Genomic DNA, 56,986 nt, shown 5'->3' on the forward strand with positions numbered 1-56,986 from the left:
GTTCTGGGGTAGAGGATGGCGGCATGGCACGCACTCGCGCAGGACAAAACGCGATGCTAGCGAGGCAATTTATTGCGCGAAATCAGACCAAACGGACGCGATTGGTGGGAATCGGCCTACGACAATTTATAACCGACGCAGTGAGGGCCGTAGGCGTGGCAGCATGGCCACCACCGAAACAAACCTGGCCCTACTACGCTAAAGCCTGCCCACAATGGGTCGATAACCCGTCAACGATAGTTTTTTGGCGGCATTAAAATGCACGCCACTTTTCACAGAAGGTTCATATGGCCACCACTCATGCCCGCGCAGATTCACTTTCGCTTCTGCTCTTTACCTTGCGCAGTGGCAAGCTGATGGCAATCAACCTGCTCAAGGTCAGCGAAATCATCCCCTGCCCGCCGCTGACCAAGTTGCCCGAATCCCACCCCCACGTAAAAGGCATCGCCACCCTGCGCGGCACTTCGCTGTCGGTGATCGACCTCAGCCGCGCCCTCGGCGAGCGGCCCCTGGTGGACCCGGACGGCGGCTGCCTGATCGTCACCGACATCAGCCGCTCCAAACAAGGCCTGCATGTACAGGCCGTGAGCAAGATCGTGCATTGCCTGACCACCGACATCCGCCCGCCGCCCTATGGCGCCGGCGGCGTGCGCTCGTACATCACCGGGGTGACCCAGGTGGACGGCAACCTGGTGCAGGTGCTGGACATCGAAAAAGTTATCCACAGCATCGCCCCGGCCCAGATCGAAATGGCCCCTACCGAGCTGAGCATGGAAGACGCCGAAGTGCTGGGCAACGCGCGCATCCTGGTGGTGGACGACAGCCAGGTGGCGCTGCAACAGTCGGTGCATACCTTGCGCAACCTCGGCCTGCAATGCCACACCGCCCGCAGCGCCAAAGAGGCCATCGACTGCCTGCTGGAACTGCAAGGCACGGCCGAGCAGATCAACCTGATCGTCTCCGACATCGAAATGTCGGAAATGGACGGCTACGCCTTCACCCGCACCCTGCGTGAAACCCCGGACTTCGCCCACCTCTATGTGCTGCTGCACACCTCCCTCGATAGCGCGATGAACAGCGAAAAGGCCCGGGTGGCCGGGGCCAATGCGGTGCTGACCAAGTTCTCTTCGCCCGAACTGACCCAATGCCTGATTACCGCCGCGAAAACCGTGGCCCAACAAGGCTACTGAGCCTGCCCGCCCTGCTGCTGCGCCGCGACCTGCGCGGGCCGCTGCCGGCGCCGCAGTGGCCGGTGGGCGTGCACCTGCGCACCTACTGCCCGGAACTGGCCGGCGCTGTACACGCACTGCTGCGCCTCAGCCACCAGGGCGACAGCGAGCCGATGCCCGACCTCACCACCTGGCAGGCACGCTTTGCCACCGACGCCGAATATGACCCGCAACTGTGTTTTATCGCCTGCGACGGCCACGGTGTAGTCGGCGTGGCCCACTGCTGGACCAGCGCCTACCTCAAAGACCTCGCCGTGCACCCCCGCGCCCGCCGCCAAGGCCTGGGGCACGCCCTGCTGCTGCACGCCTTCGAGGTCTTGCAGCAACGCCGCGAAGCCTGCCTGGACCTCCAGGTGCTGAGCCACAACCACCCCGCCCAGCGCCTGTACCAACGGGCCGGCATGGCCCCCGTACCCAGCCCCACCCCGGTGCGGCTGTAGGTAGCAAGCGGGCGCGTAGCGGCCGTAAAAGTCTGCTTTCCCCCTGCGCGGGCGAGCCCGCTTTCTACAAAATGCCGTTGAGGCATACTCGGTTTTTTTGCCAAGGAGCCCCGCGCCATGAACATCCGCACCCTGCCTCTGCTCGCCCTTGTGGCGTTCACCTTCCAGGCCCACGCCGCCAGCCCCGACGCCTGGGCCGCCCACAACAAAGCCGTGCTCAGTGCCTGTACCAAGGCCAGCGGCCTGATTAAAACCAGCCCCGTCGGCGCGCCCGCGCAGTTCGACGACCGGGTCGGCTATACCGCGTTGCTATTGCAAGGCCAGTATCCGCAGAAGCATATGAATGGGCGCAAAGGCAGCGAACTGTGCCTCTATCACAAAAAAAGTAAGACAGCCTATGTCACCGAATGGGATTCGATCCGCAAGGCGCAGTGACTGGCGTACTCCTTGCTTGAGCCACTCGCTCTGCAGTGACGGCGACATAATCCCGTCACGGCGCCGCTTTCCGAGAGGCACCCAAGCCAGTCATGAACACTCAGTTTTCCTGCGTCGGCTGCGGCAAATGCTGCACCGACCACCACGTCCCCCTGACCCTGGACGAAGCCCGCCAATGGGCAGCCGATGGTGGCAGCATCATCGTTCTGGTCGAAGGTTTTCTCGGCACCGGCCTGGGCCTGGTGGCGCAACAACGCGAACACGCCCAGCGCCGCTCCTGCCAGGTACCTAGCGGCGCCACCGAGGCCTTTGTCGCCATCACCTTCGCCGCGTTCAATGTCGGCCCGTGCCGCAACCTGGACGAAGACAAGCTATGCCGCATTTACCAGCGCCGCCCGCTGGTGTGCCGTATCTACCCGATGGAAATCAACCCGCACATCGCCCTGGCGCCCAGCGCCAAAGACTGCCCCAGCGAAGCCTGGGAACAAGGCCCGCAACTGATCCTCGGCGGCGAACTGCAAGACCCGGAACTGGCCGCCCTGATCCAACGTTCACGCCAGGCCGACCGCGACGATATCCACAGCAAACAAGCCATCTGCCAGCAACTGGGCATCCACACCACCGCCCTCAAGGGCGACGGTTTCACCGCCTACCTGCCCGACATGGCCGCCTTCGCCAACGCCATGGCCCCGGAACACATCGCCGCGACCACCGCCCAGCCCTGGCAATTCCACGTTTCGGGCGAAGACATCGCCGCGCAAGTCCAAGCCACCGGCGCCCAAGTCACCCGGGAAACCCCGCTCAACTACGCGTTTATTTCCCTGCGCGCGGCGTAACGGCAGCGCGCGCCTCAGTGGCGCTTATGCCAAAACTCCTGCGCCAGCATGCGCAGGTCCCCGGCCAGGCCTGCCACGTCGCCGGAGTTGACGTGGCTTTGCTGGCCGGCGGTGACGGTGACTTCGCAGGCGCTGCGGATGCTGATGATGTTGCGGTTGATGTCTTCGCTGACCGCGCTTTGCTCTTCCACCGCCGAGGCGATTTGCACGCTCATTTCGGTGATCTGTTTGACCCGGCGGCTGATGCCGTCCAACGCCGTCGCCGCGCGTTGGGCTTGGTCGACGCTGTTTTCCACGTGTTGGCTGCTTTGCTGCATCACTACCACGGCATCGCGGGCACCGGTTTGCAAGGTGCTAATCATGCGTTGGATTTCGTTGGTCGATTGCTGGGTGCGCTGGGCGAGGCCGCGCACTTCGTCGGCGACCACGGCGAAGCCGCGGCCCTGTTCCCCGGCGCGGGCGGCCTCGATGGCGGCGTTGAGCGCCAGCAGGTTGGTTTGCTCGGCGATGCTGCGGATCACTTCCAGCACGCCGGAAATCTCGGTGCTGTGGCTTTCCAGTTGGTGGATCACTTCGGTGGCGTTGGCCAGTTCGGTGGCCAGCAACAGCACGGCGCTGCGGCTTTCGCCCACCAGGTGATGGCCTTCAAGGGTTTCGCTGCCCGCCTGGTCGGCGGCCTGGGAGGCGCGTTGGGCGTGGCCGGCGACTTGCGCCACGCTGGCGGCCATTTCGTGGATGGCGGCGGCGACCTGGTCGGTTTCGGCCTGTTGGGCCAGGGTGCTGGTGTGGCTGCTTTGCAGGTGTTCCACCAGCTCCGCGGCGTGCCCAGCCAGGCGCTGCGAGGCGTCGCCGATGCGTCCGACCACCGCGCCGACCTGGGCTTCGAGCATCTGGAAGGCGAATTCGATCTGCCCCAGTTCATCGCTGCGCCCGGCATAGATGCGCTGGCTCAACGGGTTATCGCCAATGCGGCGGGCGCGCTGGGTGATGCGGTCCAGAGGACGCAGCAGCAGGTGCATGCCCACGCCGCCCAGGGCCATGCCCGCGCCCAACGCCAGCAACGCCAGCCACGGCGAGAACGCCGCCAGCCAGGTGCCGGCGCCCAGCACCAGGGTCATCAGCGCGGCCAGCATCAACCACAATTGGGTCTTGAGGCCCAACACCGGGGTCAGCTGGCGCAAGGAGGAACGCGGGTTGCGCATGCGCGTGTAAGCCCGCTCTGCGCGCTCGATCTGGTGGGCTGAGGGCTTGGTGCGGATGGACTGGTATTCCACGGCCTGGCCGTTGCGGGTCACCGGGGTGACGTAGGCGCTGACCCAATAGTGGTCGCCGTTTTTGCAGCGGTTTTTCACCATGCCCATCCACGAGTTGCCGCCCTTGAGGGTGGCCCACAGGTGCTCGAACGCCTCGGGCGGCATGTCGGGGTGGCGCAGCAGGTTGTGCGGCGAGCCCAGCAACTCTTCCCGGCCATAGCCGCTGATGTCGATGAAGTCCTTGTTGGCGTAGGTGATCGCGCCTTTGAGATCGGTGGTCGAAAGGATGTTCGCGTCCGGGGCAAAGTCCACATTGCGCCCGGTCACCGGCAAATTGATCTTCATGGCTTGCGCGCTCGTTTTGTCAGGGGTCGGCAGGGCTGCTGACTCTAAGCGCACTGAGTGCACAAATTTTGATCTGGCTCAGTTTCTGTGCAATTAAATCGCCACTAAAGTCGTATTGCAGACGCCCGCAACGGCGTGAATTTACGAGGGCTTGGGCGAAAGCGAGCCGTGGCAAGGGTTGCGTCGGGCAGGGGCGGTTTTCAGCGGTTCATTGACGCCAAGGTTTCGACTCAAGCGTTGTGCGCCGTGACGACAGCGGAGCAACCCCAGTGCTGCTCCTGTGTGAAGACGGATGGGCGTGGGGCTCAGCGCTTGCCCATCGAGCGGCGGGTGCCGGGAGGCGCGGCGCCGGGGGTTTTGGCGTGGCCGTTCTTGGCGCCGTTCTTGTACCAGGGCTGGTCGGCTTTTTTCGCGCCAGCCAATTCGCCGGGCTTGAACGGGAACTTGAAGGCAGGGATGGACGGTTGGCCGTCGGCGTCGGCCTGGGCCTCGGGGGTCAGGTCAGCCGGTTCGGCGTCCGGGGCGGTGGCCACGGGCGGGGACGTGCGGGAAGTCATGGAAGCTCCGGTGCAGGCAGTGGGTCGGGCCACTGGCGGGCCGCGAAAGGCGCCAGTATACCTGCGTGCCAGGGTTGTTGGACGGGCGCCTTGCACCGATGATCGGCGCGAACCTGTCAGCCCTGTCAGTTGGCGGTCACGGTGCTGACCGGCGCCAGCGGTTATAAGTACGGCACTGCCCCCTCGACCCTTTGCTCTGGCGTTCCATAAGCATGCGTATCCAGAAGAAACCCCTGTTGCTCGCCATCGCCTTGATGGTGCTCGCCGCCCTGGCCTTGTGGCTACTCGACCGCCCGGCGCCGGCCAAGCGCGCCGCCGCCAGTGCGGTGCCGGTGCGGGTGGTGAGCGTGGTGGAGCGCGATGTGCCGCGTTACGTCACGGCCATCGGCTCGGTGCTGTCGCTGCACAGCGTGGTGATCCGCCCGCAGATCGACGGGACCCTCACCCGTTTGCTGGTCAAGGAAGGGCAATGGGTCAAGGCCGGCGACCTGCTGGCGACCCTGGACGACCGCGCCATCCGCGCCAGCCTCGACCAGGCCCGCGCCCAGTTGGGCGAGAGCCAGGCGCAGTTGCAGGTGGCCCAGGTCAACCTCAAGCGCTACAAACTGCTGAGCGTCGACGATGGCGTGTCCAAGCAGACCTACGACCAACAACTGGCTCTGGTCAGCCAGCTCAAGGCCGCCACCCAGGGCAATCAGGCCGCCATCGATGCGGCGCAGGTGCAGCTTTCCTATACGCAGATCCGCTCGCCGGTCACTGGCCGCGTGGGCATTCGCACGGTGGATGAAGGCAACCTGCTGCGCATGAGCGACGCCCAGGGGCTGTTTTCGGTGACGCAGATCGACCCCATTGGCGTCGAGTTTTCCTTACCCCAGCAGCAGTTGCCGACGCTGCAACGGCTGATCGGCGCCCAGGAGCGCGCCACCGTCAGCGCCTTTCTCGGCGCCGATACCGATGACCTCAGTGGCGAGCGTTTGGCGGTGGGCCAACTGAGCCTGATCGACAACCAAATCAACGCCAACACCGGCACCCTGCGGGCCAAGGCGCAATTTGCCAACGACAGCCACCGCCTGTGGCCGGGGCAGTTGGTGACCCTGAAAATCCAGACCGCCGTGGACAAGGCCGCCCTGGTGGTGCCGCCCGGCGTGGTGCAGCGTGGCCTGGAGCGGCACTTTGTGTACCGGGTAACGGGGGATGCGGTGCAAACCGTGCCGGTGCAGGTGCTGTACCAAGACAGCCAGCAGACCGTCCTCCAAGGCGTGAACGCTGGGGATGTGCTGGTCAGCGACGGCCAGTCACGGCTCAAGGTCGGCTCGAAAATCGAGGTGCTCACTGAGCCGCCCCCGGTGATCGAAACCGCCGCCGCGCAGGTGGCGCCATGACGGGCCGGGGTTCGGTGTCGGCCTGGTGCATCGACCACCCAGTAGCCACCCTGCTGCTGACGTTCGCCCTGGTACTGCTGGGCCTGATCGCCTTCCCACGGCTGCCCATCGCGCCGTTGCCCGAGGCGGAATTCCCGACCATCCAGGTCAGCGCCCAGTTGCCCGGCGCCAGCCCGGACACCATGGCCTCCTCCGTGGCCACGCCTTTGGAAGTGCAGTTCAGCGCCATCCCCGGCATCACCCAGATGACTTCCACCAGCGCCCTGGGCTCGACCAACCTGACCCTGCAATTCACCCTGGAAAAGAGCATCGACACCGCCGCGCAAGAGGTGCAAGCGGCGATCAACACCGCCGCCGGCAAACTGCCCGACGACATGCCGAGCCTGCCGACCTGGAAAAAGGTCAACCCGGCCGACAGCCCGGTGCTGATCCTGACCATCAATTCCAGCCAGATGCCCGGCACCGAGTTGAGCGATTACGTCGAAACCCTGCTGGCCCGGCAAATCAGCCAGATCGACGGCGTGGGCCAGATCAACATCACCGGCCAGCAACGCCCGGCGATCCGCGTGCAGGCCTCGGCGGACAAACTGGCGGCCATCGGCCTGACCCTGGCCGATGTGCGCGTGGCGATCCAGCAGGCCAGCCTGAACCTGGCCAAGGGCGCGCTGTACGGCGCGTCGAGCATTTCTACCCTGTCCACCAACGACCAGTTGTTCCACCCCCAGGAGTACGGCGAGTTGATCGTCTCGTACCAGGACGGCGCGCCGGTGCAACTGCGCGACGTGGCGCGGGTGGTTGAGGGCGCCGAGAACGCCTATGTACAGGCCTGGTCCGGGGACACGCCGGGGGTCAACCTGGTGATCTCGCGCCAGCCGGGGGCCAATATTGTCGCCACCGTGGACCGGATCATGGCCGAGCTGCCGCGCCTGCAAAGCATGCTGCCGGCGTCGGTCGAGGTGGCGGTGCTGTCGGACCGCACCAAGACCATCCGCGCTTCCCTGCATGAAGTGGAGCTGACCCTGCTGATCGCCGTGCTGCTGGTTGTGGCGGTGATGGCGCTGTTCTTGCGCCAGTGGTCGGCGACCCTGATCGTCTCCAGCGTGCTGGCCGTGTCGCTGGTGGCCAGTTTTGCCCTGATGTACGTGATGGGGTTCAGCCTGAACAACCTGACCCTGGTGGCCATCGTCATTGCCGTGGGCTTTGTGGTGGACGACGCGATTGTGGTGGTGGAGAACATCCACCGTCACCTGGAGGCGGGCCTGGGCCGGCGCGCGGCGGCGATCAAGGGCTCGGCGGAGATCGGCTTCACCGTGGTGTCCATCAGTTTTTCCCTGGTGGCAGCGTTTATTCCGCTGCTGTTCATGGGCGGCGTGGTGGGGCGGCTGTTCAAGGAATTCGCCCTGACCGCCACCGCGACCCTCCTGATTTCAGTGGTGGTGTCCCTGACCCTGGCGCCGACGTTGGCGGCGCTGTTCATGGGCGCGCCCAAACACCACGCCCACGCCACGCCGGGGTTCGGCGAACGCCTGCTGGCCGGCTACGACCGCTGGCTGCAACAGGCCCTGGCCCATCAGCGGCTGATGTTGGGAATTTTCGGCCTGACCCTGGCCATGGCAGTGGCCGGTTATGTGCTGATCCCCAAGGGCTTTTTTCCGGTGCAGGACACCGGTTTCGTCCTCGGCACCAGCGAGGCGGCGGCCGATGTGTCGTACCCGGACATGGTGGCCAAGCACCGCGAGCTGGCGAAGATCGTCGGCGCCGACCCGGCGGTGCAGTCGTTTTCCCATTCGGTGGGGGTCACCGGTAGCAACCAGACCATCGCCAATGGCCGCTTCTGGATTGCCCTCAAGGAGCGCGGCGCGCGCGACGTGTCCGCCAGCCAGTTCATCGACCGCATCCGCCCGCAACTGGCCAAGGTGCCGGGCATCGTGCTGTACATGCGCGCCGGCCAGGACATCAACCTCAGCTCCGGCCCCAGCCGCAGCCAGTACCAATACGTGCTCAAGAGCAACGACGGGCCGACGCTGAACACCTGGACCCAACGCCTGAGCGAAAAACTGCGGGCCAACCCGGCCTTTCGCGACCTGTCCAACGACCTGCAACTGGGCGCCAGCATCACCCACATCGACATCGACCGCATCGCCGCTGCGCGTTTCGGCCTTACCGCCAGCGATGTCGACCAGGCGTTGTACGACGCCTTCGGCCAGCGCCAGGTCAACGAGTACCAAACCCAAACCAACCAGTACAACGTGATCCTGGAACTGGACGCGCAACAACGGGGCAAGGCCGAAAGCCTGAACTACTTCTACCTGCGCTCGCCCCTTTCCGGCGAGATGGTGCCGCTGTCGGCCCTGGCCACGGTGCAGGCGCCGCGTGTCGGGCCGCTGTCCATTGCCCACGACGGCATGTTCCCGGCCGCCAACCTGTCGTTCAACCTCGCCCCCGGCGTGGCGTTGGGCGATGCGGTGCGCATGCTCGATGCGGCGAAAAATGAGATCGGCATGCCCGCCAGCCTCATCGGCACCTTCCAGGGCGCGGCCCAGGCGTTCCAGAGTTCCCTGGCCAGCCAACCCTGGCTGATCCTCGCTGCGTTGGTGGCGGTGTACATCATCCTCGGCGTGCTTTACGAGAGCTTCGTACACCCGCTGACGATCATCTCCACCCTGCCCTCGGCCGGCCTCGGCGCGCTGTTGATGCTGTGGCTGTGGGGCCAGGATTTTTCCATCATGGCCCTCATCGGTTTGGTGCTGTTGATTGGCATCGTCAAGAAAAACGGCATCCTGATGATCGATTTTGCCCTCGACGCCCAGCGCAACCGGGGCCTGAGCCCGCAAGAAGCGATCTATGAGGCCTGCCTGACGCGGTTCCGGCCGATCATGATGACCACCCTCGCCGCCCTGCTCGGCGCCTTGCCACTGATGATCGGTGCCGGCCCTGGCGCCGAGCTGCGCCAGCCCCTGGGTATTGCGGTGGTCGGCGGCCTGCTGGTGAGCCAGGCGCTGACGCTGTTCACCACGCCGGTCATATACTTGGCCCTCGAACGGCTATTCCATCGGCCTATGCCCGCACCCAACGCGGCCCTGGCGACCACAGACTGAGGCGGGTCATGCGCGTCCTGATTATCGAAGACGAAGAAAAAACCGCCGACTACCTGCACCGCGGCCTCACCGAACAGGGCTACACCGTGGACGTCGCCCGCGACGGCATCGAGGGCCTGCACCTGGCCCTGGGCAGCGACTACGCGGTGATCGTGCTCGACGTCATGCTCCCCGGCCTCGACGGCTTTGGTGTGCTGCGGGCGCTGCGGGCGCGCAAGCAGACGCCGGTCATCATGCTCACCGCCCGCGAGCGCGTCGAAGACCGCATTCGCGGCCTACGCGAGGGCGCAGACGACTACCTGGGTAAACCCTTTTCGTTCCTCGAACTGGTGGCGCGCCTGCAAGCCCTGACGCGGCGCAGCGGCGGCCACGAACCGGTGCAGATCAGCATCGCCGACCTGTGGATCGACCTGCTCAGCCGCAAGGCAACCCGCGCCGGGCAACGCCTGGAACTGACCGCCAAGGAGTTTTCCCTGCTCAGCGTGCTAGCCCGGCGCCAGGGCGAAATCCTCTCCAAGACCGCGATTGCCGAGATGGTCTGGGACATCAATTTCGACAGCGACGCCAACGTGGTGGAAGTGGCGATCAAACGCCTGCGGGCCAAGCTCGACGGGCCCTTCGAGGAGAAGTTGCTGCACACCATCCGCGGCATGGGCTACGTGCTGGAGAGCCGCAGTGTTTGATTCCATCGCCCTGCGCCTCAGTGGCCTGTTCACCCTGGTGGCGCTGCTGGTGTTCCTGCTCATCGGCGGCGCGTTGTACCTGCAAGTAGACAAGGGCCTGGGCCTGTTGCCCGAAGCGGAACTGGACGCGCGCTACAGCGTGCTCGAGTCCACCCTGGGCCGCTACGGCAACGCCGAGCACTGGGGCAAGGTCAGCGCCAAGCTCAAGTTGCTCAGCGAAGAAGACAAGCGCATCCGCTTCTGGGCCGTCAGCGCCGACCCGGCCTACGAATACGGCGCCCCCGACGCCCGCGTGCGCGCCTTCGCCCACGGCCCGCTGGGCATGCGCGACCTCACCCTGCCCGGCCACGCCTACCCGTTCAAAGTGCTGGTCAGCCAGTTGCCGGCCAAAGAGCAACGCCCGCCGCTGCGCTTTTTGATCGCCATCGACACCGAGACCTTTTCCCAGACCCAACACCACTTGCTCGTCGCCCTGGTTAGCCTGGCGATTGTCGGCGTGCTGCTGGCCTCGGCCCTGGGCTACTGGGTAGCGCGCATTGGCCTCAAGCCCCTGATAAAACTCTCCCACGAAGCCCAACGCCTGGCGCCGCCACGCCTGTCCGGGCGCTTGCAACTGTCGCCTTTGCCACCGGAACTCAAGCAGTTCGTCAGCGCCTTCAACGCCACCCTGGAACGGGTCGAGCAGGCCTACTCGCGCCTGGAGTCCTTCAATGCCGACGTCGCCCACGAACTGCGCTCGCCCTTGACCAACCTGATCGGCCAGACCCAAGTGGCGCTCACGCGCGGGCGCTCGGCCGAGCATTACTTCGAGGTGCTGCAATCGAACCTCGAGGAGCTGGAACGCCTGCGCTCGATCGTCAACGACATGCTGTTCCTGGCCAGCGCCGACCAGGGCAGCAAAGCCACCCAGCTCACCACCGCGTCCCTGGCCAGCGAGGTGGCCACCACCCTGGACTACCTGGACTTCATCCTCGAAGACGCCCAGGTGCGGGTGCAGGTGGAGGGCGACGCCCAGGTGCCAATCGAAACCGCCCACTTGCGCCGCGCCCTGATAAACCTGCTCAACAACGCGGTGCAGCACACCGGCGCCGGGCAGGTGATCGAGGTGCGCATCGAGGCCGGCGAACACCAGGTGACCCTCGCCGTGGCCAACCCCGGCCCGGCCATTGCCGGCGAACACCTGCCGCGCTTGTTCGAGCGCTTCTACCGGGTCGATGCCTCGCGCCGCAACAGCGGCGCCAACCATGGCCTGGGGCTGGCCATCGTCAAAGCCATTGCGCTGATGCACGGCGGTGATGTGTTTGTGCGCAGCGAGGGCGGTATCAATACCTTTGGTATTTATCTGCCGGCGTAAGCCTGGCACCCTGCCCGCCACACTGTTGCCGATGACGCAACAGTCCTTTATGCGATCTGCTCTGTTTCCCGGCCGCCAACACCGCTAATTTGCTCACACCAAATAGCACTTGCTCTGCAAGAAGGTCTTCAAGATGTCCAATGTAATGGGTATTGCCAGCGCGTTCGCTCTGTCGTCGTTGTTCCTCTCACCCCTGGTGATGGCCGAAGAGTCGGTCGCCTTTGTTGCGAAAAACGCAGCCCGCGCCGAGGCTTACGAGAAATCCCGGGCCGAACTGACCGCCAAGGCCCGCGACGCCGAACAACCGCAGCACAGCGCCACCGCCCCGGCCCAAGACCCGGCGCACAAAGACAGCTGATCGCCCCACCCGACTGTTTCCCCCGACGCCAGGCAGGGCTCTTCCCCCGCCCGGTTGTCAGCCAAAGCCGCTGCTGTTTAGCGGCTTTTTTTCGTGGGCCAAAAGGTGGGCCGGGGCGCCTCGTATCCAGCCTCTCCAGCGGCTGACACGGCCTCATCGCAGGCAGGCCCGCTCCCACAAGTCATCTGTGGCCCTAAAAAAATAATTACCCAAGGAGTTTTTACCCCTGTGAGCCTCACTCTCAAACTCAGCCCCCTGTGGCTGGCCCTGGCCGCCGCACTGGGCACCTCGGCCCAGGCTGACGACACAACGGGCGATGGCTTCGCCGACGGCGCAAGCCTCACGCTCAATGCGCGCAACTACTACATGCACCGCAATCGCCTGCAGGGCGCCGACGACAATATCGAATGGGGCCAGGGCCTGCTGGGGGTGTTTGAATCCGGCTTCACCCAGGGCCGCGTCGGGTTCGGCCTGGACGCCCACGCCATGCTCGGCCTCAAGCTCGACGGCGGTGGTGGCACCGACGGCTCCAGCATCCTGCCCAGCGGCAGTGGCAACGGCAAAGCCCCGGGCGCGTTCTCTACCGCCGGCGGCGCCCTGAAAGTGCGGGCCCTGGACACCGAACTCAAGGCCGGCGACCTGCTGCTCAGCAACCCGGTCATCGCCGGCGGCGAGACCCGTATGCTGCCCCAGACCTTTCGCGGCTTCAGCCTGCGCAACACCCACCTCGACGGCGTGCTGATCGAAGGCGGCCAGGCCAGTTTCACCAAGCTCTACAACCAGAGCGGCCACGGCCGCATTGGCACGTCCTACGGCACCCTGCCCGACCACCGCGACAGCCAGCACCTGAATTGGGCCGGCGTGGCCTGGAGCGCGGTGCCTAACCTGACCAGCAGCCTCTACGCCGCCGAACTCAAGGACATCTGGAACCAGTACTACTACGACTTGGATTACACCTGGCAGTTGAGCGACGCCGTCAGCCTCAACCCGGGCCTGCACTACTACCACACCCAGGACACCGGCGAGGCGCTGCTGGGCGCCATCGACAACAACACCTACAGCCTGCACTTGGTGCTGGGGGTGGCCGGCCACAGCGTCACGGCGGCGTATCAGCGGGTCAACGGCAACACGCCGTTCGACTACATCAACCAGGGCGACAGCGTGTTCCTCGATAACTCGCAGCAGTATTCAGACTTCAACGGCCCCAACGAGCGCTCGTGGAAACTCAAGTACGCCTATGACTTTGTCGGCGTAGGCGCACCGGGCCTGACGGGGGCCGTGAGCTACTCACGCGGCGAGCTGGACCTGAGCAAAGTCGACCCGCAAAGCGCCGGCTACGGCGCCACTTGGTACAACGCTGACGGCCGCCACGCCAAGCACTGGGAGCGCGACTTCGACGTGCAGTACGTGGTCCAGGGCGGCACCGCCAAGGACCTGGCCGTGCACCTGCAGTGGGCCACCCACCGGGGCGGCAACGGCTACGGCTCGCTGGACCAGGACACGCACGAGTACCGGGTGATTGTCGATTACCCCCTTGATCTGATGTAATCCGCGCCACTGAAAGGCCAGCACGTTTCGCTGGCCTTTTTCATGCCCGGCCTTTATACAGGGCGCACTGTTATCAGGGATTGAACATGCCTGCTCGCCCACTTTCGCCCCTGATCCCCCGCAGCCGCTCGGAATGGTTTCTGGTGCTCGGCAGTTCACTGACGGTGATCGCCATCGTCGGCATCGTCACGTTCCTGCTGATCCGCGAACACGGCAGCGCCGAGGTGGCGGCGACCCGCGCGGCGGCCAATATCGTGCAACTGATCGACGCCGATGTGCTGCGCAATGTGGAGCTGTATGACCTGTCCCTCAAAGGCCTGATCGCTGCGTCCCTGCGCACCGACCTGCAACAGGTTTCGCCGCAGGTCCGCCACCTGGTGCAATTCGACCGTGCCACGGCGGCGCCGTACAAGGGCGCGATCATGCTCCTCGATCGCCAGGGCAAGGTGGTGGCCGACTCGGCCTCGGTGATCCCGCGCAGCACCACCTACGCCCAGCGCGACTTTTTCAGCGCCCATCAAGACAACCCCAACCTGGGCATGTTCATCAGCCGCCCGTTCAAGAGCGCCTTGCCGCCCCACGACTGGCGCATCAGCTTCAGCCGCCGCATCAGCTCCGAGCAGGGCGAGTTCATGGGGGTGGCGGAAGCGGCGATGCGCCTGAACTACTTCAATCAGTTGTTCCGCAGCCTGAGCATCGAACGCGACAGTTCCATCAACCTGCTGAGCACCAGCGGCCTGCTGCTGGCCCAGGAGCCGCCGAATGCCGGGGAAGAACAGATTGGCATCGACTTCAATGCCCGGCCCAACTTCGTGCGCATCCTGCATGAAGGCAATGGCAGTTTCAGCGGCATCTCCAGCATCGACGGGCGCGAGCGGCTGTACACCTTTTCCCAGGTCGGCAACCTGCCGCTGCTGGTGGTCGTGGCCTTGTCCACCGACGAAGTGTTTGCCGCGTGGTGGCGCACGGCATGGGTGGTCACCCTCGCCACCGGGGTGTTGTGCCTGGGCCTGCTGTGGCTGACTCTGTTGCTGTGCCATGAACTGCGCCGGCGCCACAGCGCCGAGCAGGAACTGGCCCACCTCGCCGCCACCGACAGCCTGACCGGGCTGGCCAACCGCCGCACCCTGGACCAGGCGCTGGAGCGCGAATGGGCCCGGGCCCAGCGCTCGGGCCGTGAGCTGTCGCTGCTGATGGTGGACATCGACCACTTCAAGCGCCTCAACGACCAACACGGCCATCAGTTGGGCGACGAGGCGCTGGCCCGGGTGGCAGCGGTGGTCAAGGCCAACATCCGCCGCCCCGGCGACCTGGCGGCGCGTTACGGCGGCGAGGAGTTCGCCGTGGTGCTGCCGGAAACCGACGCCATCGGTGCCCAACGCCTGGCCGAAAACGTGCGCGCCGAAGTGGCACAGCTGGCGCCCATGGCGGGCGAAGACACTTCGATCACCGTGAGCGTCGGCGTCGCCACCTGGCACGGCCAGGCCGAGCATAGCCTCGACACCCTGTTCTACCGCGCCGACAAGGCCCTGTACCGGGCCAAGTACAGCGGCCGCAACCGGGTGGAAGTGGCCGGTTGAAACCCAATGACACGGGCATAAAAAAAGGCCACCCGAAGGCAGCCTTTAAAAACTAAAGAAAGAGAGTATTGCTTACACGGCCGCAACCGGACGCATGTAAGAGATCGGCGCGGTGCTGGCGTCTTCGAAGGTCACGACTTCCCAGGCATCTTTCTGCTCAATGAGTTTGCGCAGGAGCTGGTTGTTCAGTGCATGGCCCGACTTGAAGCCTTTGAACTCACCAATCAGGCTGTTGCCCAGCAGGTAGAGGTCACCGATTGCATCGAGGATCTTGTGTTTGACGAATTCGTCTTCATAGCGAAGGCCGTCTTCGTTCAACACGCCATCCGAATCCACCACGATGGCGTTTTCAACGCTGCCGCCGAGTGCGAGGTTGTGCTTGCGCAGGTACTCGATGTCACTCATGAAACCAAAGGTACGGGCGCGGCTGACTTCTTTTACGAACGAAGTGCTGGAAAAATCCACGCTTGCACTTTGGGTGCGGTCACGGAAAACCGGGTGATCGAAATCGATCTCGAAGCTCACTTTGAAACCCTCGAAAGGGACGAAAGTGGCGCGCTTGTCGCCGTCCTCCACTGTCACTTCACGCAGGATACGGATGAACTTCTTGGCTGCGTCCTGTTCTTCCAGGCCGGCAGATTGAATCAGGAATACGAAGGGTCCAGCGCTACCATCCATGATCGGGACTTCGGACGCGGAGAGCTCGACGTAGGCGTTATCGATGCCCAGGCCAGCCATGGCCGAAAGCAAGTGCTCCACCGTGTCCACTTTGACGTCACCGTTGACCAGCGTGGTCGACATCGTGGTTTCGCCAACGTTTTCTGCGCGAGCAGGAATCTGCACCACAGGGTCCAGGTCGGCACGACAAAACACAATGCCGGTGTCTACAGGCGCAGGCTTGAGGGTCAGGTATACCTTCTCCCCGGAATGCAGGCCTACACCTGTGGCACGGATAATATTCTTCAGGGTGCGTTGTTTAATCATGGCTTGGGCCGCTTCAGCGCAAATTGCGAACTGGTATCAACAAAGGCTGGCGATAATAGCAGACCCGGCCTTTGCTGAACACCAATCACCTTCATCCCCCTGATACATTCCATCAATCGGCCTGACGACGCAGAAACGCCGGGATGTCCAGGTAATCCAGATCATCCTGCGGATTGAGCTTGGCCGCGGTCGCAGCACTGGCCTGGGCCTGGTTGCGCATCACGGTTGGGCGGTCCAGGTCGCGGTAGTTCACCGACGGCAGTTCCTGACGCGAGGCAACAGGTGCCTGGGCAGCCATGGAGGTGTGGACGGTGTTGTCGATGACCTTCACAGGCTTCTCGATTTTCGCGCCCAGACCGGTGGCGACCACGGTGACATGCAGCTCATCGCGCATGTCCGGATCGATCACGGTACCGACCTTGACCATCGCGTGCTCGGAAGCGAACGCCTCGATGATGCTACCCACGTCGGAGTACTCACCCAGGGACAGGTCAGGACCGGCGGTGATGTTCACCAGGATGCCGCGCGCGCCTTCCAGGTTCACGTCTTCAAGCAACGGGTTGCGGATGGCTGCTTCAGTGGCTTCACGCGCACGGTTCGGACCGCTGGCGCAGCCAGTGCCCATCATTGCCATGCCCATTTCGCTCATCACGGTACGCACGTCGGCAAAGTCGACGTTAATCATGCCCGGGCGCTTGATGATGTCGGAGATACCGCGAACGGCACCGGCCAGCACGTCGTCAGCCTTGGCGAACGCCGACAGCAGGCTGGCGTCCTTGCCCAGGATGGTGAGCAGCTTTTCGTTAGGTATGGTAATCAACGAATCGACGCTCTCCGACAGCAGGCGAATGCCTTCATCGGCGATCTGCATGCGTTTGCGGCCTTCGAACGGGAACGGACGGGTCACCACCGCAACGGTGAGGATGCCCATTTCCTTGGCCACTTCGGCGATGATCGGCGCCGCACCGGTACCGGTACCGCCGCCCATGCCGGTGGTGATGAACACCATGTTGGTGCCCTGCAGGACCTCGGCGATACGCTCGCGGTCTTCCAGAGCGGCCTGACGGCCGACTTCAGGATTGGCGCCGGCACCCAGGCCTTTGGTCACGCCAGTGCCCAGTTGCAGGATGGTCCGCGCGCCGATGCTTTTCAGCGCCTGGGCATCAGTGTTGGCGCAGATGAACTCAACGCCTTCAATGTTGCTCTTGACCATGTGATTGACAGCGTTGCCGCCGCCTCCGCCAACACCGATAACCTTGATGACCGGGCTTTGCGGGATGTTGTCTACGAGTTCGAACATTTTCCCTCTCCTTTCATTTCTCTAGTTTTTTCGCCTACTGCGCCTACTGCTTACTACGTCCTGCATGCTGCTTTTTGCCGCGTGTAGCGTGCCACTTGAAGCTTAAAAATTCCCTTTGACCCACGCCTGCAACCGCTCCAGCAACGGCGCCTTGGCCTCATCGCTGTTGTTGTCGCGGCTGCTGCCGATGCCGGAGAACGACACCCCGTCGGACTGCTTCTGCAGGCCATACATCAACAGGCCAACGCCTGTGGAATAAATCGGGTTGCGCACCACGTCATCCAGGCCTTTGACACCATGGGGCACGCCCAGGCGCACCGGCATGTGGAAAATCTCTTCGGCCAGCTCCACCGCGCCTTCCATTTTCGAAGTACCGCCGGTGAGTACGATGCCGGCCGGGATCAGGTCTTCGTAGCCGCTGCGGCGCAGTTCGGCCTGGATCAGGGTGAACAGTTCGTCGTAACGCGGCTCGACCACCTCGGCCAGGGCCTGGCGCGACAGTTCGCGCGGTGGACGGTCGCCCACGCTCGGCACCTTGATGGTTTCGCCGGCGCCGGCCAGTTTGGCCAGGGCGCAGGCGTAGCGGATCTTGATTTCTTCGGCGTACTGGGTCGGGGTGCGCAGGGCCATGGCGATGTCGTTAGTCACCTGGTCACCCGCAATCGGGATCACCGCCGTGTGGCGGATCGCGCCCTCGGTGAAGATTGCGATGTCGGTGGTGCCGCCGCCGATGTCCACCAGGCACACGCCCAGCTCTTTCTCGTCGTCGGTCAACACCGAGTAGGCCGAGGCCAGTTGCTCAAGGATGATGTCGTCGATTTCCAGGCCACAACGGCGCACGCATTTTTCGATGTTCTGTGCCGCGTTCACCGCGCAGGTGACTACGTGGACCTTGGCTTCCAGGCGCACGCCAGACATGCCCAGCGGCTCGCGCACGCCTTCCTGGTTGTCGATCACGTAGTCCTGGGGCAGCGTGTGCAGCACGCGCTGGTCGGCGGGGATGGCCACCGCTTGCGCCGCATCCAGTACCCGCTCCAAGTCCGCGGAGCTGACTTCGCGGTCGCGGATCGCCACGATGCCGTGGGAGTTCAGGCTGCGGATGTGATTGCCCGCAACACCGACGAACGCCGAGTGGATGCGGCAGCCCGCCATCAACTGCGCTTCTTCGATGGCGCGCTGGATCGACTGCACGGTGGACTCGATGTTCACCACCACGCCCTTCTTCAGGCCGCGGGAAGGATGGGTGCCGATGCCGACGATTTCCAGCGTGCCGTCGCCCGCGACCTCGCCCACCAGCGCCACCACCTTGGAGGTGCCGATATCCAGACCGACGATCATTTTGCCGCTTTGCACGTTTGCCATGGTCCTGCCTCTTCTCAATTCTTCGCGACGGCGGGTTGGGCCGCCTCGGGCGTCGCAGGTTCGCGCCAGCCGACGGCGAGGCCGTTGGCGTAGCGCAAATCGATGCGCGCAATGTTCGTAATCTGTTCTTTGAGCGTCTTGTCGTAGATGGCGATAAAGCGGCGCATCTTTTCCACCAAAGCCCCGCGGCCCAGCAACAGCTCGATCCCCGGGCCCGCGCTACCGGCACCGGTGGTCAAAAACCAGCTACCGCGCTCACGCAACTCCAGACGGGCAATGGAAAACCCCATCGGGCGCAGCATCTGGCTGAGCACCTGATACTGCTGCATCACCTGCTGCTGGGCGCGCTGCGGGCCGAACAACTGCGGCAGGTGCTCGTAATTGGCCAGCTCACGCGGCGTGAATGCCTCGCCCTGGTTGTTGAGCAGTGCCTCGTCGCCCCAACGGGCCACGGGCAGTTGCTCTTCGAGGCGGATCACCACCTGGTCCGGCCACACGCGGCGCACTTCGGCGTGGGCAATCCACGGCATGGTCTCAAGTTCGGCGCGCATGCTGGCCAGGTCGATGGTGAAGAAGCTCGCCGCCACATAGGGGGCGATCCGCTGCTGCACCGCTTGCTGGCTGATGTAGCTCAAGTCGCCCTGCACATTGATCTTGGTGATCGGCCGGTCGGCGTAAGGCATCAGGCGCTGCGCGCCTTCATAGGTACCAAAACCCAGCGCCACCAGCAGCACTGGCCAGAACAAGGCCTTGAGGAAGCCGAAATTGGCTTTGGGCAGGCGCACCGACATCGGCTCTTTTGCCACCATACGGCTGGCACCACGCGGCACCGGCTTGCGGCCGGGTGCGGGTTGCTGATGACGTAGGGATGCGCCTTGCATGGGTTTAACCTCTCGCCTCGACACTGGCCGCCAGGATCGACAGCACCAGTTGCTGGAAATCCAGGCCAGCGGCACGGGCCGCCATCGGCACCAGGCTGTGGTCGGTCATGCCCGGCGCGGTGTTGACTTCCAGGAACCAGAACTGCCCGTCGGCGTCTTGCATCACATCGGCCCGGCCCCAGCCGCCAATGCCCAGCGCATCGCAGGCCTTGGCGGTGAGGTCCATGAGCTCCTGTTCTTTCTGCGGCGCCAGACCACACGGGATCCGGTACTGGGTATCGCAAGCCAGGTACTTGGCGTCGTAGTCGTAAAAGGTGTGGGGCGTGCCCAGGGCGATGGGCGGCAAAACCTGGCCACGCAGGGTGGCGATGGTGAACTCCGGACCCTGGATCCATTGCTCGACCAACACTTGCGAATCGTAGGTACTGGCCGCTTTCCACGCCTCGATCAACTCGGGGGCGGAGGTCACCTTGGCCATACCAATACTTGAACCTTCATGGGCCGGTTTGACGATCAAAGGCACGCCCAGTTCCTTGATGGCAGAAATACAGTCCTCTTCGCTGCACAACACGGTGTGGCGCGGCGTCGGAATACCCAGGCTGTGCCACACCTGTTTGGTGCGCAATTTGTCCATGGCCAAGGCCGAGGCGAGGATGCCGCTGCCGGTGTAAGGGATGCCGGCGCATTCGAGCAGGCCCTGCATGCTGCCGTCTTCACCGCCACGGCCGTGGAGGATGATGAAGGCACGGTCGATTTTTTCGCTGAGCAGGCGTTGCAAGAAATCGTCGCCCACGTCGATGCCGAACGCGTCCACCCCACCGCTTTGCAGCGCGCTGAGTACCGCATTGCCGGACTTGAGCGAGACTTCGCGCTCGGCGCTCTTGCCGCCGAACAGCACAGCGACGCGGCCGAAGCTTTTCGGGTCCAGGGTGGAGGCCAGGTTGGCGTAGGCAGCAGTCATTTCGATTTCCCCTGGCCGGCAGCAACGGCCCCCGCGAACAGCGGGCTATTCAAGAGTTTGGGCGCGAGGCCGCCGATATCACCGGCACCCTGGCACAGCAGGATGTCGCCGGCGCGCAGCAGTGGCTTGACCAGCGGCGCGAGGTCGACACCGCGCTCGATGTAGATCGGGTCGAGTTGGCCGCGCTGGCGGATGCTGTGGCACAACTGGCGGCTGTCGGCCCCCGGGATCGGCTCCTCGCCGGCCGGGTAGACCTCCATCAGCAGCAGCACGTTGGCGTCGGCCAGCACCTGCACGAAATCGTCGTACAGATCGCGAGTGCGGCTGTAGCGGTGCGGCTGGTAGACCATCACCAGGCGCCGCTCCGGCCAACCGCCGCGCACCGCTTTGATGACGGCCGCGACTTCGGTCGGGTGGTGGCCGTAATCGTCCACCAGCATCACGTTGCCGCCTTCGACCGGCAGTTCGCCGTAGACCTGGAAGCGTCGGCCCACACCCTGGAAGCCCGATAGGCCCTGGACGATGGCCTCATCGCTGACGCCTTCGTCGGTGGCGATGCAAATGGTCGCCAGGGAGTTGAGCACATTGTGGTTGCCCGGCATGTTCACCGAAACGTCCAGCGGCTCGCGGTCGGGGCGCAGAACGGTGAAGAAGGTCTGCATGCCTTGCTGGCGAACATTGATCGCACGCACGTCCGCTTCTTCGCTGAAGCCGTAGGTCACGGTCGGGCGCTTGACCAGCGGCAGAATTTCGCGCACCACCGGGTCGTCCAGGCACAGCACCGCCAGCCCGTAGAACGGCAGGTTGTGCAGGAACTCGACGAAGGTTTTCTTCAGTTTGTTGAAGTCGCCGTCGTAGGTCGCCATGTGGTCAGCGTCGATGTTGGTGACCACGGCCACCAGCGGCTGCAAGTGCAGGAAACTGGCGTCGCTTTCGTCGGCTTCGGCGATCAGGTAACGGCTGGTGCCCAGTTGTGCATTGGTGCCTGCTGCATTCAGCCGGCCACCGATGACGAAGGTCGGGTCCAGGCCACCGGCGGCGAACACCGAAGCAATCAGGCTGGTGGTGGTGGTTTTGCCGTGGGTGCCGGCGACGGCGATGCCGTGGCGGTAACGCATCAGCTCGGCCAGCATCTCGGCGCGCGGCACCACCGGGATACGGCGTTCCAGGGCGGTGGCGACTTCCGGGTTGGAGGTGTTCACGGCACTGGAAACCACCAATACATCGGCGCTCGCGGCGTTCTCGGCGCGGTGGCCGATGAAGATCTGAGCGCCAAAGGATTCCAGGCGTTCAGTGACGGGCGATGCCTTGAGGTCGGAACCGGAGACGTTGTAGCCCAGGTTCAACAACACTTCGGCGATCCCGCACATGCCCACGCCGCCGATACCGACGAAGTGGATGCGGCGGATACGGCGCATTTCCGGTTGCGGCATGGCTTTTTGATTCTCAACCATGAACCACCTCCAGGCAGGTATCGACCACGTTACGGGTGGCATCGGGTTTGGCCAGGCGGCGAGCAGCCTGGGCCATGGTGTCGAGTCGTTCTGGTTGCATCAAAACCTCTGTCAGGCGAGCGGCAAGGTCCGCTGCACCAGTCGTTCTCTGCGGCATCAGGAAGGCAGCGCCTTCACGGGCCAAATAGTCGGCGTTGCGGGTCTGGTGATCGTCGATGGCATGGGGCAACGGCACCAGCATCGAGGGCAGCCCGGCAGCGGCCAGTTCACTGACGGTCAGCGCGCCTGCGCGGCAGACCACCAGGTCGGCCCAGCCATAGGCTTGGGCCATGTCTTTGATGAAGGGTTGCACCTGGGCATCGACACCCGCGGCGCGATAGCGCTGGGCGGTGACTTCATCGTGATGCTTGCCTGCCTGGTGGAACACCTCGGGGCGCAGCTGCGCGGCGACCAGGGCCAGGGCTTCGGGCAGCAGTTTGTTCAGCGGTTCGGCGCCCAGGCTTCCGCCCAGGATCAGCAAGCGCGCGCGGCGCTCGGCCAGGGCCGGGCGCGGGGTATTGAGGAACAGTTCACCGCGCACCGGGTTGCCGGTGGTACGGCGCGAGGCCGAGGCGGCGAAGGTATCCGGGAAGGCTTCGCAGACCCGCGCCGCCAAGGGCACCAGCAAGCGGTTGGCGGTGCCGGCCACGGCGTTCTGCTCGTGGACGATCACCGGCACGCCGGCCAACTTGGCGGCAACGCCGCCGGGGCCGGTGACATAGCCACCAAAACCGACCACGCACACCGGACGCAACTGGCGGATCACCTTACGCGCCTGGCAGATCGACTTGAGCAACATGAACGGCGCCTTGAGCAACGACAACTTGCCCTTACCCCGCAGGCCACTGGCGTCGATCAGATGCAACTGCAGGCCGGCGCCGGGCACCAATTCATTCTCGATCCCGCGCGGGGTGCCGAGCCAGTGCACGGTGTAGCCACGCGCCTGGAATTCACGGGCGCAGGCCAGGGCCGGGAACACGTGGCCGCCGGTGCCGCCGGCCATAATCAGCACGTTAGCGCCCATGGGTCGGCTCCTCGGCGAAGTCGCTCTCTTTGAACTCCATCTCCTCGCTGCCCAGGTGGGTACGGCTCTCCCACTCGATGCGCAACAACAGGCCCAGGCACGCGCAGCAGATCACCAACGAACTGCCGCCGTAGCTGAGGAAAGGCAAGGTCAGGCCTTTGGTTGGCAGCAGCCCGGTGTTCACGCCGATGTTAATCAGGAACTGGCCGATCCACAGGAACGCCAAGCCGTAGGCCACGTAGGCGGCAAAGAACTGCTTGGCCTTCTCTGCCCACAAACCGATGTACATGGCCCGCACGCAGACGAAGGTAAACAACGCCAGCGTCACCAACGAGCCCACGACGCCCAGTTCTTCGGCCAACACGGAAAACACGAAGTCGGTATGGGCTTCAGGCAGGTAGAACTGCTTCTGCACACTGTTGCCCAGGCCCACGCCCAGCCATTCGCCACGACCGAAGGCGATCAACGCCTGGGTCAACTGGTAGCCGGAGCCGAACTGGTCGGCCCAGGGGTCGGTAAAGGTAATCAAGCGGGCCATCCGGTAAGGCTGCGCCTGCACCAGGACGAACACCGCGCCGACAGCCAGCGCCACCATCAAGGCAAAGCGGAACAAGCCGACGCCGCCGAGGAACAGCATGGCCGCCGCCGCGCCCATCATCACCACGGTGGCGCCGAAGTCCGGTTCCATCAGCAACAGGCCGGCCATGGGCAGCAGCACGATGAACGGCTTGAAGAAACCCATCCAGCTCTCGCGCACCTCTTTTTGGCGGCGCACCAGGTAACCGGCGAGGTAGATGACCACAAAGACCTTGGCGATTTCCGAAGGCTGCACGTTGAAGAAACTGAAGCCGATCCAGCGCATAGAACCGTTCACTTCACGGCCGATGCCCGGTATCAGCACCATCACCAACAGGCCGAAGGCACCGACCAGCATCAGCCAGCCCAGGCGTTGCCAGGTGGCGATAGGGATCATCATGGTGACCAAGCAAGCCCCCAGGCCGATCAGCAGGTACACCAGGTGGCGGATCATGTGATAAAGCGTGTTGCCGGACTGCACCGCCGCCACTTCCGACGACGCCGAGGTAATCATCACCAACCCCAGGCCCAGCAGCGCCAGGCAACCGGCGAGCATCGGGAAGTCGAGGTCGATGCCGCGCCCGGTAATCAACGGCGAAGGGTACGGTTTGATGATGTTGCTCAGGGCCGCGATCATGCCAAGCCCTCCACGGCGCGGGCGAACAATTGCCCACGGTCTTCGTAGTTCTTGAACATGTCGAAACTGGCGCAGGCCGGCGACAGCAGCACCGCATCGCCCGGCTGGGCCAGTGCACGGCACTGGGCCACGGCCTCATCCAGCGAGTCGACGCGGATCAGCGGCACCGCATCGCCCAAAGCCTGGGCGATCAGTTCGCGGTCGCGGCCCATCAGCACCACGGCGCGGCAGTTGGCCGCCACCGGGTTGTGCAGGTCCTTGAATTCGGCCCCCTTGCCATCGCCCCCGGCAATCAGCACCAGTTTGCCGCTGATGTCCGCGCCCAGGCCTTCGATGGCCGCCAGCGCCGCGCCGACGTTGGTGGCTTTGGAGTCGTTGTAGTAGCTCACGCCGTCCAAGTCGCGCAGCCATTGGCAGCGATGCTCCAGGCCGGCGAAGGTGCGCAGGGTCGCCAACATGGCGTCGAACGGCAGGCCGACCGCATGGCCCAGCGCCAGGGCCGCGAGGGCATTGGACTGGTTGTGGGAGCCGCGGATTTTCAGCTCGCGCACCGGCATCAGGTTTTGGAACTCGAACGCCAGGTACTTCTCGCCGTTTTCTTCGCGCAGGCCAAAAGCCTTGAAATCGGGCTGGCTCAAGCCGAAGGTCCAGCACGGCAGGCCCTCACCCATCAGCGGACGGCTCAGGGCATCCTGGCGGTTGACCACCACTTGTCGCGCACCCCGGAAGATCCGGTGCTTGGCCAGGTGATACGCCGGCAGGCCGCTGTAGCGGTCCATGTGGTCTTCGCTGATGTTCAGCACGGTGGCCACTTCGGCGCCCAGTTGATCGGTGGTTTCGAGTTGGAAACTCGACAACTCCATCACGTACAACTCGACGTCGTCGCTGAGCAGGTCCAGCGCCGGCGTACCGAGGTTGCCGCCCACGGCGACACGCTTGCCCGCCGCTGCGGCCATCTCGCCCACCAGGGTGGTCACGGTGCTTTTCGCGTTGGAACCGCTGATGGCGACGATCGGCGCCTTGGCGTTGCGCGCAAACAGCTCGATGTCACCGGACAACTTCACGCCACGGGCCGCGGCGGCTTGCAGGGCTGGGGTGGCCAGGGCCAGGCCGGGGCTCACGTAGAGCTCGTCGGCACGGCACAGAAATTCCACATCCAACTCGCCACAACGCACTTCCACGTGCGGATAGTCACGGCGCAGCGTGACCAGCTCCGGTGGATTTTCCCGCGTGTCGGCCACGGCAAACGACGTGCCCCGGTTCGCCAGGAAGCGAACCAGGGACATGCCGCTCTTGCCGAGGCCGACAACGATGCGGAAGTGGTCAGAAGCGATCAAGGACACTCGTTTCTACCTCAGTTTCAGGGTGGCAAGGCCGAACAGCACCAGAATCACGGTGATGATCCAGAAACGGACGATCACACGCGGCTCGGGCCAGCCCTTGAGTTCAAAGTGGTGGTGGATCGGCGCCATGCGAAACACCCGGCGGCCGGTCAATTTGAAGGAGGCGACCTGAATCACCACCGACAGGGTTTCCATCACGAACACGCCGCCCATGATGAACAGCACGATTTCCTGGCGCACGATCACCGCGATGGTGCCCAGGGCCGCGCCCAGCGCCAGCGCGCCGACGTCACCCATGAACACTTGCGCCGGGTAGGTGTTGAACCACAAAAAGCCCAGGCCGGCGCCGATCAGCGCGCCGCAGAACACGATCAGCTCGCCGGCGCCCGGCACGTAGGGGATCAACAGGTATTCAGCGAATTTCACGTTGCCCGACAGGTAGCAAAAAATCCCCAGCGCGCCGCCCACCATCACGGTCGGCATGATCGCCAGGCCATCGAGGCCGTCGGTCAGGTTGACCGCGTTGCTCGAGCCGACGATCACGAAGTAGGTCAGCACGACGAAGCCCGCGCCCAGGGGGATGCTGATGTCTTTGAGCATCGGCAGGATCAGGGTGGTTTCCACCGCGCTTGGCGCAGTCATATAAAGGAAGACCGCAGCGCCCAGGCCGAACACCGATTGCCAGAAGTACTTCCAGCGGCTCGGCAGGCCTTTGGAGTTCTTCTCGATCACCTTGCGGTAGTCATCCACCCAACCGATGGCGCCGAACAACAGTGTCACCAAGAGCACAACCCACACGTAGCGGTTGCTCAGATCGGCCCACAACAGGGTGCTGATGCCGATGGAAGACAGGATCAATGCGCCGCCCATGGTCGGCGTACCGGATTTGGACAGGTGCGACTGCGGCCCGTCGTTACGCACCGACTGGCCAATTTGCAGGTTTTGCAGGGTACGGATCATCCACGGGCCCAGGCACAACGACAAGGACAGCGCGGTCAGTACCCCGAGAATCCCGCGCAGGGTCAGATACTGGAAGACCGCGAAGCCTTTGTGGAACTGTTGCAGATACTCCGCTAGCAGCAGCAGCATTAATGTTTCTCCCCGCTCGGGCCACACAAAGCCGCAACGATGTTTTCCATCGCCGCGCTGCGCGATCCCTTAATCAAAATGGTGGTGTTTGGGTCCTGCTCGGCGCCCAGGGCGGCAATCAACTCAGCCTGGGTGGCGAAATGACGGGCCTGCGGGCCAAAAGCCTGTACCACGTGAGCCATCAGCGGGCCCACGGCGTATAGGGTCGAAACCTTGCCGGCGGCATAGGCGCCCACGTCGTGGTGGCCCTGCTGCGCCCAGTCACCCAATTCGCCGATATCGCCGAGCACCAGGACGGTGCGCCCGGAAAAGCCGGCGAGTATATCAATGGCGGCGCACATTGAGGTGGGGTTGGCGTTGTAAGTGTCATCGATCACACGCATGCCGTTGCGCGCCAGTTGCGCAACCGTGCGGCCCTTGACCGGTTGCACCGCGCCCAGGCCGGTGGCGATGCCAAACAGCGACACACCCAAGGCATGGGCGGCAGCGGCGGCGGCCAAGGCATTGGCGATGTTATGGGTGCCGAGCAGGTTCAGTTGCACCCGCTCGCTGCCATCGGGCGCGTGCAGGGTGAACGCCGGGCAGCCACGAGCATCGAGGCTCATGTCGCTGGCATGGAAATCGGCGGCGCTGTTGCTCAGGGCAAAACTCAGCACCCGGCGTGCGCCGGCGCGGGCCTGCCAAATGGCGAAGGCTTTGTCGTCGCGGTTGAGCACGGCGATACCGTCGGCCTGCAGGCCTTCGATGATCTCGCCTTTGGCCTCGACGATTTTTTCCGGGCCGCCAAACTCGCCGACGTGGGCTGTGCCGGCATTGTTGAGCACGGCAACGTGGGGCCGGGTCATGGCCACGGTGTAGGCGATCTCGCCGAGGCGCGAAGCGCCCAGTTCGATGACGGCCGCGGTGTGTTGCGGGGCCAGTTCGAGCAGGGTCAATGGCACGCCCAGGTCGTTATTCAGATTGCCGCGGGTCGCGTGCACGGGCCCGCGGGTGCGCAGGATGCTGGCGAGCATTTCCTTGACCGTGGTCTTGCCGCTGGAGCCGGTGATGGCCACTACCGGGTGGGTGTACGCCGCACGGTTCAGGGCACCCAGTTGGCCCAGGGCCACGCGGGCGTTGGCCACCAGCAACTGCGGGATCGCGCTGTTGGCCACTTCCCGCTCCACCAAGGCTGCGACCGCGCCTTTGGCGGCCACTTGATTGAGGTAATCGTGGCCGTCGAAACGCGGCCCGATCAGGGCGACGAACAACTGGCCCGCAGCGATGGCACGGCTGTCGATGCTCACACCGTCAAAGCGTGCATCGGCGCCCAGCAGGCGGCCGCCCAGCACCGCGGCGACTTCGCTCAGCAACAAGGCTTTAAGCATGGGCCACCTCCCACGCGGCCAAGGCGCGTTCGGCCTCCACTAGGTCGGAGAAGGGCTGGCGTTCGCCGTTGATTTCCTGATAGTCCTCGTGACCTTTGCCGGCCAAAACAATCACGTCATCGGCGCTGGCACCGGCGATCAACTGGGCAATGGCCACACCACGACCGGCGACAAAGGTGACGTTATCCACCGCCGTGAAACCGGCGCGGATGTCCGCGAAAATCTGCGCGGGGTCTTCGCTGCGTGGGTTGTCGTCGGTGACGAGCACGCCGTCGGCCAAGCGTTCGACGGTGGCCGCCATCAACGGCCGTTTGCCGCGATCACGGTCACCGCCACAGCCGAACAGGCACAGCAACTGGCCCTTGGCGTGGGGGCGCAGGGCCATCAATACTTTTTCCAAGGCGTCCGGGGTGTGGGCGTAGTCAACCACCACCAGCGGCCGCGCCCCGCCACCCAGGCGCTGCATGCGCCCAACCGGGCCTTCGAGCTTGGGCAGAACCCGCAGGATTTCATCCAGTGGGTAATCCAGGCCGAGTAAGGCGCCAATCGCCGCCAGCACGTTGCTCAGGTTGAAACGCCCCAGCAGGGTGCTGCGCAAATGGTGCTCGCCCTGGGGCGTGACCAGGGTGGCGCGCACGCCTTCATCGTCGAAGTGGGCTTCGCGGCAATAAAGGTAGGCGCTCGAATCTTCCAGGCTGTAGCCGATCAGGCGCGAATCCTGCGGTTGCGCCGCCAGTTGCCGGCCGAATGCGTCGTCCAGGTTGATGACCCGGCAGCGCAAGTCGTTCCAGGCGAACAGCTTGGCCTTGGCTTGGCCATAAGCCTGCATGGTGCCGTGGTAATCCAGGTGATCGCGGGACAGGTTGGTCAACACTGCCACGTCGAACGCCAGGGCGCTGACCCGGCCCTGATCCAACCCGTGGGAAGACACTTCCATGGCCACAGCCTTGGCCCCGGCCTTTTTCAGGTCCGCCAGGGTGGCTTGCACGGCAATCGGGTTGGGCGTGGTGTGCAGGCCGCTTTGCAGCGCGCCGTAGAAACCGGTGCCCAGGGTGCCGACGATGCCACAGTGCTGGCCCAACAGGTCCAGGGCCTGGGCCACCAATTGGGTCACGCTGGTTTTGCCGTTGGTGCCGGTGACGCCCACCAGGTTCAGGTGGCGGCTCGGCTCGCCGTAGAAACGCCCGGCGATATCGGAAAGCTGCGCCGCCAAGCCCTTGACCGGGATCAGCGGGACATCGGTGATCGGCAACACGGTGGCGCCTTCGACCTCATAGGCCACCGCCGCCGCACCGCGTTGCAAGGCATCGGCGATGTGGGCACGGCCGTCGAGCTTGCCGCCCGGCACCGCGAGGAACAGGTCGCCGGCGCGCACGTGGCGGCTGTCGAGGGTCAGTTCACGAATCAGCAGATCATGGCCGGCATGGGCGAAAATCTTGTTTAGGCTAAGAGACATCAGCCGCGCCCTCCATTGGCTTGTACAGGTACTACCGGTGCCGTGGCCGCTTGCTGCGTGGCCGGCAGGTTATCCGGGGTGATGTTCATCAGGCGCAGGGTGCCGGACATCACTTTGCTGAACACCGGCGCCGAAACCAGGCCACCGAAGTAGCCGGCCTTGCTCGGTTCGTCGATGACGACAACGATGGCGTAGCGCGGGTCACTCATGGGGCCGAAACCGGCGAACAGCGAACGGTAGGAATTCTCGGCGTAGCCCTTGGTGCCCACGGAGGTCTTGCGCGCGGTACCGGACTTGCCCGCCACGTGATAGGCCGGCACTTGCGCACGGAACACGCCGCGCGGGGCCTCGATCACCTGCTGCAACATGCCCTGGATGGTCTTGGCGACGTGCTCCGGGATCACCTGGGCGGTGTCTGGGGCCTTGTCGGTCTTAATCAGGGTCAGCGGCGCCATGCGACCGTTGTTGGCCAGGACCGAGAAGGCGTGAACCAGTTGGATCGCGGTCACCGACAAGCCGTAGCCGTAAGACAGCGTGGCCGTTTCGGCCTTGCGCCATTCGCGGTAGTTGGGCAGGTTGCCGACACGCTCACCCGGGAAACCCAGGCCGGTGTCCTGGCCCAGGCCGATTTTTTGTGCCAGGCGGAAAATGCTCTCGCCGCCGATATCGAAGGCAATCTTGCTCATGCCCACGTTACTGGAGTTAATCAGGATGCCTGTGAGGTCAAGCACCGGGCCTTCGGTCCTGGACACGTCACGGATGGTGTATTTGCCCAGTTGCAGCGTGCCCGGATACACCTCGACTTTGTCGCTGGGCTTCCAGCGCCCACTTTCCAGGGCCGCGCTCATGGAGATCGCTTTCATGGTCGAACCCGGCTCGAACACGTCGATCATGGCGCGGTTGCGCATCATCGCCGGTTGCAGGTTGCGACGGTTGTTGGGGTTGTAGGTCGGCTGGTTGACCATGGCCAGGATCTCGCCGGTCTTGACGTCCATAATCACCAGGCTACCGGCCTTGGCGCCGTTATCGACGATGGCGTTGCGCAGCTCGCGGTTGGCCAGGTATTGCAGGCGCAGGTCAATCGACAACGCCAAGGGCTTACCGGCCTTGGCGTTTTTGGTGACCTGGACATCCTTGATTAACCTGCCGCGCCGATCCTTGATGACTTGGCGCTTGCCGGCGACACCGGCCAGCCATTCGTCATAGGCCAACTCCACGCCTTCGCGCCCGCGATCATCGATGTCGGTAAAGCCGACCATATGGGCGGTGACTTCTCCGGCAGGGTAAAAGCGGCGGAACTCTTCGATGCCATACACGCCCGGCACTTTCAGATCGAGCACGCTCTGGCCCTGCTCGGGGGTAAGGCCGCGCACCAGATAGATGAATTCTTTATTGGCCTGGGCTTGCAGGCGCTCGGACAACACCTTCGGGTCCTGCCCCAATGCCGCCGCGAGGGACGGCCACTGGGCCTTGGCCTGCTGCATTTCCTTGGCGTTGGCCCACAGGGTGGTCACCGGAGTGCTGACGGCCAGGGGCTCGCCATTGCGGTCTGTAATCAGCCCGCGGTGCGCCGGGATAGGGATGTGCCGCACGCTGCGCGCATCGCCCTGACCCTTGAGGAACGCACGGTCGACCACTTGCAGGTCGACGATACGCCAGGCGATCGCGCCCACCATCAGTGCCAGCAACCCCAGCACCACGCGGAAACGCCACGGATAGAGCGCGCCCTCGAGTTTCATCATGGCGCCACCATGCGCACTTCTGCCGCGCCGGGAATGCGCATTTTCAGTTGCTCGGTGGCCAGCACTTCAATACGGCTGTGGGCGGTCCAAGTGCTTTGCTCGAGGATCAAACGCCCCCATTCGGCCTGAGCTTTGTCGCGTACGCTCAACTCTCCGTACAGGGTGTTGAGCAACTGGCGATTCCAGTGGGCGCTGTAAGACACAGCAATCGCCGAGACGAGCACGCCAATGAACAGCAGCAGCATGAAAAAGCTTCCGCCGGGCAGGGGCTTGGCGAAAAGCCTGCTCACCGCAGCTTCTCCGCGACGCGCATGACCGCGCTACGGGCGCGCGGGTTGGCCTTGAGTTCGGCTTCACCCGCGAACTGCGCCTTGCCATGGACTTTGATTTTTGGCACGAACGCTTCAAAGCGTACAGGCAGGTTACGCGGCAGGTTGTCCGATTCGCCCTTGACCAGTTTGCGCATGAACAGTTTGACGATGCGGTCTTCCAGGGAGTGGAAGCTGATAACGACCAGGCGCCCGCCCACCTCCAGGGACTCCAATGCGGCTTCCAGGCCGGTCTCCAGGTCGCCCAACTCGTTGTTGACGTGGATGCGCAGGCCCTGAAACGCGCGGGTAGCGGGGTTCTTGCCCTTTTCCCAGGCAGGGTTGGCGACTTTCAGTACTTCGGCCAGGTCGGCAGTGCGTTCGAACGGCGTGATATCGCGGCGCTCGGCCACGGCACGAGCCATACGCCCGGAAAAGCGCTCTTCGCCGTATTCCTTGAAGACACGGGCGATTTCTTCCACGGGTGCGGTATTGACGAACTCGGCAGCACTGACCCCGCGCGACGGGTCCATGCGCATGTCGAGGGGGCCATCGTTCATGAAGCTGAAGCCGCGCTCCGGGTCGTCCAGCTGCGGCGACGACACGCCAAGGTCCAGCAGCACGCCGCTGACCTTGCCGGCCATGCCGCGCTCGGCCACTTCGGCACCCAACTCGGCAAAACTGCGCTGCACAATGACAAAGCGGCCGTCTTCGGCCGCTAGCGCTTGCCCTGTGGCAATCGCTTGAGGGTCCTTGTCGAACCCCAGCAGCCGTCCCTCTGGCCCAAGGTGGCTGAGGATCAAGCGGCTGTGCCCACCGCGCCCGAACGTGCCATCCAAATAGCAGCCATCAGCACGTACGGCGAGAGCCTCGACGGCTTCGTCAAGCAGTACGGTGATGTGGTTAAAGCCGCTATCAATAGTCACAGGATCAAATCACGCAGTTCATCAGGCATGGCGCCCGGTTGTTGAATGGCAGCCAGGTCAGCGGCAGAAACCGCATCCCAGGCATCTTCGTCCCATAACTGGAACTTGTTCAGTTGGCCCACCAGCATGGCGCGCTTATCGAGCTTGGCGTATTCGCGCAAACGGGGCGGAACCAGGAAACGGCCACTGCCATCGAGCTCCAGATCCACGGCATTGCCAATCAGCAAGCGTTGCAGGCGGCGGTTCTCTTCGCGCAGAGAAGGCAGTGCGCGCAGTTTGGTTTCGATCAGCTCCCACTCATCGAGCGGGTAAACACATAAACAAGGATCAACGGCGTCGATCGTGACGATTAACTGACCGGAACTTCGCGAAACGAGCTCGTCACGGTACCGGCTCGGCATGGCGAGACGGCCCTTTGCATCGAGACTGATAGCGTTAGCTCCGCGAAACACGTCTGCGCTTCTCCAAATATTAGCGTTTTGCGCTCAAAAAACCCACTTCATGCCACTTTCCGCCACTTGCGCACACTATAGGAATGCGCCCACCACACCGTCAAGGCGCGGACTAAAGGAAAAGTCTTACAGAACGGATATTTAGGAGCGTAAAAGAAGGGGCAGCAGTAATTTGGCGGCGAATTACACCCATTAACTTCCATCAGCTCAAAAAGCTACGACCGGAAGTTAAAGTGATTTATTAAGAGTAAGATTTTTTCGGTATTACAAATGCGCTTCTGCTAGTGATTCCAGCAGGGAGGGAAAGAGGTGGAGAGTCGATCTGTAAGCCGGGTTCTGTCTTGAACAGTCATTCGTCTACGGTGGCCATCACTGGACACCTTTAGCAACCTACCCGGTTCCAGCGCGGGCCACGCCTTGGAACCCTATTTGGTCTTGCTCCGAGTGGGGTTTACCTAGCCACGAACTGTTGCCAGACGTGCGGTGCGCTCTTACCGCACCTTTTCACCCTTACCGGCACCGAAGTGCTTAGGCGGTTATTTTCTGTGGCACTTTCCGTAGGCTCACGCCCCCCAGGCATTACCTGGCACTCCGCCCTATGGAGCCCGGACTTTCCTCCCCCCCCTAATTTTCATAGAGGGCAGCGACTGTCCGATCGACTCTCCGCCGCGCAGGTTAACGGCACATCGCCCCAAGAACAAGGGCCAAGCACCTTTTTGCCTGACGCACCGCCCGGTTATTCTGCCTGCTGTTTGCTCAACGCCACCTGATACAGCATGTTCTTGCGCTCACCGGTGATTTCCGCCGCCAGGGCTGCGGCGCGTTTCAAGGGCATTTCCTTGAGCAGCAAGTCCAGGATGCGCATGGCTTCGCCGCTGATCGCCTCGTCGCTTTGCGGCGCGGTCCAGCCTGCCACCAGCACCACACACTCACCGCGCTGCTGGTTGCTATCGCCCTCGACAAACTCGCGCAACTGCGCCAGCGGCAAGCCCTTGAGCGTCTCGAAGGTTTTGGTCAGCTCCCGCGCCAGCAAGGCCGGGCGCTCGCCGCCAAACACCAGTTCCATGTCTTGCAGGCATTCGAGAATGCGGTGCGGCGCCTCGTAGAAGATCAGCGTGCGTGGCTCTTCCTTTAATAGCTCCAGGCGCGCGCGGCGGCCAACAGCCTTGGCGGGCAAAAAGCCCTCGAAGATGAACCGGTCCGAAGGCAGCCCCGCGGCAGACAGCGCCGCGATCAACGCACAGGCGCCCGGCACTGGGACCACATTGATGCCTGCTGCGCGCGCCTGGCGCACCAAGTGATAACCAGGGTCGGAAATCAGCGGCGTGCCCGCGTCGGAGATCAACGCCACGTCATCCCCTGCCAACAAGCGGGTGATGAACCGACTGCCCTCGTCGCGCTCGTTGTGCTCATGGCAAGCGGCCAGCGGCGTAGGGATACCGAAATGCTGCAACAGGCGCAACGAGTGGCGCGTGTCCTCGGCGGCGATCAGCGCGACGTCACGGAGGATTTTCAGCGCCCGCGCACTGATGTCGTCCAGGTTACCGATGGGCGTCGCCACCACATAAAGCGAGCCAGCAGCGGAATTCAAAGCACCTGGAGCAGTCAAAGCGCACACCTCTTGATCGACAAAAGCGCCATTGTAGCGCGTAGAGGTGATGAAAACGTGCCCCTGCAAAGGCTCGCGCAATGCGGTCGATTGTCATTTATGTGCCTATAACAGCCATGCACGACCTAAATTGACAGTTTGACGCCAGTAACATCGCGCCCCGGCCAGTGCTTGGGTACAATTCCACGCTAATTTGATCGAGTATCAGGAACACTTACATGATCGCTTGCCTGCGGCTGTTCTCTGCCCTCTGCCTTGCCGCCCTATTGGCCGCTTGCGCCAGCTCGCCCTCGTCCAGCCTTGGCGAACTCCCACGAACCCCGGATGCCAGCATCGAGCAACTGCTCGAACAGGCCGCCACCAGCAAAAACCCGGAAAAAGCCGCCCTATTGCGCCTCAGCGCCGCAGACCTGGCCTATCGCCAGGGCAATGCCGGTCAATCGGCGCAGATTCTGGCGCAAGTACCGTTGGACTCACTCAAACCCGGCCAACAGGTATTCGCCAGCACCCTTTCAGCTGAACTGGCCATGACTCGCAACCAACCCAAGGCCGCCCTCACCGCCCTGAGCCATCCGAGCCTGCAACGTCTGGGCGAAATGCCCACCGAGCAGCGGGTGCGCACTGGCAGCGTGCATGCTCGCGCATTGGAAGCCGACGGCCAGACCCTCGCTGCAGCACGGGAACGCATTACGGTTGCACCCATGCTCAGCGGCGAAGCAGCCGGCAAAAACCACGAAGCCATCTGGACCCTGATCGCCTCGTTGCCCACCGACCAATTACAGCCTGCCAGCCCCGACGATCTGGGCGGCTGGCTCAGCCTGGCCCTGGCGGTTAAGACTGCTGGCACGCTTGAGCAGCAACAAGCCGCGATCGATAGCTGGCGCGCCCAGAATCCAAAGCACCCAGCCGCCCTGCAACTGCCCACGCCACTGGTCAAGCTCAAGGAACTGGCTAGCCAGCCTCTGAACAAAATCGCCCTGCTGTTACCTCAGGATGGCCCCCTGGCGTCCGTGGCCAAGGCATTGCGCGAAGGTTTCATGGCGGCGCACTACCAAGCCCTGCAAGCCGGCCAGAAGCCACCTAGCGTTCAGTTCTATGACAGCTCGCGCCTGACCTCCCTGGACGAGTTTTACCGCAAGGCCCAGGCCGACGGCGTGCAACTGGTGATCGGCCCGCTGGAAAAACCACTGGTCAAACAGCTCAGCGCTCGCCCGCAACTGCCTATCACCACCCTCGCCCTGAACTACAGCGAAGGCGATCAAGGCCCGGCGCAACTGTTCCAGTTTGGCCTCGCCGCTGAAGACGAGGCGCGCGAAGTTTCGCAACGCGCCCGTGCTGATGGCTTGCAGCGTGCCGCCGTGATGGTGCCTAAAGGCGAATGGGGCGACCGTGTGCTCAAGGCGTTCCGCCAGGATTGGGAAGGCAATGGCGGCTCCGTGCTCGGCGTCGTGCGTGTCGACCAACCGGTGGCCCTGGCCCAGCAAATCGCCGACCTGTTCCAGTTGCGTCAGAGCGAAGGCCGGGCCAAGAGCCTGCAGAGCACCGTTGGCTCGCAAGTCGCGGCGCAACCGGCACGCCGCCAGGACATCGAGTTCATCTTCCTGGCCGCCACGCCGCAACAAGCCCAGCAGATCAAACCGACCCTGAACTTCCAGTACGCTGGCGATGTGCCTGTGTACGCCACGTCCCATGTGTTCAGCGCCAGCGGCGATCAAAACCAATACAACGACATGAATGGCGTGCGCTTCTGCGAAACGCCATGGCTGCTCGACGCCAACGACCCCCTGCGTCGCCAAGTCGCCGCGCAATGGCCACAAGCCGGCGGTAGCCTGGGTCGCCTGTACGCCATGGGCGTAGATGCCTACCGTTTGGCACCACGTCTGGGCCAGCTCAAGGCACTGCCTGACAGCCGCATCGAAGGCGCTTCCGGCAGCCTGACCATGACCCCTTCGCAGCGGGTTCAGCGCCAGTTGCCCTGGGCTCAGTTTGTCAGCGGCCAGGTCCAGCGCCTGCCCGACACGCCGCGCTGATGCCCGAGCGCTCACACCAGCAAGATGGAAGAGATGCCGAGAACCACGCGCTCCGGCATCTCCAGCAACAGGGCCTGCGCCTGCTGGCGCAGAACTGGCTGTGCAAGCGCGGTGAGCTTGATCTGGTCATGCTTGATGGCGATACAGTAGTATTCGTCGAAGTTCGCTACAGAAAGAACACCCAATGGGGTGGTGCGCTTGGCAGTATCGATGAGCGCAAGCGTCAGAAACTGATCCTCGCCGCGCAGTACTTTTTACAAAGCGAGTCACGCTGGGCAGATCACCCCTGCCGCTTCGACGTGGTCGCGATAGACAGCACCACCGGCTCGGCACCAGCCTTGAACTGGCTGCAAAACGCCTTTGACAGCTGACCCGGGCACCCAGGCCAAGCCGACAATCTTCACTCGACACTTTTGCTCTTTGCTTTGCGGGCTGCACATTCATGTGCTGAAAAGCCGCGCTACTTAAGGTCACACAGATGGACATGCAATCGCGAATTCGCCAGCTTTTTCAGGCCAGTATCGATACCAAGCAACAGGCGATGGAAGTCCTTGCACCGCACATCGAGCTGGCCAGCCAGGTCATGGTCAACACTCTGCTCAATGAAGGCAAAATGCTTTCTTGCGGCAACGGCGGCTCCGCTGGCGATGCCCAACACTTCTCCTCCGAGCTGCTCAACCGCTTCGAGCGCGAACGCCCGAGCCTGCCAGCCATTGCGCTGACCACCGACAGCTCGACGATCACCTCGATCGCCAACGACTACAGCTACAACGAGATTTTTTCCAAGCAGATCCGCGCCCTGGGCCAACCGGGCGATGTGCTCCTGGCGATTTCCACCAGCGGCAACTCGGCCAACATTATTCAGGCGATCCAGGCCGCACATGATCGCGACATGATTGTCGTAGCATTGACCGGGCGCGATGGTGGCGGCATGGCTTCGCTGCTGCTGCCGGAAGATGTCGAGATACGCGTACCGGCCACCGTCACCGCACGCATTCAGGAAGTCCACCTGCTGGCGATCCATTGCCTTTGCGACTTGATCGACAGCCAATTGTTCGGGAGTGAAGAATGACCCCTTATCGCCTTGGCCTCGCGGCCTTGACCCTATGCCTGAGCATCAGCGGCTGCACCTCCGTGGTGAGCGCCAGCCGTGAAAAGCCCATCGAAGACGACCGTGGCACCCGCACCTTTGGCAGTAAGATCGACGACTCGCTGATCGAAACCAAAGTCGGTGTGAACGTGGCCAAGGCCAACCCGGACTTGGATAAGAACTCCCACATCGTCGTCACCAGCTTCAACGGCGTCGTACTGCTCGCCGGACAGACACCGCGCGCCGACCTCAAGGCCCAGGCCGAACAGGCCGCCAGCAGCGTTCAGCGAGTCAAGCGCGTGCACAACGAACTGCAAGTGATCGCGCCCTCTTCCCTTCTGGCTCGCCAGAATGACGCCTGGCTGACCACCAAAATCAAAACCCAGATGCTGGCCGATGCCAACATTCCCGGCTCGCGCATCAAGGTGGTGACCGAGAACGGCATCGTCTACCTGCTCGGCCTGCTGACCAAACAGGAAGCGGCCCAGGCCACCAACCTGGTGCAAGGCGTTTCCGGCGTGCAGAAGATCGTCAAGCTGTTCGAGTACATCGACTGACACCTGCAAACCTGGCGGCATTAAAAAAGGCGATCCATTTCTGGATCGCCTTTTTTGTTACTTGACCACTTTCAAGCTTGGCCGGCCACTGGGGCGCGGCGGTTCGCTATCGGGTGGCGGACCGTCATCATCCGGCTCCACGTCGTCATCTTCGTCCATGGACGAATCCAGGTCAAAAACCATGCCCTGGCCATTCTCCCGGGCATAGATACCCAGGATCGCCCCGACGGGCACGAACAGCGTGTGTGGCACACCGCCGAAACGCCCCTCAAAGCTGACCGCGTCGTTATCCATGTGCAGATGCCGCACAGCACTGGGCGACACGTTCAGGACAATCTGCCCGTCACTGGCAAAGCCTTGTGGTACTTGCACCGAGGGGTACTCGGAATTGACCAGCATGTGCGGGGTGCAATCGTTATCCACAATCCACTCATAGAGCGCACGGACCAGATAAGGTCGACTGGAGTTCATAGCGGCTCCTTAAGCCTTAGCGCATGTCGCGTTCAGCACCAGACAGGCTCGCCTGGAAAGCCTCACGCGCAAACTGGCGCTCCATATAATCAAGCAGCGGCTTGGCAGGCCGCGGCAACTCAATACCAAGAATCGGCAGGCGCCAGAGTATCGGCAAGAGGCAGCAGTCCACCAGACTTTGTTCCTCACTGAGAAAAAACGGCTTGTCCGCGAACAATGGCGAGACACCCGTCAGGCTTTCGCGCAATTCCTTGCGGGCCTGCACACGCGCCGCTTCTTTGCTGCGCGGATCCAGAATCAAATCCACCAGGCCACACCAGTCACGCTGGATGCGGTGAATCAGTAGGCGGCTGTTGGCACGCGCCACCGGATAGACCGGCAGCAAGGGTGGATGGGGGTAACGCTCATCCAGATATTCCATCACCACGGTTGACTCCCACAACGCCAGGTCACGATCGACCAGGGTGGGCAAGCTGCCGTAAGGGTTCACTTCGATCAGTTTCGGCGGATGACGTCCCACCTCCACACTGATGATCTCGGCGCTGACACCCTTCTCTGCGAGCACGATGCGTACTCGGTGGGAATAGTGGTCGGCGGGGTCGGAGTAACAGGCCAACCGATTGGTCACGCCCATGGCGGTCCTCCTCGCTTGTTGAAATTATCGAAAGCGGAAAAACGCGCGCGCCCAGAGGGCGCCTCCCATAGAGAGGCCGGACGATGCCGGCTTCCCTAATTTTGCGGAGGCGCCCCTGGGCGCGCGCGATTAACAGCAATGGTTTACAGCTTTATCAATGAATGTCCTTCCAGTATTCGCGCTTGAGCAGGTAAGCGAATACGAAGAAGAAAGCCAGGTAGAGCAACACGTAAGTACCAATACGTTGGTGCTCCAGCTTGACCGGGTTGGCCGAGTAGGCCAGGAAGGTCACCAGGTTCTTGACCTTCTCATCGAACTGCTCTTCAGTCAGCGCGCCGGTTTTCGGCAAGATGGTCAGTTGGTCACACGCTTCGTGAGTCAGAGGCGTGCCAGTCAACGGATCATATTGCTTCTTACCGTCTTCGACGACTTGAACCTGTTTGCAACCCACGACCTGGCGACCTTGCAGGCCGGCCAGGACGTTAGGCATACCGACGTTCGGGAAGACCTTGTTGTTCGCCCCGAAAGGACGCGATGGATCTTCGTAGAACGATTTCAGGTAACCGTAGAGCCAATCGGTACCGCGAACACGGGCCACCAGAGTCAGATCCGGCGGTGCCGCGCCGAACCAAGTCTTGGCGTCAGCAGGCTGCATGCCGATCTTCATGTGGTCGCCGATCTTGGCGCCAGTGAACACCAGATTGTTGAGCATCAGATCATGAGGAATCCCCAGGTCATCAGCTACACGTTCATAGCGCTGGAACTTGGCGCTGTGGCAGCCCATGCAGTAGTTGGCGAACGTACGCGCGCCATCTTGCAATGCGGCTTTATCAGCGAGGTCGATATCGATCTTTTCCAGCTCTGGACCACCGTGTTCGGCCGCAAAGGAGAACACAGGCAAAGCAGCGAGGATCAGTACAGCGAATAACTTTTTCATCAGCCAGTCACCCTTTCCGGAACCGGTTTGGTCTTCTCAAGCCTGGTGTAGAACGGCATCAGAATGAAGTAGGCGAAGTACAGGAAGGTACATACCTGCGACAGCAACGTACGACCCGGAGTCGGCGCCAGCACACCCAGCACACCCAGGATCACGAACGAAATGCAGAACACCCAGAGCCAGATCTTGCTCATCCAGCCCTTGTAGCGCATGGATTTGACCGGACTGCGGTCAAGCCAAGGCAGGACGAACAGCACAGCGATGGCGCCGCCCATGGCGATAACGCCCATGAGCTTGTCCGGAACCGCCCGCAAAATTGCGTAGAACGGCGTGAAATACCAGACCGGTGCGATGTGTTCAGGGGTCTTGAACGGGTTCGCCTGCTCGAAGTTAGGCTTCTCCAGGAAGTAGCCGCCCATTTCCGGGAAGAAGAACACGATGGAGCAGAACACGAACAGGAACACTACGACGCCAACGATATCTTTCACGGTGTAGTACGGATGGAAGGGAATACCATCGAGCGGTACGCCGTTCTCGTCCTTGTGCTTCTTGATATCCACGCCATCGGGGTTGTTCGAGCCGACTTCATGCAGCGCCAGGATGTGCAGCACTACCAGACCGAGGATTACGATCGGCAGGGCTACAACATGCAGCGCAAAGAAGCGGTTCAAGGTGATGCCGGAAATCAGGTAGTCACCACGGATCCACTGAGTCAGGTCGTCACCGATAACCGGGATCGCACCGAACAGCGAGATGATGACCTGCGCGCCCCAGTAGGACATCTGGCCCCAAGGCAGCAGGTAGCCCATGAAGGCTTCCGCCATCAGCGCCAGGTAGATCAGCATGCCGAAGACCCACACCAGCTCACGCGGCTTCTGGTAAGAACCGTAGAGCAAGCCACGGAACATATGCAGGTAGACCACGATGAAGAACGCCGAAGCGCCGGTGGAGTGCAACAGACGCAGGATCGAGCCGTACTCGACGTCACGCATGATGTACTCGACGGAAGCGAACGCCTCTTCCGCCGACGGGGTGTAGCTCATGGTCAGCCAGACACCGGTAACGATCTGGTTCACCAGAACCAGCAGGGCCAGGGAGCCAAAGAAGTAGAAGAAGTTGAAGTTCTTTGGAGCGTAATACTTGCTGAGATGGTCTTCCCACATCTTGGTCGCGGGAAAGCGCGCATCAACCCAATCCATGAACTTGCTCATCACGCGTTCTCCGTATCGATACCGATGGTTATGACATCGTCCGAATCATAGGAATGTGGTGGCACAGGCAGATTCAGCGGCGCAGGTTGCGACTTGTAGACGCGGCCAGCCAGATCGTAGTGAGAACCGTGGCAAGGGCAGAAGTAACCGCCCACCCAATCCTTGCCCAGGTCGGCAGGCGCCACCTCTGGACGGAAGGTCGGGGCACAACCCAAGTGCGTACAGATCCCGATCAGCAGCAGAATCTCTGGCTTGATCGAACGCAACTCCGGGTTGACGTAGGTCGGTTGTACCGAATTCTTGGAGTCAGGGTCAGATAGCTGGCCCTCGATCTTCTTCAGATTCCCCAGGATTTCCTCAGTCCGGCGGACAATGAATACCGGCTGACCGCGCCACTCAGCAACCATCTGCTGGCCTGGCTCAATCTTGCTGACATTCACCTTCACCGGTGCACCTGCGGCTTTCGCCTTGGCACTGGGAAACCATGACCCCACGAACGGGACCGCAGCCCCCACCGCTCCTGCAGCACCCACCACGGATGTGGCTGCTACCAAGAAGCGACGCCGGCCTGCATTCACGCCGTCATTGCTCATTCAGTCCTCTCCCATCAGCTTTGTGGCCTGTTAAATCAGGCATCTACTAAGTAAAAATCTGAACTTATAAAAATTTTGCAGAATGGTAATGAAAAGCCCCTATTCTGACAAGGTAATTACCACCCATGGATAGCCAGAAGCCTTGTAGTATAGGGGTTTTACGGCTGTGGCAAGTTGTCACACCAAAAACGAACGCCCATAAAAAACGCCCAGCTCCGTGAGGAAACTGGGCGCTTTTGAACGCAAAAGCGAATTAACGCTTCGAGTACTGCGGACGCTTACGCGCTTTACGCAGGCCAACTTTCTTACGTTCAACTTCACGAGCATCGCGAGTTACGAAGCCAGCTTTGCGCAGAGCGCCACGCAGGGTTTCGTCGTACTGCATCAGAGCGCGAGTGATACCGTGGCGGATTGCGCCAGCCTGACCACTTACACCGCCACCGATAACAGTGACGTAGATGTCGAACTTTTCAACGGTCTCGGTCAACTCCAGCGGCTGACGAACTACCATGCGGGCAGTTTCGCGGCCGAAGAAGTTGTCCAGGGTGCGGTTGTTGATCGAGATGTTACCAGTGCCCGGACGCAGGAAAACGCGTGCGGTTGCGGTCTTGCGACGGCCAGTGCCGTAATTTTGAGTCGCCGACATAATGAACTATTCCGTTAAAACTTCAGTTCTTGGGGCTGCTGAGCAGTATGAGGGTGAGCAGCGCCCGCATAGACTTTCAGCTTACGATACATGTCGCGACCCAGCGGGTTCTTAGGCAGCATGCCTTTGACCGCAGTCTCGATCACGCGCTCAGGGGCCTTGGCAATCAACTTTTCAAAGTTGATCGACTTGATGCCGCCCGGGAAACCGGAGTGGGAGTAGTACATTTTGTCAGTGGTTTTAGCGCCGGTTACACGGATTTGCTCGGCGTTGATGACGACGATGTAATCGCCGGTGTCAACGTGAGGAGTGTACTCAGGCTTGTGCTTGCCACGCAGACGGCTCGCGATCTCGGTGGCCAGACGACCCAGGGTCTGACCAGCAGCGTCGACGACAAACCAGTCGCGCTTTACTGTTTCCGGTTTAGCAGTAAAAGTTTTCATTCTTTATAGCCTCAGGGGCCGCCCTGTAAATTAGACGGCGGATCTTACTGAATAGTGCGTACTTTGACAAGTCAAAGGCAGCCGGATACAGACGCTATCGGGGGCTCGGGTCAGCGCGTCCGTTCAACGGCAAGATTCTTCGGCAGGCGGTGCATCACTTCCACTGCAGAAAGAGGGGCGTAATTATGCAGATTGCGAAAAAATTTTCAACCTGCTTTTATGAATGTTTTGCCGAAGGAGCATCCGATGGACTATCGCAAGCTGGGCCGAACCGAACTGAATGTAAGCGCCCTCTGCCTAGGGACCATGACCTGGGGCGAGCAAAACACTCAGGCTGAAGCCTTCGCCCAAATTGAAATGGCCAAGCAGGCCGGGGTCAATTTCATCGATACCGCCGAGATGTACCCCGTGCCGCCCAAGGCACAAACCTACGCCGATACAGAGCGTTATATCGGCAATTGGTTCAAGGCCAGCGGCGACCGGACGGACTGGGTCCTGGCCAGCAAAATCGGCGGCCCCGGCAACGGCATCGATTACATCCGCGACGGCCAGCTCAAGCACAACCGCACCCATATCGTCCAAGCCCTGGACGCCAGCCTCAAGCGCCTGCAGACCGACTGGATCGACCTCTACCAACTGCACTGGCCGGAACGCAGCACCAATTTCTTCGGCCAACTGGGCTACACCCACAAGGCCGACGAAGACTTCACGCCCCTTGAAGAAACCCTTGAAGCCCTCGACGAGCAGGTCAAGGCCGGTAAGATCCGCCATATCGGCCTGTCGAACGAGACGCCGTGGGGCACCATGAAATTCCTTGCCCTGGCCGAAACCCGCGGCTGGCCGCGGGCCGTATCGATCCAAAATCCGTACAACCTGCTCAACCGCACCTTTGAAGTGGGCCTTGCGGAAATCGCCCTGCGCGAACAGTGCGGGCTGCTCGCCTACTCGCCGCTGGCGTTCGGCATGCTGTCCGGCAAGTACGAGGACGGGGCCCGGCCACCCAAGGGGCGTCTGAGCCTCTACAGCCGTTTCAGCCGGTATTTCAACCCGCAGTCGGAAGCCGCGTGCAGCCGCTACGTGGCCTTGGCCCGCGAACATGGCCTGGACCCGGCACAAATGGCCCTGGCATTCGTCACCCAACAGCCGTTCGTGACCAGCAACATCATTGGCGCGACCACTCTGGAGCAACTGCAAAGCAACCTGGCGAGCGCCGAGCTGGTGTTGTCGCAGGAAGTTGTGGCGGGTATCGAGGCGATCCACAAGGCACTGCCGAACCCGGCCCCTTGATCGAACCGTAGACCTGCTCCCACAGGGAACACTCCGTGGGAGCAGGCACTCTTTTACAGGGAGCGCGCGATGATTTCTTTCATGATTTCGTTGGTCCCGGCATAGATCCGTTGCACCCGGGCATCCGCCCAGGCCCGTGCAACCGGGTATTCCCACATGAAACCGTAACCGCCATGCAACTGCACACACTCGTCGAGCACTTTGCATTGCAGGTCAGTGCCCCAGTACTTGGCCATCGCAGCGGTCGGCACATCCAGTTTCCCTTGTAGGTGCAGCTCCAGGCAGCGGTCGACGAACACGCGGCCGATCTGGATTTCAGTGGCCATTTCCGCGAGCTTGAAGCGAGTGTTCTGAAACTCCGCAATCGCCTTGCCAAATGCCTTGCGCTCGCGGGTGTACTCCAGCGTCCATTGCAGCGCCGCCTCGGCCGAAGCCAGGCCGCCCACCGCCACGGTCAGTCGCTCCTGTGGCAGTTCCTGCATCAAATACGCAAAGCCCATTCCGGCCTGGCCCAGCAGGTTTTCCTTGGGGATGCGCACATCCTGGAAAAACAACTCGGAGGTGTCCTGCGCCTTCATCCCGACCTTCTCCAGGCGTTTTCCCTTGGCGAACCCCGGCGTGTTCGCCTCCACCAGGAACAGGCTCGTGCCCTTGGCGCCAGCCTTCGGGTCAGTCTTGGCCACGACAATCACCAGGTCGGCGAGAAAGCCATTGGTGATGAAGGTTTTCGAGCCGTTAATCACGTACTCGTCGCCATCCAGCACGGCCGTGGTTTTCACCCCTTGCAGATCGGAACCTGCCCCCGGCTCGGTCATGGCAATGGCCGTAACCATCTCGCCCGAAACCAGTTTGGGCAGGTATTTGTGCTTCAAGGCTTCGCTGCCGTAATGCAGGATATAGGGCGCGACGATGTCCGAGTGCAGCGAAAAACCAATGCCGGTCAACCCTAGGCGCCCCACCTCTTCGATCACTACGGCGCTGTAGAGAAAGTCCGCACCCAACCCGCCATATTCCTCGGGTAAATGGGAGCAAAGCATCCCCGCTTCCCCTGCCTTGTTCCATAACTGGCGGTCGATGTAGCCTTGTTTTTCCCATTGGCTGTGGAACGGCACGGCTTCTTTTTCGAGGAAGGTACGAACACTGTCACGAAAGAGCTCGTGCTCGGGGCTGAACAAGGTTCTGGGGATCATGCAGGGCACCTGTAATTATTGTTGGAAGAAATTGCGCTCTTGAGCCTAAGCCTCCCACTCGCGACAGGACACTGGACACATCCGACAAAAAATAAGACGATCCAGCCGTCTGGTGACCACTTTCCCCTATAAGAATAAATTGAATTATGTCTATCCAACTCTCCACGCCCCTGCGGCGCGTCAGCATCCTGGCGATCGACCGGGTTTTCGCCTCCACCCTCATGCAAGCCAAGGATTTTTTCCACCTGGCCAGCCTGCGTTACGGTAAACAATTGGGCCAGGGCCTCACGCCCGCCTTCGAGACTCGCCTGGTTAGCCCTGACGGCCAACCGGTGTGCAGCTTCAGCGATGTGATCCTGCCGGTGGACGGCGGCCTGGCCGATACCGACGTGATTATCCTGCCGGCCTTCTGGGACGATTTCGAAACCCTGTGCAAACGTTACCCACAGGTGATTCCATGGCTGCGGGCCCAGCACGCGCGTGGCGCGGTGCTCTGCGGCGAGGCCACGGGAGTGTTCTGGCTCGCCGAGGCGGGGTTGCTCAATGGCAAGGAAGCGACCACCTACTGGCGCTTCTTCAACGCTTTCGAAGAGCGCTTCCCTCAAGTCCAGCTCAATCAAGATAAACACCTGACCGACGCAGACAACCTGTACTGCGCCGGCGGCACCACTTCGGCCTGCGACCTGTATATCTACCTGATCGAACGCTTCTGCGGCGCCAACGTCGCCCAAGCCGTGGCCCGCGACATCCTCTACGAAGTGCAACGCAGCTACTCCCCCGGCCGCATCGGTTTCGGCGGGCAGAAGCTGCACCAGGACGTCATCATCCTGCAGATCCAGCACTGGCTCGAAGAACACTTCGCCGACAAGTTCCGCTTTGAAGATGTGGCCCGCGAACACGGCATGAGCATTCGCAACTTCATGCGCCGCTTCCAGACCGCCACCGGCGACAAGCCGCTGCATTACCTGCAACGCCTACGCATCGAGACCGCCAAGGGCCTGCTCTCGGCCAGCCGCAAGAGCATCAAGACCATCAGCTACGAAGTCGGCTACGACGACGCAAGCTTCTTCGCACGGCTGTTCCGCCAGCACACCGAGCTGTCACCGAACCAGTACCGCCAGCAGTTCCAGCAGGCAGCCTAAATCAACCTCGCGCCCACAAGCATTTGGGCACAAAAAAAGGCCTGCATCGCTGCAGGCCTTCTTACTTTTCAGAATTGCCCTACGGCTTGTGCGCCCGCGACAGGAATTCGTGAGACTGCATTTCCAACAATCGGCTAAGGGTGCGCTGGAACTCGAAATTCAGGCGCCCGCCCGTGTAGAGATCTTTGAGCTCGACTTCGGCAGAGATAATCAGCTTCACGTTACGGTCGTAGAACTCATCGACCATGTTGATGAAACGGCGCGCGATGTCGTCAGTGGTGACGCTCATCTGCTCCACATCGCTAATCAGCACGGCATGGAAGATCTTGCCCAACTCGATGTAGTCGTTCTGGCTACGCGGCCCGTCGCAAAGCTGACGGAAGTCGAACCAGGCCACATCGTCACAGGTACGCAGGGCACGGATTTCGCGATTCTCAATCATCAACACATCGTTTTCGACAGCCTGGGTGCATTCCGGCGTCAGGGCGCGGAAGCTCTTGCGCAGGCTTTCGCGGGCTGCTTCGTCCAGCGGGAAGTGGAACAGCTCGGCCTGCTCCAGGTGACGCAAGCGGTAGTCCACGCCGCTATCGACGTTGACGATGTCGGTGTTCTGCTTAATCAGCGCAATAGCCGGCAAGAAGCGCGCACGTTGTAGGCCATCTTTGTACAAACCGTCGGGGACGATGTTGGATGTCGCCACCAGAGTGACACCGTTTTTGAACAATTCTTCCATCAGCGTGCCGAGGATCATGGCGTCGGTGATGTCGGAAACGAAGAATTCATCGAAGCAGATCACCCGCGCTTCGTCAGCGAAACGCTTGGCGATGATAGTCAGCGGATTCTTTTCCCCCGGCAGGGTCTTCATTTCTTCGTGAACGCGCTTCATAAAGCGGTGAAAGTGCGTGCGGGATTTTTCCTTGAACGGCAAGGCTTCAAAGAAAGTGTCGACCAAGTAAGTCTTGCCCCGGCCCACACCGCCCCAGAAGTACAACCCCTTGACCGGCACCTGATCCTTCTTGCCAAACAGTTTGCCCAACAGACCCGGCTTGTTCTGCGAGGCCGCGATCAGGTCATCGTACAGGCGCTGCAAATGGCGCACCGCCGTTTCCTGGGCTGCGTCATGAAAGAATTCCGGGCGTTTCAGATCAGCTTGATATCGTTCTAGGGGCGTCATAATTCGTTAGCAAGGCAACAAAAACGGGCCGTCACTGTAACGACGGCCCTGGAGAATGGCAATCAGCCCTTGGTCGGGCCGCCACCACATTAGTCCTGTTGGGGCGCCAGGGCAGCGCGCAGAGCGGCAATAGCGCTGTCGCGGGCCGCGCTGTCGGCGAACTCGGGGCCGTCGGCCACGCACTCCCCCTGCAACCACAGGCTGAAGGTATTGGCGGCGGTGCGCAGGTCCAGTTCTTCATCGCCCTGCAAGTGCTTGGTCACGGCACCGGCAGCCTTGCCATCGGCAAACGTGCGCGACAGCAGCAGTTGTTCACCATCCGCCGCCAGCAGTCGAAAACGGAAGCTGCCATCGTCTTCGCGGAAGCTGACAAAACGCGCGGTTTTCGCAGCTTTCTTTTTCGGCGCGGCGGCGACCTGCACTTGGTTGACAAACGAGCGCAGGCCCACGGCTTCGCGCAGCTGTGCAAGGAAAGGCGTAGCGACGGCCCGCGCCTTGCTCGCACCCAATTGCAGGATGTCTTCGAGGTCGGCCGGGCGTGCAATCAACTGGTGATAATGCTCGCGGGCCCCGCCCAACTCGGCATCGAGCAATTGGAACAGGCGGTTTTTTGCCTCGCCCCAACCCAGGCCTTGCAATAGCTCGCTGCGCAACTCCTCGGCCTGGGCCGGCGTCGAGAAGGCCTGGTAGAGGGTGAACAGGTGCGAGTTGCCCGGGTCCTTGGCTTCGCCGGGCGCGCGCGAATCGGTGACGATCCGCGAAATGGCGTCCTTCATCTCTTTGGCGCTGCTGAACAGCGGGATGGTGTTGTCGTAGCTCTTGGACATCTTGCGGCCGTCCAAGCCCGGCAACGTGGCGACGCTTTCTTCGATCAGCGCTTCGGGCATGGCGAAAAACTCCTTGCCCTGGCCGAACAGGTGATTGAAGCGCTGGCCGATGTCGCGCGCCATCTCGACGTGTTGGATCTGGTCGCGGCCGACCGGCACCTTATGGGCATTGAACATCAGGATGTCGGCTGCCATCAGCACCGGGTAGCTGTACAGGCCCATGGTGATACCGGCATCCGGGTCTTCACCGGTTTCCAGGTTCTTGTCCACAGAGGCCTTGTAGGCGTGGGCGCGGTTGAGCAGGCCTTTGGCCGCCACGCAGGTCAGCAGCCAGGTCAGCTCGGGGATTTCCGGGATATCGGACTGGCGGTAGAAGGTTACGCGATCCACGTCCAGGCCACCGGCCAGCCAAGTCGCGGCGATTTCCAGGCGCGAGCGCTGGATACGCTGCGGATCATCGCACTTGATGAGGGCGTGGTAGTCGGCGAGGAAATAGAAAGAATCGGCATTGCTGTCGCGGCTGGCCAGGATCGCCGGGCGAATGGCCCCAGCGTAGTTGCCCAGGTGCGGCGTGCCAGTGGTGGTGATGCCAGTGAGGATTCGCGTACGAGTGGTCATGGGTAATCGCTTATCAGGCTGCAATCAATTCGAGAGGCGCGGCAGGATCAGATCCTTGAGATCGGTCAACTTGCCGTGAAAAAAGTGCCCGCATTCTGCCACTTTCACAAGGGAATGGGGGCGCTGCAGGGCGGCGGACCAGTCATAGACCAACTGCGGCTCGACGACTTCATCGGCGTCGGGCTGGATCAGGGTCAGCTCACCCTTGAGCGGCAACGGGTCGTTGGGGCCCAGGCGCATGACTGCGGGAGCGATCATGAACAAGTGCTTGAGCGTCTCGCCCGCGGCCTCCAGGCGCCCGCCGAGGCTGGCCGCGACAAAGCCGCCGAACGAGAAACCCATCAAAGTCAGGGGCAGTTCGGGGTGCTTGGCCCGCAGCCACTGGACGGCGGCCCAGGCGTCATCGACTTCGCCGCTGCCCATGTCGTGGCTGCCTTCGCTGCCGCCCACGCCTCGGTAGTTGAAGCGCAGGGTAATCAAACCGCCGTCGCGGGCGGTGCGCTGCAAGGTCGATACGACCTTATTGAGCATGGTGCCGCCCTGCACCGGGTTGGGATGGCAAATCAGGGCCAGGCCTCGGGGGGCCTCGTTGTCCAGGTACAAGGCTTCCAGACGACCCACGGGGCCATCAATCACTACGGGGGTTTCACGCATCAGCAAGGAAGGAACTCCGTGACCTCGAATCGGGTCGACTCGTCTAGCAAATTGTCTGTGCCAATCTATTGCGAGCTAATCGCGGTATACAGCGCAGGTTCGAGCCGTTAACGTAAAGCAAAGCCGTTTATAGAGGAAGGACTCGTGGAACACTCGCTCTTAGTTTGGTTGTTGCCGACTCTTGCCCTGGTTGCCGGTGTCGCTATTGGATTTCTGGTCGCTCGCCTGCTGCCCAATGCGGCGCCTAACCGCACGCAGCGTCAGCTGGACGACATCCAGGAACGTTTTGACAGTTATCAGAATGAAGTGGTGACCCACTTCAACAGCACCGCGACCCTGGTCAAGAAACTCACTCAGAGTTACCAGGAGGTGCAAGACCACCTCGCCGAGGGCGCCAACCGCCTGGCCCTGGACGAACTGACCCGCCAACGCCTGCTGGCTGCCCTGCACGCCGACGCGAGCCAGGCACCGCGAGAGCGCCTGACGCCGCCACGGGACCAGGAACCACCACGGGACTACGCCCCGAAAACCCCCAACGCACCGGGGATGCTGGACGAGCACTACGGCCTGAAAAAATAATCAGGTCCCAAGCGACATAAAAAAGCCCGCCCGATCAATGATCGGGCGGGCTTTTTCGTAGCAGCCGTTTATTTAGTACTGCTGATATTGCTGGCCCTGAGGTTGCTGGTACTGCTGGCCTGGGATCGCCTTGAGATTGACCTCGACCCGTCGGTTCTGCGCACGGCCATTCACATCGCCATTGCTCGCAATCGGATTATCCGGGCCAGCACCGCGCGCCGACAGGTTGGCACCGCTGACACCTTGCGATGTCAGGTAAGTCGCCACGCTCTGCGCCCGGCGCTGGGACAGGTCCATGTTGTGCTGACGGCTACCGGTGCTGTCGGTGTAGCCCACGATCTCGATCTGGTTCTGGCTGAATTCCTTGAGCGAGTTCGCCAGATTATTCAGAGGTTGGTAGAAGCTGGGGGCGATGTTCGCCGAATCGGTCGCGAACGTGATGTTGCCCGGCATAATCAGCTTGATTTGATCGCCTTGGCGCTGCACTTCCACACCGGTGTTGGCCATGCTGGCGCGCAGCTTCTTCTCCTGCTGGTCGGCATAGTAGCCGTAGCCCGCGGCCGAAGCCCCGACCACCGCAGCGCCAATCAATGCGCCCTTGCCACGGTTGTTGTGGTCGATTGCCGCGCCCGCCAGGGCACCGGCCAATGCACCGAGGCCACCGTACTTGGCAGTCTTGCTCATACCCGTGGAACCGTCGGCCTGCCCCTGGCCACCATCATAGGGATTGGGTGAGGCGCAGCCGGACAACAAGGCCACAGCCGTTGCGACAATAATCAAACGACGCGAGGTCAACATGGAAAGCTCCTACTTTTTTTCATTCTGTGGTGCAACGGACCTTGGCATGGACCTGTGCAGGCGTTGGAACACGGCAATCGGCAAAAATTCCGCGCCACCCCAGCACTCAGGCTCGTACGAAAGGGTTTTCACGCATTTCATCGCCCAGGTGAGTGTCAGGGCCATGCCCGGTGACCACCGTCGCCTCCTCGTCCAGAGTGTATAGGCGCTGCTTGATCGAGCGCACGAGGGTGGCTTGGTCACCGCCCCACAGGTCCGTCCGCCCGACGCCACGACGAAACAGGGTGTCACCGGCAATCAACAGCTTAGCCTCAGAAAACCAAAAGCTCATGGAACCGGGCGTATGTCCCGGCGTATGCAACGCCACGCCGCAGCCGCAAGCCAATTCTTCGTCATCGGCCAACCAGCAGTCCGGCGACGGTACCGGCACGTAAGGCACGCCAAACATCCCACACTGCATCTCCAGGTTGTCCCAGAGGAACTGGTCTTGCTTATGTAGGTGCAACGTCGCGCCGGTCTTCTCCTTCAACTGGCCAGAGGCCAGGAAGTGGTCGAGGTGGGCATGGGTGTGAATGATGCTGACGACCTTGAGCCCCAGTGCATCGAGCCGCGCCAGAATCAACTCGTGATTACCCCCCGGATCGACGACTATCGCTTTCTTGGTCACGGGGTCGCCAATGATCGTGCAGTTGCACTGCAACGGGCCGACAGGAAAGGTTTCGCGGATGAGTTGGGGCTTTGCTGCGTGCATGGGGACTCCTGTAAGATTCGCGGCACATTCTAGACACCCTCCGGTAGCCAATGACAATCACTAATGATGCAACGCGAAGTCATGGCTACACTGCCGGCCCACGCTGGAATGGTCGGTCCCATTGATTGAAACATCCGCGCCAAACAGATGTTCGTACCTGGCGTCATTGCAAGGAATGCAAAAGCCGCGTGCCCGCTCGCATCATAACGGCTTATCAAAGTCCTGCTGCGTTGCACTGGCAGTAAGTAATGGACCTAACCAGATAATGGATTTTGCATGATTCTTACAGGTAACTTTTTCCTGCGCTTCGCATTGATGATATTGACACTGGGATTCATTACCCACATCGTCGGAATCCCCCTGATTACGGATGGCAGTAAACATACGACACTGTCCAATGCCGGGCTTTTTATTCCCGCATTGATTCTGTGCCTGTTCGACGTTCAGCTACGCAAGAAAATCTTCAGCACGGCCTACTTGCCTGTCATTTCAATGCTGCTGTTTACAATCGTCATTGCAGGCATAAACAGCCATTCGGAAAACTCGGCTTTCTCCCAATTCAAGACCTCCCTCTATGTGCTCTTGTACCTGGCAACTGCCGCCATCTTGGCCAGGGAGAACCGGCTGACGATGTGTTTGAACGTATCGTTCTTCATTGCTGGCATTCTTGCAATCGCCAGCCTGGTGGTGCAATCGATCGCACAAGAAAAAAACATCTTCCTGGGCAATTACCGTTTATTCAGCCTGGGATATGAAAAGTATGCCGACTTCCAGAACCCGATCATCGCCGCCCTGTATTACGGTTTTTTCGGGGTATATGGTTTTCATCAATTAATGACAGGTAAGCACAGCCGAGTAACGTCTACCCTGATCGCTGTCTGCCTATGTGGCTTATCGCTCTACCTGTATTGCACCCTTTCTCGTGGCGTCTGGCTGGGTTATGGCCTGGCCATCCTGACGACGGCGCTGCTTCATCACAACAGGCACTCTAGAAAATGGCTGCTCCTGGCAGCAGGGCTGGCGGGTTTACTTGCCATCTGGCTGTGGCCTGTTTTGTTCAGCCGTGGCCTGAGCCTCAGGGACATCATTTGGGGGCAGTGGTTTGACCGTATCAAAGAGTTCTGGCTGATCGGTGCAGGGGCGGGCCGCAAGTTTGAGATCTGCATCGCGCAAAATCATTGTTTCAATCAGGCTCACAACCTGTTCCTGCAGTTCTTCTATGAGTACGGAATCATCGGTTTAACCTTGCTACTGAGCATGCTCATACTTGCATTCAAACGTTCACTGATTCGCTCTTATTGGTCAACGCCACTAGGGGGTGTGGGTTTGCCTCTTTTGATATTTGCCACCACCACTGCACTGTTCGACTATCACACCGTCATGAACAGGCCAGGTGTTTACTGGCTGGTATTCTGGTTACCTATAGGCCTGGTTCTTTCACAACCCAGCCCTACCCCTGCACAACCCCAAGGAAAAATTCATGCTGGCTGATATTTTCCGGGTAGCCAAACGTTATTGGCATATCGAAATCATTGGCAGCCTGGACAAACCGTTCAAGTGGAAGCGAATTATCCAGAAGTGCCGCAGAAACAATAGATATCGCTATATCTTCTGGTATCGCCTGGCCTACGCCATGAATCAGAGCGACAGTAAGTTCTGGCGACGCCGCGCCAAGTTGCTCAATGAAAAAACCAGCCGCATGTTCAATGTGGAAATCATGATGGGCGCCGAAGTGGGTGAAGGGCTGTGGATCGCCCACCCCACTGGCATTGTCATCACCTCCCACGCGAAGATCGGGAAGAACTTCAAGATCTGGCAGAACTGCACCATTGGCATCAAGGGGCAACAGGACGATATCAGGCTCGTTATCGGTGACGGCGTCAGGGTGCATGCCCACACGTGCATTATTTCCGACGACCTGGAACTTGGTGATAACGCGGTAGTAGGCGCCGGCACCTTCCTCAACAAAAGCGTGCCGGCCGGGCATGTCGTGTTCAATCCTGCCCCGCAGGTTATCCGCGAATACGACGCTGCGGCGATGGGGCGGTTGCAGCAGTAGTTTGCTACCCCAGCACCCCTAACTCCTTGGCCCGGGCCACTGCCTGGGTGCGGCGTTCGACCCCTAGCTTGCTGTTGATGTGGCTGGCATGGGTTTTCACCGTGTGCAGGGAGATGAACAGTTGGTCGCTGATTTCCTGGTTCGAGCAACCCTGGGCGATCAGTTGCAGCACCGCCAGTTCGCGGGTGCTCAGGTGTTCGGCCTGGTAGCTCGGCTCCGGGTCGCGCGCCTCAGGTGCGGGCAGGCGCTCGGCCAGGCTGTGGAACAGCGGGCCTTGGCCACAGGATTGCAATTGTGCCCGCAGCCAGTCTGGATGCTCGGCGATCAGCCATTGGAAAGGTTGCAAGGCCCCGCCGGACGCCATCTCAAAAGCCTCGATCAGCGCCTCGCTAGCCTGGGCTTCGCGGTTACTCCCCAATAGCAGCGCGACTTTCTGGTTCAACGCCATCACGCACAGCATCTGCCGCCCGCTCTGCTGGCCGTGCTCGATCAATTTATCCAGGCGTTGCAGCGCTGCCGCCTCACGCCCCAGGATGACATCAAGCAATGCCTGCTCAAGTTCGATATGCAGCGGCAGTTGCGGGTGGAACTCGGGCGGCGCCGCAGCGTTGACGCCGTTATAGGTTTGCCCCAGGCGAGCCAGCCAGGCTTCGGCCAGGTCCGTACGGCCCTGGGCCAGCCACAGTTCGCATTTGACTAGGGTAATCATCGCCAGGTAGTAGATGGGCGGTACATCCCAGATGTGCATCAACCGCTCCGCCTCCGCCAACTCGGCAAAAGCCTTGGCGAAGTCACCCTGTTGGCCTTCGAGGCGGGCGATGGAGCAGTGGCCAATCAACACGCTGATATCGCGGCACGCCCGTGCTTCGACCAACCCAGCCTGCAACCTTGCCAATCCAGCCTCGGGTTGCAGGCGCAGGGTCAACAGAAAACCTTCGTACAGCGTCAAACGGGCACGCACGGCGTACAAGCGTTGAGGCGAGAGCCCTTGTAAACGCTGCAAGCCCTCATGCACTTCATCGAGAGAACGCAGAATTTCCCCGCGCGCCTGCAGGACTCGCGCACGGTCGTAATGGGCCAAAGCTTCAAACAGCGGATTTCCTACGCGCTGGGCCAGCTCCAGGGACTCGCGGTTCAACCGGCGGGCACGCCACAGGTCGGCGTCGGTGATCGCCAGGTTCGACAGGGTGGAAAGGCACATCAGCCGCTGCCCATAGCGCTTTTGCGGCAAGCTTTCCAGGGCTTCGGTGCAATAGAGCTGAGTCAACTCCCGGTTACCGCGCCCTCGGGCGATGATCCCACTCAGGGCCAGCCATTGCGCCAGCATGGATTTCTGCGCAGTAGCCGAGGGTGCGGGCAGGAAACGGCTCAAGTGGCTGGCCAACTCCTCGGCGGCATCGAGCTGGCAAGCCAGCCCCAGCGCCCAGCTGTAGAGCACGATCAAGCGTGGCGTGCTGATGAGCAGGCTGTCGGGCAAGTCCATTTTCCAGCGCAGGAGCATGCCGACGTTCTGTTCGGCCAGCAGTTGCTCTTCGGACAAGTTTTGTACCAGGTTCGCCGCCACATCCAGGTGCCCGGCGCGCAACGCCTGCTCCACGGCCTCGTCCAGTAAGCCCTGGGCATTGAACCAACGGCAAGCGCGCAAGTGCAGGCTGGCCGCTGGCAGCACGGCATTGGCCGTGGGGCGGCTGCGCAGCAGATCGGAAAACAAGTGGTGATAACGGTACCAGTGCCCCTGCTCGTCCAGCGGCACGAGGAATACCTGGTGCGCTTGCAGGTAACGCAGGATCTCGGCGCTGTCGTGGGCCTCGCGGATCGCGTCGCACAGCTCGCTGCAAAAACGCTCCTGGGGCGCCGTGTCGTAAAGGAAGGACTGCACTTCCGGGGGCAGGCAATCGATCACTTCTTCGAGTAAATAGTCGCGAATCAGCCCCTCGCCACCGTGCAAGGCCTGGGGCAACGCACCGTCGTTACCGGCCTCGGAAACGGCCAGCAACCAGAAGCGCAAACCGGCCACCCAGCCTTCACTGCGCAGGATCAGGCTTTCCAGGGCCTCGCCACACAGGGAACTGCTGTGGCGATCAAGCAAGGCCAGGGATTCGTCGTGGGTCAGGCGCAGGTCCTGCTCGCTGAGTTCCAAGAGCTGGCGCGAGAGGCGCAACCGCGCCAGATGCCAATCCGGGCGCTGGCGGCTGGTCACCAGCACTCGCATGCCTTCGGGCAGGTGGTTGAAGAAAAACTGCAAGCAGCGGTCGAGCACCGGGCCTTGGGCCAGGTGATAGTCGTCGAGCACCAGCAACAGGGGGTTGCCGGGCGAGAGGTGGTCACTCAGTTCATCCAGCAGGCCGTCGAGCCATTCTTCAAAAGCGAAGGGTTGATGGCGCTGGCGCATTTTCAGCAGGCCCAGGGCCTGGCGCCCCATGTGCGGAAAATACTGCTGCAAGCCATCGAGCAAGCGTTCGAGAAAGCGCCCGGGGTCGCTGTCCCGCGGGCTCAGCCCCAGCCACAGGCTCCGCCAGTTCTGCGCCAGGCTCTGGCAGAACTCGACGGCCAGGGAGCTTTTACCGAACCCGGCCGGCGCGCTGACCAACAGCAAACGCCCGCTCAAGCCGGCACTCAGGCGCTCGCACAAACGAGGCCGAAGCACGTAGCCGTCGGGCAAAGGTGGTCGGTAAAAGCGCCCTTCC

The 56,986-nt window shown here is 62.0% G+C and carries 53 protein-coding genes, 1 other RNA gene and 1 pseudogene (1 of these 55 cut by a window edge); 20 read left to right on the plus strand and 35 right to left on the minus strand.

Going from position 1 to position 56,986, the window contains the following annotated elements:
- Positions 1-287 precede the first annotated feature (287 nt).
- The 4 genes from AC19YR_RS18590 (at position 288) to AC19YR_RS18605 (ending at position 2,940) form a co-directional block, all read left to right on the plus strand.
- On the plus strand, positions 288-1,190 hold the full coding sequence (locus AC19YR_RS18590; RefSeq protein WP_095106109.1) for a chemotaxis protein CheV: 903 nt from the start codon (positions 288-290) through the stop codon (positions 1,188-1,190).
- Positions 1,145-1,669, plus strand: a complete 525-nt coding sequence (locus tag AC19YR_RS18595) for a GNAT family N-acetyltransferase (protein WP_500599616.1) — start codon at positions 1,145-1,147, stop codon at positions 1,667-1,669. Before AC19YR_RS18590 ends, AC19YR_RS18595 begins: the two co-directional genes overlap by 46 nt.
- Before the next feature lie 117 nt (positions 1,670-1,786).
- Positions 1,787-2,104 carry a hypothetical protein gene (locus tag AC19YR_RS18600; RefSeq protein WP_500599618.1) on the plus strand — a complete coding sequence of 106 codons (318 nt, stop codon included), beginning with the start codon at positions 1,787-1,789 and terminating at the stop codon, positions 2,102-2,104.
- A 92-nt stretch (positions 2,105-2,196) separates the two neighbouring features.
- Complete coding sequence (locus tag AC19YR_RS18605) at positions 2,197-2,940, plus strand: YkgJ family cysteine cluster protein (RefSeq protein ID WP_500599620.1); 744 nt, start codon at positions 2,197-2,199, stop codon at positions 2,938-2,940.
- A 14-nt stretch (positions 2,941-2,954) separates the two neighbouring features.
- Here AC19YR_RS18605 and AC19YR_RS18610 read toward each other — a convergent pair whose 3' ends face one another.
- The 3 genes and pseudogenes from AC19YR_RS18610 to AC19YR_RS18620 all read right to left on the minus strand — a co-directional run bounded on the left by AC19YR_RS18610 (position 2,955) and on the right by AC19YR_RS18620 (position 5,095).
- On the minus strand, positions 2,955-4,058 hold the full coding sequence (locus AC19YR_RS18610) for a methyl-accepting chemotaxis protein (RefSeq protein WP_371856212.1): 1,104 nt from the start codon (positions 4,056-4,058) through the stop codon (positions 2,955-2,957).
- Between the two features lie 198 nt (positions 4,059-4,256).
- Positions 4,257-4,538: pseudogene (locus tag AC19YR_RS18615) on the minus strand (PAS domain-containing protein); the annotation flags it as partial.
- A gap of 305 nt (positions 4,539-4,843) precedes the next feature.
- Positions 4,844-5,095, minus strand: a complete 252-nt coding sequence (locus tag AC19YR_RS18620; protein WP_500599621.1) for a hypothetical protein — start codon at positions 5,093-5,095, stop codon at positions 4,844-4,846.
- A 212-nt stretch (positions 5,096-5,307) separates the two neighbouring features.
- On the opposite strand from AC19YR_RS18620, the gene AC19YR_RS18625 reads away from it, so the two are divergent.
- The 7 genes from AC19YR_RS18625 (at position 5,308) to AC19YR_RS18655 (ending at position 15,098) form a co-directional block, all read left to right on the plus strand.
- Positions 5,308-6,477 (plus strand): efflux RND transporter periplasmic adaptor subunit, encoded by a 1,170-nt coding sequence (locus tag AC19YR_RS18625; protein WP_500599622.1) that lies wholly within the window; start codon positions 5,308-5,310, stop codon positions 6,475-6,477.
- A complete protein-coding gene (locus AC19YR_RS18630; RefSeq protein WP_500599624.1) occupies positions 6,474-9,575 on the plus strand; it encodes a multidrug efflux RND transporter permease subunit in 3,102 nt (1,033 codons plus the stop codon). Before AC19YR_RS18625 ends, AC19YR_RS18630 begins: the two co-directional genes overlap by 4 nt.
- 8 nt (positions 9,576-9,583) lie before the next feature.
- Positions 9,584-10,258: a heavy metal response regulator transcription factor gene (locus tag AC19YR_RS18635; RefSeq protein WP_095106099.1), complete on the plus strand. Its 675-nt coding sequence runs from the start codon at positions 9,584-9,586 to the stop codon at positions 10,256-10,258.
- On the plus strand, positions 10,251-11,612 hold the full coding sequence (locus AC19YR_RS18640; protein WP_500599625.1) for a heavy metal sensor histidine kinase: 1,362 nt from the start codon (positions 10,251-10,253) through the stop codon (positions 11,610-11,612). Before AC19YR_RS18635 ends, AC19YR_RS18640 begins: the two co-directional genes overlap by 8 nt.
- 133 nt (positions 11,613-11,745) lie before the next feature.
- Positions 11,746-11,970 carry a hypothetical protein gene (locus tag AC19YR_RS18645; RefSeq protein ID WP_095106096.1) on the plus strand — a complete coding sequence of 75 codons (225 nt, stop codon included), beginning with the start codon at positions 11,746-11,748 and terminating at the stop codon, positions 11,968-11,970.
- A 228-nt stretch (positions 11,971-12,198) separates the two neighbouring features.
- Positions 12,199-13,518 (plus strand): OprD family porin, encoded by a 1,320-nt coding sequence (locus AC19YR_RS18650; protein WP_500599626.1) that lies wholly within the window; start codon positions 12,199-12,201, stop codon positions 13,516-13,518.
- Positions 13,519-13,604: 86 nt separating this feature from the next.
- The gene (locus AC19YR_RS18655; RefSeq protein ID WP_500599627.1) at positions 13,605-15,098 is read left to right on the plus strand and encodes a sensor domain-containing diguanylate cyclase; all 1,494 of its coding nucleotides are present in this window, start codon (positions 13,605-13,607) and stop codon (positions 15,096-15,098) included.
- Between the two features lie 72 nt (positions 15,099-15,170).
- Here the strand turns inward: AC19YR_RS18655 and lpxC are convergent, their stop codons facing one another.
- The 18 genes from lpxC to rsmI form a co-directional block, all read right to left on the minus strand.
- Entirely contained in the window at positions 15,171-16,082 is a 912-nt protein-coding gene (lpxC, locus tag AC19YR_RS18660; protein ID WP_095106092.1) for a UDP-3-O-acyl-N-acetylglucosamine deacetylase, read from the minus strand.
- 112 nt (positions 16,083-16,194) lie between these two features.
- A complete protein-coding gene (ftsZ, locus tag AC19YR_RS18665) occupies positions 16,195-17,382 on the minus strand; it encodes a cell division protein FtsZ (protein WP_095106090.1) in 1,188 nt (395 codons plus the stop codon).
- Between the two features lie 102 nt (positions 17,383-17,484).
- On the minus strand, positions 17,485-18,744 hold the full coding sequence (ftsA, locus tag AC19YR_RS18670; RefSeq protein ID WP_095106086.1) for a cell division protein FtsA: 1,260 nt from the start codon (positions 18,742-18,744) through the stop codon (positions 17,485-17,487).
- A gap of 14 nt (positions 18,745-18,758) precedes the next feature.
- Positions 18,759-19,625, minus strand: a complete 867-nt coding sequence (locus tag AC19YR_RS18675; protein WP_095106084.1) for a cell division protein FtsQ/DivIB — start codon at positions 19,623-19,625, stop codon at positions 18,759-18,761.
- 4 nt (positions 19,626-19,629) lie between these two features.
- Positions 19,630-20,586 (minus strand): D-alanine--D-alanine ligase, encoded by a 957-nt coding sequence (locus AC19YR_RS18680; RefSeq protein WP_500599630.1) that lies wholly within the window; start codon positions 20,584-20,586, stop codon positions 19,630-19,632.
- Positions 20,583-22,040 carry a UDP-N-acetylmuramate--L-alanine ligase gene (gene murC / locus AC19YR_RS18685; protein ID WP_095106080.1) on the minus strand — a complete coding sequence of 486 codons (1,458 nt, stop codon included), beginning with the start codon at positions 22,038-22,040 and terminating at the stop codon, positions 20,583-20,585. Before murC ends, AC19YR_RS18680 begins: the two co-directional genes overlap by 4 nt.
- Complete coding sequence (gene murG / locus AC19YR_RS18690) at positions 22,033-23,103, minus strand: undecaprenyldiphospho-muramoylpentapeptide beta-N-acetylglucosaminyltransferase (RefSeq protein WP_500599632.1); 1,071 nt, start codon at positions 23,101-23,103, stop codon at positions 22,033-22,035. Before murG ends, murC begins: the two co-directional genes overlap by 8 nt.
- Positions 23,093-24,316, minus strand: coding sequence for a putative lipid II flippase FtsW (gene ftsW / locus AC19YR_RS18695; RefSeq protein WP_095106076.1), 1,224 nt, complete (start codon positions 24,314-24,316; stop codon positions 23,093-23,095). The genes murG and ftsW overlap by 11 nt, the downstream gene beginning before the upstream one ends.
- The gene (gene murD / locus AC19YR_RS18700; protein ID WP_500599635.1) at positions 24,313-25,659 is read right to left on the minus strand and encodes a UDP-N-acetylmuramoyl-L-alanine--D-glutamate ligase; all 1,347 of its coding nucleotides are present in this window, start codon (positions 25,657-25,659) and stop codon (positions 24,313-24,315) included. Before murD ends, ftsW begins: the two co-directional genes overlap by 4 nt.
- A 6-nt stretch (positions 25,660-25,665) precedes the next feature.
- Positions 25,666-26,748, minus strand: coding sequence for a phospho-N-acetylmuramoyl-pentapeptide-transferase (gene mraY, locus AC19YR_RS18705; RefSeq protein ID WP_095106072.1), 1,083 nt, complete (start codon positions 26,746-26,748; stop codon positions 25,666-25,668).
- A complete protein-coding gene (locus AC19YR_RS18710) occupies positions 26,748-28,115 on the minus strand; it encodes a UDP-N-acetylmuramoyl-tripeptide--D-alanyl-D-alanine ligase (RefSeq protein WP_500599636.1) in 1,368 nt (455 codons plus the stop codon). The genes mraY and AC19YR_RS18710 overlap by 1 nt, the downstream gene beginning before the upstream one ends.
- The gene (locus tag AC19YR_RS18715) at positions 28,108-29,571 is read right to left on the minus strand and encodes a UDP-N-acetylmuramoyl-L-alanyl-D-glutamate--2,6-diaminopimelate ligase (protein ID WP_500599637.1); all 1,464 of its coding nucleotides are present in this window, start codon (positions 29,569-29,571) and stop codon (positions 28,108-28,110) included. The genes AC19YR_RS18710 and AC19YR_RS18715 overlap by 8 nt, the downstream gene beginning before the upstream one ends.
- Positions 29,571-31,310 carry a peptidoglycan D,D-transpeptidase FtsI family protein gene (locus AC19YR_RS18720; protein ID WP_176465034.1) on the minus strand — a complete coding sequence of 580 codons (1,740 nt, stop codon included), beginning with the start codon at positions 31,308-31,310 and terminating at the stop codon, positions 29,571-29,573. Before AC19YR_RS18720 ends, AC19YR_RS18715 begins: the two co-directional genes overlap by 1 nt.
- A complete protein-coding gene (ftsL, locus tag AC19YR_RS18725) occupies positions 31,310-31,603 on the minus strand; it encodes a cell division protein FtsL (protein ID WP_095106063.1) in 294 nt (97 codons plus the stop codon). Before ftsL ends, AC19YR_RS18720 begins: the two co-directional genes overlap by 1 nt.
- Complete coding sequence (gene rsmH, locus AC19YR_RS18730; RefSeq protein WP_371856204.1) at positions 31,600-32,547, minus strand: 16S rRNA (cytosine(1402)-N(4))-methyltransferase RsmH; 948 nt, start codon at positions 32,545-32,547, stop codon at positions 31,600-31,602. Before rsmH ends, ftsL begins: the two co-directional genes overlap by 4 nt.
- Entirely contained in the window at positions 32,544-32,999 is a 456-nt protein-coding gene (gene mraZ / locus AC19YR_RS18735; protein ID WP_019693566.1) for a division/cell wall cluster transcriptional repressor MraZ, read from the minus strand. Before mraZ ends, rsmH begins: the two co-directional genes overlap by 4 nt.
- 309 nt (positions 33,000-33,308) lie before the next feature.
- Positions 33,309-33,662: RNase P RNA component class A (rnpB, locus tag AC19YR_RS18740), an RNA gene on the minus strand.
- Between the two features lie 73 nt (positions 33,663-33,735).
- Entirely contained in the window at positions 33,736-34,590 is an 855-nt protein-coding gene (gene rsmI / locus AC19YR_RS18745) for a 16S rRNA (cytidine(1402)-2'-O)-methyltransferase (protein WP_176465033.1), read from the minus strand.
- 236 nt (positions 34,591-34,826) lie between these two features.
- On the opposite strand from rsmI, the gene AC19YR_RS18750 reads away from it, so the two are divergent.
- The 4 genes from AC19YR_RS18750 to AC19YR_RS18765 all read left to right on the plus strand — a co-directional run bounded on the left by AC19YR_RS18750 (position 34,827) and on the right by AC19YR_RS18765 (position 38,285).
- Entirely contained in the window at positions 34,827-36,638 is a 1,812-nt protein-coding gene (locus tag AC19YR_RS18750) for a penicillin-binding protein activator (protein WP_500599639.1), read from the plus strand.
- On the plus strand, positions 36,638-37,009 hold the full coding sequence (locus tag AC19YR_RS18755) for a YraN family protein (protein ID WP_095106059.1): 372 nt from the start codon (positions 36,638-36,640) through the stop codon (positions 37,007-37,009). The genes AC19YR_RS18750 and AC19YR_RS18755 overlap by 1 nt, the downstream gene beginning before the upstream one ends.
- Positions 37,010-37,116: 107 nt before the next feature.
- Positions 37,117-37,710 (plus strand): phosphoheptose isomerase, encoded by a 594-nt coding sequence (locus AC19YR_RS18760; protein ID WP_095106057.1) that lies wholly within the window; start codon positions 37,117-37,119, stop codon positions 37,708-37,710.
- Positions 37,707-38,285, plus strand: a complete 579-nt coding sequence (locus AC19YR_RS18765) for a BON domain-containing protein (protein WP_095106055.1) — start codon at positions 37,707-37,709, stop codon at positions 38,283-38,285. Before AC19YR_RS18760 ends, AC19YR_RS18765 begins: the two co-directional genes overlap by 4 nt.
- Before the next feature lie 57 nt (positions 38,286-38,342).
- On the opposite strand, the gene AC19YR_RS18770 is transcribed toward AC19YR_RS18765, so the two are convergent.
- The 7 genes from AC19YR_RS18770 to rplM form a co-directional block, all read right to left on the minus strand.
- Positions 38,343-38,756 (minus strand): ClpXP protease specificity-enhancing factor, encoded by a 414-nt coding sequence (locus AC19YR_RS18770; protein WP_500599643.1) that lies wholly within the window; start codon positions 38,754-38,756, stop codon positions 38,343-38,345.
- A gap of 16 nt (positions 38,757-38,772) precedes the next feature.
- A complete protein-coding gene (locus AC19YR_RS18775; RefSeq protein ID WP_095106052.1) occupies positions 38,773-39,390 on the minus strand; it encodes a glutathione S-transferase N-terminal domain-containing protein in 618 nt (205 codons plus the stop codon).
- Positions 39,391-39,544: 154 nt separating this feature from the next.
- Positions 39,545-40,327, minus strand: a complete 783-nt coding sequence (locus tag AC19YR_RS18780; protein ID WP_500599645.1) for a cytochrome c1 — start codon at positions 40,325-40,327, stop codon at positions 39,545-39,547.
- A complete protein-coding gene (locus AC19YR_RS18785) occupies positions 40,327-41,538 on the minus strand; it encodes a cytochrome b (RefSeq protein WP_095106050.1) in 1,212 nt (403 codons plus the stop codon). Before AC19YR_RS18785 ends, AC19YR_RS18780 begins: the two co-directional genes overlap by 1 nt.
- Positions 41,538-42,131 (minus strand): ubiquinol-cytochrome c reductase iron-sulfur subunit, encoded by a 594-nt coding sequence (gene petA / locus AC19YR_RS18790; RefSeq protein ID WP_095106048.1) that lies wholly within the window; start codon positions 42,129-42,131, stop codon positions 41,538-41,540. The genes AC19YR_RS18785 and petA overlap by 1 nt, the downstream gene beginning before the upstream one ends.
- Before the next feature lie 253 nt (positions 42,132-42,384).
- Entirely contained in the window at positions 42,385-42,777 is a 393-nt protein-coding gene (rpsI, locus tag AC19YR_RS18795) for a 30S ribosomal protein S9 (protein WP_003171743.1), read from the minus strand.
- Positions 42,778-42,791: 14 nt separating this feature from the next.
- Complete coding sequence (rplM, locus tag AC19YR_RS18800; protein WP_007917032.1) at positions 42,792-43,220, minus strand: 50S ribosomal protein L13; 429 nt, start codon at positions 43,218-43,220, stop codon at positions 42,792-42,794.
- 246 nt (positions 43,221-43,466) lie between these two features.
- On the opposite strand from rplM, the gene AC19YR_RS18805 reads away from it, so the two are divergent.
- Entirely contained in the window at positions 43,467-44,507 is a 1,041-nt protein-coding gene (locus AC19YR_RS18805) for an NADP(H)-dependent aldo-keto reductase (RefSeq protein WP_500599648.1), read from the plus strand.
- Between the two features lie 53 nt (positions 44,508-44,560).
- Here the strand turns inward: AC19YR_RS18805 and AC19YR_RS18810 are convergent, their stop codons facing one another.
- Positions 44,561-45,706: an acyl-CoA dehydrogenase family protein gene (locus AC19YR_RS18810; protein ID WP_176465022.1), complete on the minus strand. Its 1,146-nt coding sequence runs from the start codon at positions 45,704-45,706 to the stop codon at positions 44,561-44,563.
- 236 nt (positions 45,707-45,942) lie between these two features.
- Here AC19YR_RS18810 and AC19YR_RS18815 point away from each other — a divergent pair, with 236 nt between their 5' ends.
- On the plus strand, positions 45,943-46,839 hold the full coding sequence (locus AC19YR_RS18815; RefSeq protein WP_500599676.1) for a GlxA family transcriptional regulator: 897 nt from the start codon (positions 45,943-45,945) through the stop codon (positions 46,837-46,839).
- Between the two features lie 79 nt (positions 46,840-46,918).
- Here AC19YR_RS18815 and zapE read toward each other — a convergent pair whose 3' ends face one another.
- The 3 genes from zapE to AC19YR_RS18830 form a co-directional block, all read right to left on the minus strand.
- Complete coding sequence (zapE, locus tag AC19YR_RS18820; protein ID WP_095106042.1) at positions 46,919-48,013, minus strand: cell division protein ZapE; 1,095 nt, start codon at positions 48,011-48,013, stop codon at positions 46,919-46,921.
- Between the two features lie 89 nt (positions 48,014-48,102).
- Positions 48,103-49,458 (minus strand): tryptophan--tRNA ligase, encoded by a 1,356-nt coding sequence (locus AC19YR_RS18825; RefSeq protein WP_500599650.1) that lies wholly within the window; start codon positions 49,456-49,458, stop codon positions 48,103-48,105.
- 24 nt (positions 49,459-49,482) lie between these two features.
- A complete protein-coding gene (locus AC19YR_RS18830; RefSeq protein ID WP_500599678.1) occupies positions 49,483-50,112 on the minus strand; it encodes an alpha/beta hydrolase in 630 nt (209 codons plus the stop codon).
- 144 nt (positions 50,113-50,256) lie between these two features.
- On the opposite strand from AC19YR_RS18830, the gene AC19YR_RS18835 reads away from it, so the two are divergent.
- Entirely contained in the window at positions 50,257-50,691 is a 435-nt protein-coding gene (locus AC19YR_RS18835) for a Z-ring associated ZapG family protein (RefSeq protein ID WP_095106039.1), read from the plus strand.
- A gap of 72 nt (positions 50,692-50,763) precedes the next feature.
- Here AC19YR_RS18835 and AC19YR_RS18840 read toward each other — a convergent pair whose 3' ends face one another.
- Both AC19YR_RS18840 and AC19YR_RS18845 read right to left on the minus strand, forming a co-directional pair.
- Positions 50,764-51,489: a YiaD family glycine zipper/OmpA-like lipoprotein gene (locus AC19YR_RS18840; RefSeq protein ID WP_095106037.1), complete on the minus strand. Its 726-nt coding sequence runs from the start codon at positions 51,487-51,489 to the stop codon at positions 50,764-50,766.
- Between the two features lie 106 nt (positions 51,490-51,595).
- Positions 51,596-52,240: an MBL fold metallo-hydrolase gene (locus AC19YR_RS18845; protein ID WP_500599652.1), complete on the minus strand. Its 645-nt coding sequence runs from the start codon at positions 52,238-52,240 to the stop codon at positions 51,596-51,598.
- A 276-nt stretch (positions 52,241-52,516) separates the two neighbouring features.
- Between AC19YR_RS18845 and AC19YR_RS18850 the strand changes: the two genes are divergently transcribed.
- On the plus strand, positions 52,517-53,731 hold the full coding sequence (locus tag AC19YR_RS18850; protein ID WP_500599655.1) for an O-antigen ligase family protein: 1,215 nt from the start codon (positions 52,517-52,519) through the stop codon (positions 53,729-53,731).
- Positions 53,721-54,299: a serine acetyltransferase gene (locus AC19YR_RS18855; protein WP_500599657.1), complete on the plus strand. Its 579-nt coding sequence runs from the start codon at positions 53,721-53,723 to the stop codon at positions 54,297-54,299. The genes AC19YR_RS18850 and AC19YR_RS18855 overlap by 11 nt, the downstream gene beginning before the upstream one ends.
- Positions 54,300-54,303: 4 nt before the next feature.
- Here the strand turns inward: AC19YR_RS18855 and AC19YR_RS18860 are convergent, their stop codons facing one another.
- Positions 54,304-56,986 carry the 3' portion of a winged helix-turn-helix domain-containing protein gene (locus tag AC19YR_RS18860; protein WP_095106033.1) on the minus strand. Its footprint extends 53 nt past the window's final position, so 2,683 of the gene's 2,736 nt are visible here — the last part of the coding sequence; the start codon falls outside the window, past its right edge — the gene reads right to left on this strand; it ends in the stop codon at positions 54,304-54,306.

It is taken from the genome of Pseudomonas sp. MF08817, from assembly GCF_059862705.1.

Bases quoted from the DNA above. Each gene is read 5' to 3' on its own strand.
- AC19YR_RS18715 (WP_500599637.1), bottom strand. From the start codon at position 29,571: ATGTCTCTTAGCCTAAACAAGATTTTCGCCCATGCCGGCCATGATCTG.
- AC19YR_RS18635 (WP_095106099.1), top strand. From the start codon at position 9,584: ATGCGCGTCCTGATTATCGAAGACGAAGAAAAAACCGCCGACTACCTG.
- rplM (WP_007917032.1), bottom strand. From the start codon at position 43,220: ATGAAAACTTTTACTGCTAAACCGGAAACAGTAAAGCGCGACTGGTTT.
- AC19YR_RS18805 (WP_500599648.1), top strand. From the start codon at position 43,467: ATGGACTATCGCAAGCTGGGCCGAACCGAACTGAATGTAAGCGCCCTC.
- AC19YR_RS18765 (WP_095106055.1), top strand. From the start codon at position 37,707: ATGACCCCTTATCGCCTTGGCCTCGCGGCCTTGACCCTATGCCTGAGC.
- AC19YR_RS18755 (WP_095106059.1), top strand. From the start codon at position 36,638: ATGCCCGAGCGCTCACACCAGCAAGATGGAAGAGATGCCGAGAACCAC.
- mraY (WP_095106072.1), bottom strand. From the start codon at position 26,748: ATGCTGCTGCTGCTAGCGGAGTATCTGCAACAGTTCCACAAAGGCTTC.
- ftsA (WP_095106086.1), bottom strand. From the start codon at position 18,744: ATGGCAAACGTGCAAAGCGGCAAAATGATCGTCGGTCTGGATATCGGC.
- AC19YR_RS18590 (WP_095106109.1), top strand. From the start codon at position 288: ATGGCCACCACTCATGCCCGCGCAGATTCACTTTCGCTTCTGCTCTTT.
- ftsZ (WP_095106090.1), bottom strand. From the start codon at position 17,382: ATGTTCGAACTCGTAGACAACATCCCGCAAAGCCCGGTCATCAAGGTT.
- murG (WP_500599632.1), bottom strand. From the start codon at position 23,103: ATGGGCGCTAACGTGCTGATTATGGCCGGCGGCACCGGCGGCCACGTG.
- AC19YR_RS18710 (WP_500599636.1), bottom strand. From the start codon at position 28,115: ATGCTTAAAGCCTTGTTGCTGAGCGAAGTCGCCGCGGTGCTGGGCGGC.
- petA (WP_095106048.1), bottom strand. From the start codon at position 42,131: ATGAGCAATGACGGCGTGAATGCAGGCCGGCGTCGCTTCTTGGTAGCA.
- AC19YR_RS18850 (WP_500599655.1), top strand. From the start codon at position 52,517: ATGATTCTTACAGGTAACTTTTTCCTGCGCTTCGCATTGATGATATTG.
- rpsI (WP_003171743.1), bottom strand. From the start codon at position 42,777: ATGTCGGCGACTCAAAATTACGGCACTGGCCGTCGCAAGACCGCAACC.
- AC19YR_RS18605 (WP_500599620.1), top strand. From the start codon at position 2,197: ATGAACACTCAGTTTTCCTGCGTCGGCTGCGGCAAATGCTGCACCGAC.
- AC19YR_RS18600 (WP_500599618.1), top strand. From the start codon at position 1,787: ATGAACATCCGCACCCTGCCTCTGCTCGCCCTTGTGGCGTTCACCTTC.
- AC19YR_RS18610 (WP_371856212.1), bottom strand. From the start codon at position 4,058: ATGACCCTGGTGCTGGGCGCCGGCACCTGGCTGGCGGCGTTCTCGCCG.
- AC19YR_RS18840 (WP_095106037.1), bottom strand. From the start codon at position 51,489: ATGTTGACCTCGCGTCGTTTGATTATTGTCGCAACGGCTGTGGCCTTG.
- AC19YR_RS18620 (WP_500599621.1), bottom strand. From the start codon at position 5,095: ATGACTTCCCGCACGTCCCCGCCCGTGGCCACCGCCCCGGACGCCGAA.
- ftsW (WP_095106076.1), bottom strand. From the start codon at position 24,316: ATGATCGCGGCCCTGAGCAACATCATCAAACCGTACCCTTCGCCGTTG.
- AC19YR_RS18780 (WP_500599645.1), bottom strand. From the start codon at position 40,327: ATGAAAAAGTTATTCGCTGTACTGATCCTCGCTGCTTTGCCTGTGTTC.
- AC19YR_RS18830 (WP_500599678.1), bottom strand. From the start codon at position 50,112: ATGCGTGAAACCCCCGTAGTGATTGATGGCCCCGTGGGTCGTCTGGAA.
- AC19YR_RS18655 (WP_500599627.1), top strand. From the start codon at position 13,605: ATGCCTGCTCGCCCACTTTCGCCCCTGATCCCCCGCAGCCGCTCGGAA.
- AC19YR_RS18825 (WP_500599650.1), bottom strand. From the start codon at position 49,458: ATGACCACTCGTACGCGAATCCTCACTGGCATCACCACCACTGGCACG.
- AC19YR_RS18855 (WP_500599657.1), top strand. From the start codon at position 53,721: ATGCTGGCTGATATTTTCCGGGTAGCCAAACGTTATTGGCATATCGAA.
- AC19YR_RS18675 (WP_095106084.1), bottom strand. From the start codon at position 19,625: ATGCAAGGCGCATCCCTACGTCATCAGCAACCCGCACCCGGCCGCAAG.
- murC (WP_095106080.1), bottom strand. From the start codon at position 22,040: ATGGTTGAGAATCAAAAAGCCATGCCGCAACCGGAAATGCGCCGTATC.
- zapE (WP_095106042.1), bottom strand. From the start codon at position 48,013: ATGACGCCCCTAGAACGATATCAAGCTGATCTGAAACGCCCGGAATTC.
- AC19YR_RS18630 (WP_500599624.1), top strand. From the start codon at position 6,474: ATGACGGGCCGGGGTTCGGTGTCGGCCTGGTGCATCGACCACCCAGTA.
- AC19YR_RS18775 (WP_095106052.1), bottom strand. From the start codon at position 39,390: ATGGGCGTGACCAATCGGTTGGCCTGTTACTCCGACCCCGCCGACCAC.
- AC19YR_RS18625 (WP_500599622.1), top strand. From the start codon at position 5,308: ATGCGTATCCAGAAGAAACCCCTGTTGCTCGCCATCGCCTTGATGGTG.
- AC19YR_RS18845 (WP_500599652.1), bottom strand. From the start codon at position 52,240: ATGCACGCAGCAAAGCCCCAACTCATCCGCGAAACCTTTCCTGTCGGC.
- AC19YR_RS18645 (WP_095106096.1), top strand. From the start codon at position 11,746: ATGTCCAATGTAATGGGTATTGCCAGCGCGTTCGCTCTGTCGTCGTTG.
- lpxC (WP_095106092.1), bottom strand. From the start codon at position 16,082: ATGATTAAACAACGCACCCTGAAGAATATTATCCGTGCCACAGGTGTA.
- AC19YR_RS18785 (WP_095106050.1), bottom strand. From the start codon at position 41,538: ATGAGCAAGTTCATGGATTGGGTTGATGCGCGCTTTCCCGCGACCAAG.
- AC19YR_RS18760 (WP_095106057.1), top strand. From the start codon at position 37,117: ATGGACATGCAATCGCGAATTCGCCAGCTTTTTCAGGCCAGTATCGAT.
- AC19YR_RS18595 (WP_500599616.1), top strand. From the start codon at position 1,145: ATGCCTGATTACCGCCGCGAAAACCGTGGCCCAACAAGGCTACTGAGC.
- AC19YR_RS18680 (WP_500599630.1), bottom strand. From the start codon at position 20,586: ATGACTGCTGCCTACGCCAACCTGGCCTCCACCCTGGACCCGAAAAGC.
- AC19YR_RS18770 (WP_500599643.1), bottom strand. From the start codon at position 38,756: ATGAACTCCAGTCGACCTTATCTGGTCCGTGCGCTCTATGAGTGGATT.
- AC19YR_RS18750 (WP_500599639.1), top strand. From the start codon at position 34,827: ATGATCGCTTGCCTGCGGCTGTTCTCTGCCCTCTGCCTTGCCGCCCTA.
- AC19YR_RS18720 (WP_176465034.1), bottom strand. From the start codon at position 31,310: ATGAAACTCGAGGGCGCGCTCTATCCGTGGCGTTTCCGCGTGGTGCTG.